This is a genomic window from Aquitalea sp. FG25 (assembly GCF_057809375.1).
Genome location: NZ_JBMDJV010000012.1, coordinates 109,231 through 161,089, shown reverse-complemented (window position 1 = coordinate 161,089; position 51,859 = coordinate 109,231). Strand labels below are relative to the sequence as shown.

The 51,859-nt window shown below is 47.8% G+C and carries 48 protein-coding genes; 35 read left to right on the top strand and 13 right to left on the bottom strand.

Going from position 1 to position 51,859, the window contains the following annotated elements:
• Positions 1–585: 585 nt before the first annotated feature.
• The 4 genes from ACODR9_RS12805 to ACODR9_RS12790 form a co-directional block, all read right to left on the bottom strand.
• Positions 586–1,812 carry a ParB/RepB/Spo0J family partition protein gene (locus ACODR9_RS12805; RefSeq protein WP_488809708.1) on the bottom strand — a complete coding sequence of 409 codons (1,227 nt, stop codon included), beginning with the start codon at positions 1,810–1,812 and terminating at the stop codon, positions 586–588.
• 10 nt (positions 1,813–1,822) lie between these two features.
• Positions 1,823–2,926 (bottom strand): ParA family protein, encoded by a 1,104-nt coding sequence (locus tag ACODR9_RS12800; RefSeq protein WP_488809707.1) that lies wholly within the window; start codon positions 2,924–2,926, stop codon positions 1,823–1,825.
• A gap of 388 nt (positions 2,927–3,314) precedes the next feature.
• Entirely contained in the window at positions 3,315–3,767 is a 453-nt protein-coding gene (locus tag ACODR9_RS12795) for a 1-acyl-sn-glycerol-3-phosphate acyltransferase (protein WP_488809711.1), read from the bottom strand.
• Positions 3,768–3,859: 92 nt separating this feature from the next.
• Complete coding sequence (locus ACODR9_RS12790; protein ID WP_488809706.1) at positions 3,860–4,531, bottom strand: hypothetical protein; 672 nt, start codon at positions 4,529–4,531, stop codon at positions 3,860–3,862.
• A gap of 160 nt (positions 4,532–4,691) precedes the next feature.
• Between ACODR9_RS12790 and ACODR9_RS12785 the strand changes: the two genes are divergently transcribed.
• The 12 genes from ACODR9_RS12785 (at position 4,692) to ACODR9_RS12730 (ending at position 12,776) form a co-directional block, all read left to right on the top strand.
• Positions 4,692–5,090 (top strand): hypothetical protein, encoded by a 399-nt coding sequence (locus ACODR9_RS12785; RefSeq protein WP_488809705.1) that lies wholly within the window; start codon positions 4,692–4,694, stop codon positions 5,088–5,090.
• Between the two features lie 127 nt (positions 5,091–5,217).
• Positions 5,218–5,529: an H-NS histone family protein gene (locus ACODR9_RS12780; RefSeq protein ID WP_488809704.1), complete on the top strand. Its 312-nt coding sequence runs from the start codon at positions 5,218–5,220 to the stop codon at positions 5,527–5,529.
• Between the two features lie 70 nt (positions 5,530–5,599).
• On the top strand, positions 5,600–5,965 hold the full coding sequence (locus tag ACODR9_RS12775) for a hypothetical protein (RefSeq protein WP_488809703.1): 366 nt from the start codon (positions 5,600–5,602) through the stop codon (positions 5,963–5,965).
• A gap of 156 nt (positions 5,966–6,121) precedes the next feature.
• Positions 6,122–7,783, top strand: a complete 1,662-nt coding sequence (locus ACODR9_RS12770; RefSeq protein ID WP_488809702.1) for a PRTRC system ParB family protein — start codon at positions 6,122–6,124, stop codon at positions 7,781–7,783.
• A 32-nt stretch (positions 7,784–7,815) separates the two neighbouring features.
• Positions 7,816–8,091 (top strand): hypothetical protein, encoded by a 276-nt coding sequence (locus ACODR9_RS12765; RefSeq protein WP_488809701.1) that lies wholly within the window; start codon positions 7,816–7,818, stop codon positions 8,089–8,091.
• Positions 8,092–8,159: 68 nt separating this feature from the next.
• Positions 8,160–8,582, top strand: a complete 423-nt coding sequence (locus ACODR9_RS12760; RefSeq protein WP_488809700.1) for a PRTRC system protein E — start codon at positions 8,160–8,162, stop codon at positions 8,580–8,582.
• A gap of 10 nt (positions 8,583–8,592) precedes the next feature.
• A complete protein-coding gene (locus ACODR9_RS12755) occupies positions 8,593–8,802 on the top strand; it encodes a PRTRC system protein C (RefSeq protein WP_488809698.1) in 210 nt (69 codons plus the stop codon).
• A gap of 127 nt (positions 8,803–8,929) precedes the next feature.
• Positions 8,930–10,159, top strand: a complete 1,230-nt coding sequence (locus ACODR9_RS12750) for a hypothetical protein (protein ID WP_488809697.1) — start codon at positions 8,930–8,932, stop codon at positions 10,157–10,159.
• Position 10,160: 1 nt separating this feature from the next.
• Positions 10,161–10,928 (top strand): PRTRC system protein B, encoded by a 768-nt coding sequence (locus ACODR9_RS12745; RefSeq protein WP_488809696.1) that lies wholly within the window; start codon positions 10,161–10,163, stop codon positions 10,926–10,928.
• Positions 10,918–11,517, top strand: a complete 600-nt coding sequence (locus tag ACODR9_RS12740; protein WP_488809694.1) for a PRTRC system protein A — start codon at positions 10,918–10,920, stop codon at positions 11,515–11,517. The genes ACODR9_RS12745 and ACODR9_RS12740 overlap by 11 nt, the downstream gene beginning before the upstream one ends.
• Positions 11,518–11,566: 49 nt before the next feature.
• On the top strand, positions 11,567–12,370 hold the full coding sequence (locus tag ACODR9_RS12735; protein ID WP_488809693.1) for a PRTRC system ThiF family protein: 804 nt from the start codon (positions 11,567–11,569) through the stop codon (positions 12,368–12,370).
• 127 nt (positions 12,371–12,497) lie between these two features.
• Complete coding sequence (locus ACODR9_RS12730; protein ID WP_488809692.1) at positions 12,498–12,776, top strand: HU family DNA-binding protein; 279 nt, start codon at positions 12,498–12,500, stop codon at positions 12,774–12,776.
• Between the two features lie 42 nt (positions 12,777–12,818).
• Here the strand turns inward: ACODR9_RS12730 and ACODR9_RS12725 are convergent, their stop codons facing one another.
• Together ACODR9_RS12725 and ACODR9_RS12720 are read right to left on the bottom strand one after the other, a co-directional pair.
• Positions 12,819–13,610: a hypothetical protein gene (locus tag ACODR9_RS12725; protein ID WP_488809691.1), complete on the bottom strand. Its 792-nt coding sequence runs from the start codon at positions 13,608–13,610 to the stop codon at positions 12,819–12,821.
• A gap of 372 nt (positions 13,611–13,982) precedes the next feature.
• Positions 13,983–14,489, bottom strand: coding sequence for a hypothetical protein (locus ACODR9_RS12720; protein WP_488809690.1), 507 nt, complete (start codon positions 14,487–14,489; stop codon positions 13,983–13,985).
• A 157-nt stretch (positions 14,490–14,646) separates the two neighbouring features.
• Here ACODR9_RS12720 and recA point away from each other — a divergent pair, with 157 nt between their 5' ends.
• Both recA and ACODR9_RS12710 read left to right on the top strand, forming a co-directional pair.
• Positions 14,647–15,702: a recombinase RecA gene (gene recA / locus ACODR9_RS12715; protein WP_488809710.1), complete on the top strand. Its 1,056-nt coding sequence runs from the start codon at positions 14,647–14,649 to the stop codon at positions 15,700–15,702.
• Positions 15,703–15,972: 270 nt separating this feature from the next.
• Entirely contained in the window at positions 15,973–16,500 is a 528-nt protein-coding gene (locus ACODR9_RS12710; RefSeq protein WP_488809689.1) for a hypothetical protein, read from the top strand.
• A 24-nt stretch (positions 16,501–16,524) separates the two neighbouring features.
• On the opposite strand, the gene ACODR9_RS12705 is transcribed toward ACODR9_RS12710, so the two are convergent.
• Genes ACODR9_RS12705 through ACODR9_RS12695 form a run of 3 tightly spaced genes read right to left on the bottom strand, consistent with a single transcriptional unit; the run spans position 16,525 to position 19,975 of the window.
• A complete protein-coding gene (locus tag ACODR9_RS12705) occupies positions 16,525–17,400 on the bottom strand; it encodes a hypothetical protein (protein ID WP_488809688.1) in 876 nt (291 codons plus the stop codon).
• A gap of 20 nt (positions 17,401–17,420) precedes the next feature.
• A complete protein-coding gene (locus ACODR9_RS12700; RefSeq protein ID WP_488809686.1) occupies positions 17,421–19,616 on the bottom strand; it encodes an AAA family ATPase in 2,196 nt (731 codons plus the stop codon).
• An 11-nt stretch (positions 19,617–19,627) separates the two neighbouring features.
• Positions 19,628–19,975 (bottom strand): hypothetical protein, encoded by a 348-nt coding sequence (locus tag ACODR9_RS12695; RefSeq protein WP_488809685.1) that lies wholly within the window; start codon positions 19,973–19,975, stop codon positions 19,628–19,630.
• Between the two features lie 125 nt (positions 19,976–20,100).
• On the opposite strand from ACODR9_RS12695, the gene ACODR9_RS12690 reads away from it, so the two are divergent.
• From ACODR9_RS12690 to ACODR9_RS12620, 15 genes are all read left to right on the top strand, one after another.
• On the top strand, positions 20,101–20,895 hold the full coding sequence (locus ACODR9_RS12690) for a VirB8/TrbF family protein (protein ID WP_488809684.1): 795 nt from the start codon (positions 20,101–20,103) through the stop codon (positions 20,893–20,895).
• Positions 20,895–21,782, top strand: coding sequence for a TrbG/VirB9 family P-type conjugative transfer protein (locus ACODR9_RS12685; protein WP_488809683.1), 888 nt, complete (start codon positions 20,895–20,897; stop codon positions 21,780–21,782). Before ACODR9_RS12690 ends, ACODR9_RS12685 begins: the two co-directional genes overlap by 1 nt.
• A 1-nt stretch (position 21,783) precedes the next feature.
• Positions 21,784–22,695 carry a hypothetical protein gene (locus ACODR9_RS12680; RefSeq protein WP_488809682.1) on the top strand — a complete coding sequence of 304 codons (912 nt, stop codon included), beginning with the start codon at positions 21,784–21,786 and terminating at the stop codon, positions 22,693–22,695.
• Position 22,696: 1 nt separating this feature from the next.
• Entirely contained in the window at positions 22,697–23,608 is a 912-nt protein-coding gene (locus tag ACODR9_RS12675) for a TraB/TrbI/VirB10 family type IV secretion system protein (protein WP_488809681.1), read from the top strand.
• A 141-nt stretch (positions 23,609–23,749) separates the two neighbouring features.
• Complete coding sequence (locus ACODR9_RS12670; protein ID WP_488809680.1) at positions 23,750–25,312, top strand: TcpQ domain-containing protein; 1,563 nt, start codon at positions 23,750–23,752, stop codon at positions 25,310–25,312.
• 1 nt (position 25,313) lies between these two features.
• Positions 25,314–26,903 carry a hypothetical protein gene (locus ACODR9_RS12665; RefSeq protein WP_488809679.1) on the top strand — a complete coding sequence of 530 codons (1,590 nt, stop codon included), beginning with the start codon at positions 25,314–25,316 and terminating at the stop codon, positions 26,901–26,903.
• Positions 26,904–26,912: 9 nt separating this feature from the next.
• Positions 26,913–28,238 (top strand): type 4b pilus protein PilO2, encoded by a 1,326-nt coding sequence (pilO2, locus tag ACODR9_RS12660; RefSeq protein ID WP_488809678.1) that lies wholly within the window; start codon positions 26,913–26,915, stop codon positions 28,236–28,238.
• Positions 28,225–28,950 carry a hypothetical protein gene (locus ACODR9_RS12655; RefSeq protein WP_488809677.1) on the top strand — a complete coding sequence of 242 codons (726 nt, stop codon included), beginning with the start codon at positions 28,225–28,227 and terminating at the stop codon, positions 28,948–28,950. The genes pilO2 and ACODR9_RS12655 overlap by 14 nt, the downstream gene beginning before the upstream one ends.
• A 9-nt stretch (positions 28,951–28,959) precedes the next feature.
• Positions 28,960–30,519: a GspE/PulE family protein gene (locus ACODR9_RS12650; RefSeq protein WP_488809676.1), complete on the top strand. Its 1,560-nt coding sequence runs from the start codon at positions 28,960–28,962 to the stop codon at positions 30,517–30,519.
• Complete coding sequence (locus ACODR9_RS12645; RefSeq protein ID WP_488809675.1) at positions 30,519–31,592, top strand: type II secretion system F family protein; 1,074 nt, start codon at positions 30,519–30,521, stop codon at positions 31,590–31,592. Before ACODR9_RS12650 ends, ACODR9_RS12645 begins: the two co-directional genes overlap by 1 nt.
• An 11-nt stretch (positions 31,593–31,603) precedes the next feature.
• A complete protein-coding gene (locus tag ACODR9_RS12640; protein ID WP_488809674.1) occupies positions 31,604–32,107 on the top strand; it encodes a hypothetical protein in 504 nt (167 codons plus the stop codon).
• A 2,031-nt stretch (positions 32,108–34,138) separates the two neighbouring features.
• The gene (locus ACODR9_RS12635; RefSeq protein ID WP_488809673.1) at positions 34,139–34,450 is read left to right on the top strand and encodes a DUF5710 domain-containing protein; all 312 of its coding nucleotides are present in this window, start codon (positions 34,139–34,141) and stop codon (positions 34,448–34,450) included.
• Positions 34,451–34,586: 136 nt separating this feature from the next.
• Positions 34,587–35,129: a YcbK family protein gene (locus ACODR9_RS12630; protein ID WP_488809672.1), complete on the top strand. Its 543-nt coding sequence runs from the start codon at positions 34,587–34,589 to the stop codon at positions 35,127–35,129.
• Complete coding sequence (locus ACODR9_RS12625) at positions 35,117–35,794, top strand: hypothetical protein (RefSeq protein WP_488809670.1); 678 nt, start codon at positions 35,117–35,119, stop codon at positions 35,792–35,794. The genes ACODR9_RS12630 and ACODR9_RS12625 overlap by 13 nt, the downstream gene beginning before the upstream one ends.
• 9 nt (positions 35,795–35,803) lie before the next feature.
• Entirely contained in the window at positions 35,804–36,580 is a 777-nt protein-coding gene (locus tag ACODR9_RS12620) for an EAL domain-containing protein (protein ID WP_488809669.1), read from the top strand.
• On the opposite strand, the gene ACODR9_RS12615 is transcribed toward ACODR9_RS12620, so the two are convergent.
• Positions 36,567–36,812, bottom strand: a complete 246-nt coding sequence (locus ACODR9_RS12615) for a hypothetical protein (RefSeq protein WP_488809668.1) — start codon at positions 36,810–36,812, stop codon at positions 36,567–36,569. The genes ACODR9_RS12620 and ACODR9_RS12615 overlap by 14 nt on opposite strands.
• A gap of 90 nt (positions 36,813–36,902) precedes the next feature.
• On the opposite strand from ACODR9_RS12615, the gene ACODR9_RS12610 reads away from it, so the two are divergent.
• The 3 genes from ACODR9_RS12610 to ACODR9_RS12600 all read left to right on the top strand — a co-directional run bounded on the left by ACODR9_RS12610 (position 36,903) and on the right by ACODR9_RS12600 (position 40,250).
• On the top strand, positions 36,903–37,631 hold the full coding sequence (locus ACODR9_RS12610) for a hypothetical protein (protein WP_488809667.1): 729 nt from the start codon (positions 36,903–36,905) through the stop codon (positions 37,629–37,631).
• Positions 37,632–37,728: 97 nt separating this feature from the next.
• Positions 37,729–39,525, top strand: coding sequence for an ATP-dependent helicase (locus ACODR9_RS12605; protein WP_488809666.1), 1,797 nt, complete (start codon positions 37,729–37,731; stop codon positions 39,523–39,525).
• 17 nt (positions 39,526–39,542) lie between these two features.
• The gene (locus ACODR9_RS12600) at positions 39,543–40,250 is read left to right on the top strand and encodes a hypothetical protein (protein WP_488809664.1); all 708 of its coding nucleotides are present in this window, start codon (positions 39,543–39,545) and stop codon (positions 40,248–40,250) included.
• Between the two features lie 24 nt (positions 40,251–40,274).
• Here the strand turns inward: ACODR9_RS12600 and ACODR9_RS12595 are convergent, their stop codons facing one another.
• The 3 genes from ACODR9_RS12595 to ACODR9_RS12585 form a co-directional block, all read right to left on the bottom strand.
• Positions 40,275–40,646, bottom strand: coding sequence for a hypothetical protein (locus tag ACODR9_RS12595; protein WP_488809663.1), 372 nt, complete (start codon positions 40,644–40,646; stop codon positions 40,275–40,277).
• Between the two features lie 214 nt (positions 40,647–40,860).
• Complete coding sequence (locus ACODR9_RS12590; protein ID WP_488809662.1) at positions 40,861–43,509, bottom strand: hypothetical protein; 2,649 nt, start codon at positions 43,507–43,509, stop codon at positions 40,861–40,863.
• 41 nt (positions 43,510–43,550) lie between these two features.
• Entirely contained in the window at positions 43,551–43,922 is a 372-nt protein-coding gene (locus tag ACODR9_RS12585; RefSeq protein WP_488809660.1) for a hypothetical protein, read from the bottom strand.
• A gap of 414 nt (positions 43,923–44,336) precedes the next feature.
• Here ACODR9_RS12585 and ACODR9_RS12580 point away from each other — a divergent pair, with 414 nt between their 5' ends.
• The 3 genes from ACODR9_RS12580 (at position 44,337) to ACODR9_RS12570 (ending at position 51,805) form a co-directional block, all read left to right on the top strand.
• Positions 44,337–49,295 (top strand): N-6 DNA methylase, encoded by a 4,959-nt coding sequence (locus tag ACODR9_RS12580; protein WP_488809658.1) that lies wholly within the window; start codon positions 44,337–44,339, stop codon positions 49,293–49,295.
• A gap of 516 nt (positions 49,296–49,811) precedes the next feature.
• Positions 49,812–50,075 (top strand): hypothetical protein, encoded by a 264-nt coding sequence (locus ACODR9_RS12575; RefSeq protein WP_488809657.1) that lies wholly within the window; start codon positions 49,812–49,814, stop codon positions 50,073–50,075.
• Between the two features lie 1,034 nt (positions 50,076–51,109).
• Complete coding sequence (locus tag ACODR9_RS12570; RefSeq protein ID WP_488809656.1) at positions 51,110–51,805, top strand: hypothetical protein; 696 nt, start codon at positions 51,110–51,112, stop codon at positions 51,803–51,805.
• The last annotated feature ends 54 nt before the right edge of the window (positions 51,806–51,859 follow it).

Here is a 51,859-nt window from a genome sequence, read left to right as displayed (position 1 = left end):
GCGGTGAGGGAATCTGCGTGTATTCCTGGGAATACAATGGCCAGACTGCCTGAGGGTGATGCAGAAGCACGTATTCCCGGGAATACAGACTTGAGTGCAGCGGTGAAGGAATCTGCGTGTATTCCTGGGGATACAACGGCCAGACTGTCAGAGGATGATGCAGAAGCATGTATTCCCGGGAATACAGACTTGAGTGCAGCGGTGAGCGAATTTGCGTGTATTCCTGGGGATACGCGGTCACGTAACGATAACGATAGAGAACGTATGTAACTAAAGTCAAATTTGATAATTTCAAAAAACAGATAGGGCAGGGGAGGGGGGCTAACAATAGAGCATGCTAATGGCATTGCAATAACTTTGAATCTATGCAGCAAATAATGGGGAAGTGGTGCGAAGATTGAAATCTGATGATAAGAGCAAATTGATACGGAAGTGCAACTGCTGCTGCAATAAAAATACTCTATAAAATCAATAGGATAAGCTGTCCCAGTCGCGGGAATAGACCTGACTAAACAGAATGCAGAAAAACCATCCCGAAATTCGGGATGGTTTGGCTCTGACCCTCTGCCCTGAAGTCTACTCGGCCTATTCATCGCTAGCCTGAGCACTGGGCCCTTCCTGGAGTTGCTGAATAAGTTCCTTGATCCCGTTCTCAAGATAGCTAACTTGCGAAGGGGTTAGGTTGTTCAGGTTGCAACTGATGGTGGCTTTGTCGAACTTGAAGGTGCCATGCTCGCCAAGACTCAAGACACGAAGGTTATTCCCAGTTGCACGTTTTCGTGTGACCGGAACAATCTTCTCAAGGGCTGACTCAAGTTCAGACCGTGAAGAAATAACGTTGTCTGAAACCTTCTGGACAATAGAAACCAACTTGGCCACAAGAGCTTCATCATCACGAAACTTATCGTATGCTCCGCGAAGACGTTGAGCGTATGTGTAGCCAAACACAGTCGGATTGGCTTCAATAATCTGTTGCACTTCTAAGGGCAGATCATTAAAAGCCATGACATTGCTTACGTAGTTGCGTGCGAGGCCTAGTTTGTCTGCAATGTCTTGTTGGTTGGCAAAGTACTTGGCAGTCAACGCCTGCTTGAAGGACAAGGCCAGATCGTAGGGAGTTACCTCGTTACGATGGATATTGGAACGCATACCATTAAGGTAAGCAGCACCAATATCACAATCGACGATGATGGCTTTGATCTTGTCCTTACGAAGAAAGTTTTTAAGAGCTTTAAGTCGAGTAAAGCCCTCAATCATCCGATAGCGGCCCTCAATTTCCTCGTGTCGATGAATCAGTACGGGAGTCAACTGACCCTTGAGGGGATCACCATTGCCGGAGGCCAGCATTGAGTTGGCTACCTTCTGAATGGCACTTTCTTCATAAACAAAGCGCTGCTGAACAAGAGGAGGATCGATCAGATCTACATCAATGATCCATACCTTTTGTTCGGATTGCTCCAGACGGCCAGCTACTTCAGTGGCAGATGGAACGATGGCATCCTCATGTAGAGGAGCCGGTTGATGTTCGACTTCAAGTTCACCTGGAGTTCCATTCTCAGATTGCTCTGGCAGGAGCCAAGTAGCAACAGGTTGAAGTTGCTCCTCCTTCTGAATAGGATCAGTAGGAGGAGTTCCAGTGTTCATGGTAGATACATCCGACGAAGAAGAGCCGGCAGAGCTTGGCATGTGGACCTTTTTTGGATTTGCCGGCGGAAAGAAGCTCTTGGGTTTTATAACCACAGGGCAATCACTTTCCTGATGCTCAGTACCGAGAGGTCTGGATGTTTCACGTCCTGTAATATCAGATGACATGATCGCGCTCCTATTCAACCTTCATTTGGGCTACACGACGAATACGTTCAATCAGTTCATCGCAGACAGCCTTCATTGAATTAGTACTGAGATTTGTATTGGCTTCTTTGTAGAAAAAGATGGGTACTGCCTCATCCATAGCCTTGGTGTAGTCTTCGCTGTAGTAAATCTGGTTGTCCAGAACACTACTGCCGAAGATTTCTTCCACCTTGCTGAGCCGGGCGTTCATGCGCGGTCGAGAGCGATTAAACATGGTCGGTACGCAAGCTACTTCCGGGCAATGACCAATGCTGGACTGAATGGTAGAGAGCCATTCGGCAAGGCGTTTGACAGCATCAATGGAGAACTCATCAAACCGGACTGGCGCAATCAAAACGTCGGATGCAACGATTGAATTGCGAGCCAGAGCACCTGGGTAAGGGTTGTTGTCCATAAGAATAATGTCGTACTTGGAAAGATCGATGCTCGGGTTCTTTCCTGTACGGTTTGCTTCAATAAAGCGCTGATAAATGAAGTCGTAACCCATCATGCGTTCAAGATCGAATGCAAACTCCTCAAGGCGCTGGCGGGCCGGAATAATGTGCGGGCCAAATTCGCCGTAAGGTTTCTTCAAAACCTCTTCAAGACTGCAATCGGGTGTCAGTTGCTTGTTCACGCCAAGCAGACTACTGATGTCACCGCCAATGTAATTTTCTTCGGTCATCCCTTCTTCAATTAGCTCATCGAGCTGGCGATCTGGGTCATAACCGAAGAACCGCCCAAAGTCCCCTTGGGGATCATTATCAACGATCAAAACACGCAAGCCAGCAAGCTGGCAGGCTACTGCGACGTTGATTGCGATAGTGGTCTTGGAGATCCCGCCTTTCTTGGCGTAGATGCAGACGTTAGTGAGAGTGGGGAGGCCTTCAATGGCACCTGACTCGCGACGACGCTGCTGAATCTCAAAAATATTTGCCGGTGTGTAGGTCCGTACTTCGACATTGCCGCGTTTGGAGTACTCGGTCTTGATGTCGTAGTCCTCAACCACCTTCTTGATGGTGCCGTGAGAAATGCCGAGCATCTTTGTGACCTGGGCCATGCTGAAGCTCAAATTTTTCTGAACTGTAATGGTCATATTGACCTCCCTAGCCTAATAATGGGTCACATCTTACTACGTAAATTCGTAGAGCGAGATGTCGGATTCACGAAAAATGGCCAAAACAGCCAAAAAACACGACGTGCAAAATTGGTGTTATGACAAAAATTGGCGCAAAAAAACTAAAAAAACAATTCATAAACAATAAGTTGCACAAAAAAACTAACAAAAACTGCGCTCTCGCGTAAATCGCGCAAAAACGACACAAAACGCGAAGGTGACTCTGGAGATGCATAAAAATCGTCAGAGTGTACGCAGCGGTGACATGCATGTTAACTGACGATTCGTAAGTCCGTACTTGCGAAAAGACCCTGTAACTCCCCTAATAGAGCGTAAAAATAGGTAAGCTGTCTGTGTTTGTAGGGGGTTAGGAGGAGCATGAAGAGATTTTGAGTCTCGGGTGAAGCCTTTTGCCCGTTGGGGAGAGCCACTTCAGGTGCTCAAAGCCTTCAAGATGCAACTCAAGCAAGGTGCCCATGGACTTCGCTATCAACCAGTCAAGCCCTGGCATTTTGTGATTTTCCCCCGGTGGCGTGATTCGTCCCGAAGGAAAGATCACAACTGACTCCCCCGCTCGTACCTTCTTCGCAAGTGATCGCATGGAGTAGGGCGATGATTGATCAAGGGCAACGTATGAACCGAAGCCCATGAAGCACATAAAACGGAGTGCCTTGACGCATGCGCGATTTTTTTGGGAGAAATCCGGATCAATCGCGAAGCACAATGGAACTGGGGAGGCAAATGCGAGCAATGGGCCGTCAGCTAGTGAATGGTGGTTCGCAGTGACGATGCATCCCCCCTGTGCCAGTGCACTTAGCATTTGAGGGGAGAATTCGACCGTGCACCGCAGAGTCTTTAATACTATGAAGGAAAGCACCTTGCGAGCAGTAGCCTTGAACATGCCTGGCAAGATTAATCCTCCCAAAACCACTTGAACGGCTTCTTCTTCGGGGAAGGGCACGCGTCACTTACACGCTTGTACTCTTGAGGATTATCGATTGCCTCGCTATTTGATTTTGCTCGACTGATCGCCTTCTCAAATCTTGATTTAGCTTCGGCCTGATAGCCGGCAAGCCATGGCTTTGCATCACTTAGACGTTGGAAAAATGCATAGTCATTCAGGATTTTGATCGACATGGCAGATGCAGCCTGCTTTAAGAGACTGGCCTGGCCACTTGTCAGCTGTTCAACATGCTTGTTTTCATGATTGAGTGTTTCCTGATAAAGGCAACTATCAACAGGCAGCTCCTTCGGGATCAGGACAGTGACAGTCTGATTGTTGTATTGCGCGGTGACCTGCGGAGATACGCAGTATCCATCTGGAACCTCCTGAACCGCATAGCCGGTTGAAATGCTGAGCCCACCGCCTGAGCTATAGGTCATTCCGAGGGTGATATTGTTGTTGCCCTTGGATTCGGGGTCAAGATTCTGTAGTTCAGAGATCGATGTTGGCACATACCGAACCTGCGGTGTGGCTACATCGATAGAGACCAGAGGGGCAGCTACGTATTTTGCGCAGACACTATCAGCAAGTGCTGTGCCCGACATCAGTAGCAATCCTGCAATGGAGAGGAGTTTGTTCATTACGGTATCCGGTCAAAAAGCAAGAACTTTACAAGAAGCAGACTGTCATTCAGGCGGGCAATTAGATAGGTAACTCCCCTAACCGCGCGATGAACTGGGCAGAACTTGCCATATCGGAAGATGGTGGTACAGTTTTCCGCGAAATCATGAAGGGGAAGTCATGCACGGAACAGAATTCAAAGAGATGATGGTTGAGTTGGGGCTGTCTCCATCGGACGTTGCATCAACATTAGGTGTGTGCGGACGCACGCTAGGGTACAAGTATGCATCTGAGGAAATTCCCGTGCTCTGGGCGTACGCGGCACGCGGTATCTATCTATGCGAGCGGTATTACTTCCTAAGGGATCAACTCAAATTGAAGGTTCCAGATGTAGCTCTTCTCAGTGGATCAATTGAGAGGATCATGCAATCGGTCACAAGTTTCGATATGACCGTAAAAGATGTTGGTCTGTCGCTTAATGTCGATTTAAGAGCTGTAAAAAATAACATTGTTATTAAAAAGAATTCCTTACTATGGCGGATGGCACTTCTCGGACTTCTTTGGGGTGCCTGGCAATAAATTAACAATTCGTGTTCATCACCTAAGATGTAGTCACGCAATCAAATCTTGCGTTATAAAAAATCTTGCAGCATACTGATATGGAAGCACCTTAGCTAATTTTGAAACTTAATCACGAGGTTTGCACATGTCCCTTGATCTGAATGCAATGTCTTATACTGAACTGCAGTCTCTGTACGAAACAATTGGCGTCGAAATCGGAAAGCGCGCAAAGCAAGAAAAAGCTAAGGCGCTGAATCAAATCCGTGAGATCGCCAAGAATTATGGTATCGATCTGGGGGAACTATCCGCCGGTGGTGTTCGCCAATCCACTCCGGTAACACCGAAATACCGCAATCCGGAAGACGCTTCCCAGACCTGGACCGGTCGTGGTCGTAAGCCTATATGGGTTCAAGCAGCACTGGATGCTGGCAAGACCCTGGAAGATCTGGCTATCTAAGCCAAACTCTCCCTTATAGCAGCCTAAAGGCTGCTTTTTCTTTTTCTCACTCCGTTACCGGGTAACGTAAATGAATGACCAAGACCTGAAAAAGTCTGAACCACGTACTCCATTGGAGCGTCAGCGGGCCTATAGGCTGCGTCAAAGGTTGAAGAAGGAGCGCCATGAGTTGTCTGCGGAAAGATTAGACCTCTTCATCAGGTCCGATGTAAAAAAGGCTATGGCACTCTTGCAATCGGCACTCAATGTACCAAGCCAAAAAGCCCTAATCGAGATGTTAGTATTAGAAATGCAGTCCAAGGTGATAGCAACTTGCAAGGATGAAACCAAGGACTTCGCTGCTGGTAACTATTTCCGTCGAAAATTCAAGGCATCGCCTGCGCGGTACTTTGAGGGTGAAGTTATCAAATCAGTACTAACCGCAGAGCAAGAGTGATGGTGGTACTGATACGGCTTGCATGCGCATCCTCTTCCAGATAAGCTGACAGGGCTTTTACATCGTGTACTTGTAGTACGCATTTACCTTCCGACCTGCGGGGAATCCTTCCCGCGTGGGAAAGACTCCCCTTTGAAATCCAAAGAGGAGTTCCCAATGAATACCCAACTTTCCTGCAGCATCATCAAACGTTCCCCGTATCAACCGCGGCGACACTTTGATGAACAAGCCTTGAAGGACCTGGCTGAAAGTATCCGTGCCAACCGCTTGCTCCAACCTGTCCCTGTTCGCAAGAACGGAAAAGGTGAATGGGAGTTGATTGCCGGTGAGCGCCGCTTGAAAGCATGGGTCATGATCTACGGCCCCGATTCTGAAATCCCGTGCGTAGTTCATGAGATGTCTGATGAAGAGTCCCAAGCCCTTGGCCTGATTGAAAATATCAAGCGTGAGGGTATGAGTGAGACGGAAGAAGCAGCCTCGGCCTTTGATCTTGTAGAAATCGTGCGAGATAAAGCTGAAGTCTGCACCAAGCTTGGTTGGAGTATTACCAAGCTGGAGTCCCGTCTTTCCCTGATGCGCTGTGCACCGTGTGTGCGTGAAGCACTGGATAAACGACAAATTAAACTCGGTATTGCCGAGTTGATGGCGGCCCTTACTCCTGAGCATCAGGAAAAGGCGTTGCCGAAGATCATTGCACAGAACCTTTCTGTTGCTGAGGTCAAGAACATGCTGAGCAACTATGTCCAGCAGCTAAGTTCGGCGATCTTTGATAAGTCCTGCTGCGCGGCATGTCCTCACAACAGTTCGCTTCAAACAGAAATGTTTGAAGAAACTGTCGGCGATGGCCGTTGCACACATGCTGAATGTTTTATTCAGCAAACCAACCTTGAGCTTGAAGACCGGCTCAATTCTCTTCGCCAATCCTATCCACGAGTCGAATTCGACGATCCGTTGAGCAATACCCCTGTGTTCCCTATCAAAGTTGTCACCATCGGTAGTAACGGTGTTGGTGACGAACAGATGGAGAGCTGCAAGGGATGTGCAAACTTCGGCGCTACAGTTTCGAAAAAAGTATCGAACCTGGGTGAGCAGGAAAGGGGTGTGTGCTTCGATCAGACATGCCATAAGGAGAAAGTGAAAACCCATCAACGCGCAGCAATGAAAGCGGCAAAGGCTGAAGCAAAGACCCTCGTTAAGTCGGCACCTGCTCATGCAGGAGCGCAGGCAGTTACGATGAAGGTTGCTGAGCAAGCCTCTGCAAGCAAGGTATCGCAGCGAGTTGTTGAGTACGCAGAGAAGGTATGGCGCAAGACTCTGTATGTGGTTCTGGACAAAAACCGCGACAAGGCGCAACTCGTGCTGCTGTGGCTGGCCATGTCGGGAAATCTCGGCAAGCTGGATAGCACCAAGTTCACCGGTATGTTCAAGAAGAAATTTGGCATTGACTATCAGATTGGCAATGTAGCTGGTTGTCTTGCTGACCTGGAAGGATTGCCAGAAGAAGGTCGTGCGAACTTTGTGCTTAACATTGCTCAGTTCAGTGTTGGCACTCTTGAAATTCGCAACATCAAGGACATCCTTGCCTGGTTGAATGTTGATCAGTCCCAGTACTGGGTAGTAAACAAGGAGTACCTGGAGTTGCTGACCAAGTCGGAGATAGGTGCACTTGTATCTGCAGCTGGTATCGCAGATGCAATCACCGAAGATTTCGACTCACTGATGAAATCTGACAAGGCAAAAATCATCGGCAAAGTACTCACTGCGACTGAGAAGTCTGGTGTTGTGTACCTGCCTAAAGCCATGGATTTCCGTATCTAACCAGCCAGCAATGGCACTCATGGGAGTTATTAATGAGCAAAGTACCCAAGTCTCAGGAGTACGTTCGTCTTACCAACGCTCTTCTGGATGTAGGCCTCAAGGTTCAACCCTCTTTGGGCGAAATCGCCGGTTTTGGCCCCGCTGTACAAAGTGCCGAGACCGGGGACGAAGTGCTCCCGGAAGATCTGAATGAAGAGCAGGTTGCTTTGCTTCTCAAGTTGATGGCTCTTGAAGGTGCACATTTTGATGAACCTGAAGAAGCCGCTTCTGCAGAAGCCTACCTTGCTGGTATCGATCTGAACGCTTAAATCAGTCTATTTACCACTACATGAAAATGCCGGCTTTGCCGGCATTTCATTTCACATGAAAGAAAACCATGTTTACCCAACTCAAAACCCTGCTGGGGAATGATGCAACGTTGAAGATCGAAGTTAAGGCTAATGGTGACCAGCTGTCGTTGATTGTATCTGCTGCGGCACCTGGCTCTGTGGTCTTGCCCGGCCTGCATCTTACTGGCACTGCTGAGGAGCTTGACGCAGAACTCCCGCAAGTACTCGGGAACTATGTGGTTCGGGTCGCCAGCATCACCGAACAGGCAGATGCCCAGATCAGTGTAGCCAAACAGGCTGCTGATCAACTTGTCCTGAAGGAGGAGGCAAAGGTGAAGCAGAAGACTGCTAATCCGATCGATCCTTGCGCGGGGCAGGGTGATGATCATGACGATGAAGGTCATGATGCAGGTGGTGCCGCTCCTGGTGTTGTAGATAACAAGCTGGCTGCATGCCCGCTGTTTGCATAGGAGAATCACGATGGCTATCGAAGTTCAACAACTGAGTCGTGAGTTCCTTTATGCGGGACAGAAACTGGACGATCCTGGTGCACATCTCACGGAAGAACAGGTGAAAACGTACTATGCAACGTTCTATCCTGATTTGCTCACTGCAGCAATAGATCCGGCTGAAGTACGCAACGGCCGGCGCATCTTCCAATTCAGAAAAGCTACAGGCTCGAAAGGCTAAACATGGAATCGCCGAAGGAACTTCTCCTTCGGCGTCTCCATGAGGCGTCCGAAGGCAACTTAACAGATGGCTCCCTCACCTTTAAAAGTGACGGAGCCATTAATTTTGACCATCAGGAGTACGAGGTATGCAAGCGCGTATCAATGTTGCTGAAAAGGCCTTACAAAACATACGGGCAGATCCTTACCCCTTTGCCGATGCCTATGGGTTTGGACTTTCTTCTACCTTAAATATCGAACTCAATGAAAACTTCATACCAGAAGTATTAATTGACTATGGTGACGGAGAAGTAATCAACGACGAATTGGTCGCAAATGTTGCGAAGGCAGCATTAGTAAATATCGATGCACAGCACATATCTGAAGAGTTAAGTCTTTCCGACTCGCTGGAATCTGTGATGCAGGAATTATGCGATCGCTTTGTAAATGATGTTTATGGAGGAAAAGCAGAAGTCAATATTGCATTCAATATTGGTGTACCTTTTCTTCCATTAAACGCGCACGGCTCTCTTAGCGAATTCATGGGTGATTCAGGCTGTGATGAATTCGATGAAGATGAAGAAGTAGATGTTGAGTTCAAAGAGCTTTTGGATTCATGTAAATTTTCTCTGACCACTTTCGGCTTAAATGATTGCCGTGAAGTTAGTTTAATTGGTAGGGGGCTTGAGGTTATAGCTAGCGCGGATATAGAACTAGCAATAGCCATAGGTGCGCTTCTGCATCACGCTTCAGGTCATGGTTCGTTCATTACATTGCCACAATACTTTGGTGAGTGGTGCAAGAATGAACTATGGCGTTATGAGGAATATGATGAAGATGAGATGTCTGATGGTTTAATTGGTCAGTACGAGAGTGGCCAAATACTTCCGTTTGACTTCCCACTTTCTTTTAGGCTCTTGACCCAAGATTATCCAGAGTGGTTTATTAGCTCGGGCTCTCGAAGTCTTGATTGGGCCATAAAGAAAATTGCAACCTTCCAATTGGATATCTCTACCAGTGACTACATAAAAGAAATAGTTGTCTCTGCAAAAGATCTTTCCAGTCAAGAAAATTTTATAAACCTGTTGAGTCATGATCCTTCTATTTTCTGGGAGGGCAGGGCTCCATGCAGTCACTTCACAATCGGTTGGAAATCAGATGCTACTCCCACGAGGTTTCGTGATGTGGTAAATGCTATGTTGACCGAACAACCTTCGAATTATGATCCTGGATATTCACCTATTGTCGATATTATCCCAGTCCAAACTGCTGATGATATCGAAAAAGGGTTCTCCACTTTGAAAAGTAAAATGTCCTGCATGAAATATGTTGGGATATTGATTGATCTCCTGTCAAAGGAGGTTAACGAAAGGAATTGATATGTCAGAAGTTAGTCGTTTCTCGATGCCGTCGAGCAAAGGTGTAGTAAAAGCATCGGAAGCTATTATCCTTTACAGGAAAACCACGCCTGGGAAAAGGGAGCATGAAGTTGAGTATGCCCTTGTCCATGAAATTCAAGATGACAACGGCCGTCAAAGACTAGGCGTCGGTAAAACGATGACGATGGAGTCTCTGCAAGCAGTTGTTACTGAGTTGATTGCCAGCAATGTAGAAAAAGTTGGCGTAGATAGCAGTATTGGGTTTTTGCCACCTAATGTATTGATGAAAACATCGGATAAAATCTGTTGGTGGATTCCACCAATGAAACATTCGGTATTCCTCAAGGTAGATGGTGAAAATGTAATGGAAGTTGAATTCCCTGGCTTGATTTTCAAAGCCATGAAGAATCAACTCTGTCTAGCATCATTTAAAGGAAACGAACCACCAACTGAGGCAACGCAGGTCTTTTGTGCGCCGGTTTACAATATCAGTGAAAGTGGAGTTATGTGCATGGGTAACGTTGATAAACCTAATCCGGATGCCGGTAAGTTGATTCAACAATGGGAGCTTGCTTTTTTTGGTTCCAACTTTACTCACCCCGGTGCAAATAACATCGTTTTGTACGATGGTGGTATTACAGGTCTGTGGAACGATCTTGCAAAAGGTAAGGTTAGCTCGATCACTGATGAATATCTGAAACCACTAATGTGGAATGATAAAAAAGTGAACGCGTTAACATTCTGTGCAGGAGCAAAAGATGAAAATTGATACCAATCAAATTTTCAGTATTTGTCCTACTGTAATGGTCCCTCCAGATGGTGTTGTATCGCCATTGGAAAAAGGAACACAGCGTATCTTGATGGCCGGCAACGGCGTCTGGTATGAGGTTTCCCTGGCGTGGGTACGTGTAGTAACGAAGTTGTCGGATGCACTCCCCGTCCACGTACCGTACGGGTTGTGTCATGAAGTCTTCGAACTACACTGTGGCTCAATCCCAGTGGCCCTACTGAGACGATTCATCGAAGATGCAAAGCATGTTGCACCATCGGAAACAGGTGCCTGGATTGTCTGGAACTCCATAGATAGTTCATGGAGGTACGAACAATTCCAAGTCATTTCTGCATCTGCTGAACATCTGGTCTATGAAACTCCTCAACTGACCGTTGATGAATACTGTGTGCTTGATATCCATAGCCATGGTATTGATCGGGCCTTCTTTTCACCAGACGATGATGAAGATGACCGAACTCACTTCAGCATCAGTGGAGTAGTTGGTAACGTGACTGAGGAAGAAATAACCTCTGTATTTCGTCTTAACCTTAGAAGCTTCAAGCTTCCGATTAACTTTAACCTTTAGCGAGGGATGCACTCTTCCCTCTGGGGTGAGTCATCCCCTGGAGATAGATATGTTCAAGCACATCGCTCATTTTAAGTCCCGTGTCACCATTATCCTTATCGGTGCCGGTGGCACAGGTTCACAGATACTAAGTGGTCTTGCTCGTCTTGATCGGGCCCTTCGTTCATTGGGCCGGGAAAGCGGTCTCGACGTATTCGTATTTGATGATGATACGGTCAGCAAGGCAAACATTGGTCGTCAGTTGTTCCACCCGCAAGACGTAGGTCTGAACAAAGCTGACGTACTGACTTCACGTATTAATATGGTGTTTGGAACATCGTGGGTCGCTCGAAGAGAGCGGTTCTGCGCTGAAACAGACTTCAAAATCCATACCGATTCAACCGTCATTGTGGTGGGAGCGGTGGATACCAAAAAGTCACGTCAGGAAATTAGCGCTTTCGCCCATAAGCGGCAAGCCGTTGACTACTGGATTGATACAGGTAACAAGTCAAACGACGGGCAAGTTGTCCTCGGCCAACCTCTCCATGAAAAGTCTGAGGACTTTCACATGAGGTTGCCAACTGTCTTGGAGCTTTTCCCGGACATGCTTGACGAAGACAATCCCGAAGATGATGTGCCCAGTTGCAGCCTGGCTGAGGCACTAGACAAGCAAGACCTTTTCATAAATCAGAGCGTCGCAACCCATGCTTTGAATATGCTTTGGACCTTGTTTCGATATGGTGGAATAGATCATTCCGTCATTTTCTTAAATATGCGAAATGGAATGTCACTTCCTTTGCAAGTGTCTGCAGAAAACTGGCTCCGCTTTGGTCATTGCACTAGACCTGAATCGAAGTCAAATCTAACCCTTTGAACCCTGCTTCGGCAGGGTTTTTTTCTGTGGCTACAAATTTGACCAAGCTTAACTCAAAAACTGTTGATTGGTATTTTGATTCATGTATGATTCTTTTTGTTGTTTGAAAAATCACATGGAAAGCAAAATGAATAAAAAGGATTTCGTAAAAGCTGTAGTTGATCAAACTGGCCTGCCGGCACAAGATGTACTGAGAGTGTTTGAAGCGCAAGCTGATATTACGGCCAAGGCACTTGCTGAAGGCGATCCTGAAGTCATTTACGGTAATGCGTTCAAGATCAAGCTGAAGGACAAAGCAGAGCGAACTGGTCGTAATCCGAAAACTGGTGAAACCATTGTGATTCCTGCAAAGCGGACACTTGCTACAACTTTCCTGAAAGCATTCAAGGACAAGGTTGGAATCTAACATTCCTCCCTTACCGAAAAAAAGCCGCGAAAGCGGCTTTTTTTATGCGGCGACCTTTTTTGATGAAAGATTCCTGGCATGTTTTTGACTCTGTCGCATTGATTCGAGCCTACGAACGGTTGCCATTAGTTCAGGTCCAATTTCATGAATTGCTTCGATTGAATTAGGTTTCTGAACCTGTTCATTTGCATTTATCTGGTAAACAATATTGGCCCAGCGAATAACAATGTCTTCAATTTCTTCTACTGCAACTTCTAAACTGTATTTGATTCCTCTTTCTGAGAGATAAGCGAGTGCTTCGTCAATAGTATTGCCAGTTAGTACGAGTACTGATAAAGCATGGACAGACTCAGGAAATGAATAATAAAATCGACAAAGAGAGTTTCGACTATGCTCTTCAACATTCCGCCAAACTAAATTCCATAACTGTTCGGATACTACATCCATAACAGAAACAAGTAATTTCTGCAATTGGCCAATTTCCTTGATGTGCTCTTCAGGTAAGGTTGCATTAAGACGCACATCGCACTTAAGCAAGTAATTTACAGTCTTATCAATTGGTGGAATATAGGCTTTTAGTTGAGAAATATCCTCAATGACAAAAAATCGTGTCAGTGCGTTGTACATCTTAACTATGTTATTTATTGTTGTAGTTGATAGGCCATGAGTGATGGCTATTTCATACTTCAAAAACTTATCATGCCAAAGTTTCTTCTGATCTTCGTCTAGCGACTTTGTTGAATTCTTAGCTAGCACATATTCTTGCGAATTAAGCAATTCAATGTTCGGATTGGTGTGTTTTCTTTGTTTAAACTGAACTCTTCGTTTTGCCATGATTTTTGTCTTTACAATCTTTAAGACGACCTGATGTTAATATTAGGATCACTCAACAAAACATATCCACAGAAAGTGTTGGATATTTTTGTGGATAATGGGCTAAAACCCAAGCCAGACTTGGCTTTCAGTAGCCTGCTTAAAATTTAAGCAACAATGAACGTCTGTAACCTCTGCCGTAAAGACGCCCGCTACAAGTATTCCATCGATCTGAACGCCTCCACTGAAAGCCTTCTTACCTGTTCTTCCCCTGTCTGCGTTTCGTGGGGCCACGCAGCAATGACTCCATTGATGGCAAGGTATCGAAAGCATTCCTCACGGGCCTCTGCATCATGTGACTTTTAAGAGGAACTGCACTTAGAACATCTATGCCTACTGATATGCGCTTCCTACGAATTCGTCTGCAATCGCACTGTAGCCATCCCAGTCTCCCTTGGCAACGGAATCGCTAAACGACAGTGCTTTGCAATCCTTCGGCACATCTGACACTGCAATAGATTTGATGATTGCATCTGGAACATTCTGGTAGACCCGATCCTTGTTGTCAGCAATGAACTTTAGATACTTACTATCTTTCGTTTGTTTAGCCTTCTGCGACCAACTAGTTACCTCGCGAGCCAACGATCTGTTGTGCCCTTTGATATAACCAACCGTGTAGCCAACAGAATAGATAGTTGCATCACATGTCTTTGCAGGGACAGCCAACAACTTTTCATCTTTCTTCCCCTTGATAGTGTAAAAAGCTACTTTGGAAGTTTTCTTACCATCCATTGCATTGCTCAGAGTAGTAGCTTTCTCAGATACTTCCTTGTATGTCTGAGTCATTTGAGCACAACCGGAAAGGAGAATAGCTACAACAAGTAAGAATTGGGACTTCATGGTGCCTCCTGTTAAGTTGCGACAAGTCTAAAATAAAAAACTTTAAGTGCAAGGCTGAACAAATTAGGATCCAAATCCTTTGCAGTTCCTTACACTTGACCTTTCCGAAAAATATGAGACATTAGTTGCACCTTTTCAAACAAACAGGAATTACATAATGACTACTAATGCCAATGATAAATCTAAGGCCCTAGCCGCAGCCCTCCAGCAAATTGAAAAGCAATTTGGTAAAGGGTCCATTATGAAAATGTCTGACAATAGTGTTCATCAAGGTCTTGAAGTAATTTCCTCTGGGTCATTGAGTCTTGACATTGCTCTCGGTGTTGGTGGTCTGCCGCGCGGCCGTGTCGTGGAAATCTACGGCCCGGAATCCTCCGGTAAAACCACGCTGTGTCTGCAGGCTGTGGCCGAAGCACAGAAGCTGGGCGGCACTTGCGCCTACATCGACGCGGAAAACGCGCTGGACCCGATCTACGCCCAGAAGCTGGGTGTCAAGGTGGAAGACCTGCTGATTTCCCAGCCGGATACCGGCGAGCAGGCACTGGAAATCTGCGACATGCTGGTACGCTCCAGCGGTGTTGATGTCATTGTGATCGACTCGGTAGCCGCCCTGGTGCCTAAGGCCGAAATCGAAGGCGAAATGGGCGACAGCCATGTTGGTCTGCAAGCCCGCCTGATGAGCCAGGCACTGCGCAAGCTGACCGCCAACATCAAGCGCACCAACACCCTGGTGATCTTCATCAACCAGATCCGCATGAAGATTGGCGTGATGTTCGGCAACCCAGAAACCACCACCGGTGGTAACGCGCTGAAGTTCTACGCCTCGGTGCGTCTGGACATCCGTCGGGTTGGCGGTATCAAGAAGGGTGACGAAGTCATCGGTAACGAAACCCGTGTGAAGGTTGTGAAGAATAAGGTAGCGCCTCCCTTCCGTCAGGCTGATTTTGAAGTTTTGTATGGGGCAGGCATCAGCCGAGAGGGTGAGGTCATCGAATTGGGTGTGAAGTACGGCTTCATCGAGAAGTCTGGTGCCTGGTATGCCTACAACGGACAGAAGATTGGACAGGGAAAAGACAACACAAGAGAGTGGTTGAAATCCAATCCGCAGGCATATTCAGAACTTGAGAAAAACATTCGCTCCAAAGCCGCACCGGTAGAGTTCAACCCTTCACTCGAAGAGCAGGAAGAAGTTCACGATCCTGATCAGGAATAACTAAATGACAAAGGGGCCGCATTGCGGCCCTTTTGACGTTTAGACAAGATGGCATTAAAGTAGAGATTCATATCCTGCACATTCGTGCATTTACCTACGACCTCGCACTTCCCTTGCCGTTTATCTACGGCCTTCAGTCTTCCTGGCCATCTTAGATTCATCACAATTGGCATCGATTACTCTATGCCATTACTCCCTATCTTGAATTTAACTTTAACACTAACCAATCGGCGCTTTCCTCGTTGAGGGACCGGCCGCTAAGGACTAACCATGACTATCGATACTATAACCTATGGCCATCATAGCTATCCGCTGGCTTTTAAGCTATCAGATGGGAGCTACTATGATGCCTATACGGGCGTATCGTTGCCCTTGCCCATCCGTGCTGTACTTAAAATTGATTCCAACACTTTAATGCTTGTGACTTTCAGAGATGGCGAGGTTGTATTCCATGGACTGAAAGCCTCAGCATACGAGTGTGCAAGAGAGGAAGTTTTGTGGGCACTCAAGCTGCTTGATGTATCGGTTTTCGAGGTGGTGCAGAATTCGGGTAGCACATTTGAGCACTACGAATTCCACAACACTGCTGAAGCGTTGGCTGGTGCCTTCAAGGGTTGGGCCCAATGGTATCTGCTCGATGTTGTGGGGTCCGTGCGCGACAACTTCTATGAATGTGCGTTCAGTCGCATTTCGACAGTGTTAGGGCTTAAAGAGACCCAGACATCAACTGATTCAAGGTACTTCGAACGCAAAGGCCTCTGTGACATCTTCCGAGATGCCGCCCTGGCATTGGAATAAAAAAGGCCCCACCTGGGGCCTTTTTTAATGCAACGTAGGACGTATGAAGGCGTCGTCCGTCTTGTGTGTCTTATCGTCAATGAACCTGTGAACCCACACCTTGAAGGCTTCCATCATCATGTCTGGAATCGTAAGTGTATCGATTACACTACCATCCAGAGCGACTGCGTAATCGCTTGTGTAGGCGCTAGTGAAGCCACATTGCTCAAATGTGACCCGATGTAGTATTCCCTTCATGCTCATGATCTGAATGGAGAGGAGAGCGTCCTGAAAAAGGAAGTTGTGTTCAAGAAGACGGTATGGTTCAACCCGGCCCATTGAAACTACCTGATCAACCTTGTTTCTCTTATGGATCTCTCTCGACAGGGTATGAGTAAGATCGTCCAGATCGGGCTCTTCTATCTTCAGGTCAATGGCTTTGCCATCCGGTGCCACCAGGCCGCACATCAGGAACAACTTCGTGACATAGCCCTGGTTCCAGTAAGTGACATCGGCTTCCGGGTCCATGGGTGCCAACCCCCGCATCGATTGCTGCTGGTGAATATTGACTGCGACACATTCAGTAAGGTGCTTGATGTCGAGTGGTCCCATGCTCCGTAGGCCGGATGCACTTTTCAGGTCGTCAACGATGTAGATGTTGAAGCGATTCTTAAAGAGTGCAGAGATTTTCTCCTCAATCACTTCGCAATCAAAACGTAGGTCGTTGAGTGGCGAACTGGAATAAATGATCACTGGAGCGAAAAGGGGGGTGACCATGTACTTCTCGCCGTTTTTCTCCCCTCTGAACACAGATGCCAAGTCCATGATGAGAGTGTCCAGATCAAAATCTCCTTGTTGGAAATGTTGATCTAGCCACGCCTCATTATCGTCACGGAGAACCTTCAGGACTTCAGCTTTCAAGTTGTTTTCCAATTCGTAACTCACAATTCCAAAGATTCGATTGCAGCAAGGATGTCTTGGCGAGTAACGGCAGCCTTTGCCGCTGCAGGGTTTTCCATTTTATCAGTCACGTAGCGCATGCCGGCCAGACGACTGGCTTCCGACAAGATGGCAACCACATTACCAATTGCTACGCTACCAATTTTGTCCACGATCCATGAGTCAGTGGCATTGCCTGCGATATCAATGCGAGAGTTGCTTCTCCAGTCTGCAACAGCGGCTGCGGTCTGGTCTTCGTTTGCTAGCTCAAACTTCACTTTCAAAGACAAGCGATTACCACCAATAACAGCTTCGTCCAGAACATCCCGGTCGTTGGTAGCGCCGATCACGAAGACATCAGTCATATTCGAACCGGCTCCATCCATCGCGGTCAGGAACTCATTAGTGAACGCAGCTGTGTTCGAGCCGATACGCTTGGCAAGCAGCATTTCACATTCGTCGATGAAGAGAACGCATGGGCGGTTAGCTGAAGCCTTTTCGAAAGTGGACCGGATCTTCTTGATGTCAGTCAGCAGCTCAGTGCCCGTAGTCGCGATGAAGTTCCAGCCGGCAGTCTTCGCAATGGACATGCCCCCTTGGGTTTTACCAGTGCGGGCCGGGCCGTAGAAAATAGCCCCGCGGCGCACTTCAATACCCATCGAGCTTAGTTCCTTAGCATTCACCATTCCGGAGACGATCCCCGTCAGGCTCTTTTTGACTTCGGCACTCATGGTCAGCTCGTCGATTGTCACTGCGCTGTCAGGAACCGTGCACATGTCGCCCTGGATGGTCTTCAATGCAGTCTTGAACATTTCATCCGTCACATAATTGCTTCCAGAATTTGCAACAACGGCAGCAATTTCCTTACTCAGGTTCGTGATACGTGCGGCGCTAAAACCATCCCAACGGCTGATGTAGTAATTGTATGCCTCAATTTCGAATTCAACTTCCGGTACAACCATCTTCGGGTTCATACGGCTGGCAAGGCGTTTGAACTCTTCGTTTACAACACGAGTAACGAGGCCCTTGCGTGCAACTTCGTCTGGAGCCGGCACGGTAATTTTGAAGTCAAAACGCCCGTCACGGGTTGCTGCTGTATCCATCTTGTCGAAACGGTTGGTAGCGCCGATCACAATCACGCCACGGTTTCGAATTTTGGTCAGCTGTGCAAGAGCCGAATTCACCAAATTCAAAGTATCGTCTGCTGCGGAACTCCCGGGTTGCAGGTCGTCTCGATTTTTCAAGACGGCGTCAATTTCGTCGATAAAGAACACGCAAGGGCTTTGCATTGCAGCGGAGGCGAACAGATCAACCAATCGCTCGGTGCCCTCGCCATTCCAACGGCTAGTAATGGTATCCATTGATGTGTAGATGAAGGGCAAGCGAAGTTCACCGGCCAGAGCTTCACCAAACATGGTTTTACCATTACCCGGTGTACCTACTAGCATGATGCCGTTTCGAGCACCGGACTGCCCAGCCTCGTAGCTTTCGAGAATGTCTTTGCCTTTGGCAAGCATGTCCTTTTTCAAGTCTTCCATACCAATGATGTCTTTGAACGAAATCTTGGCACGCTGTGCAGTAGCTTGCTTATAGCCATCACGAGAGGTGGTCATTTCGTAATCACCAGCATTGCGATGTGTAGAGCCTGCATTTTTCTTGGAAGGTGCCTCTTCATTGAATGCGGAAGTGCGTTGAGCTGCTTGCGCACGAACGTGACGGTTCGCTTCTTCCTTGCGGCGAGCAATCTCAGCCTGGTATGCACGCTGTTCACGAGCCATCTCTTCAATCTCCGGGTTCTTCACGCGGAGATAGTGGCCCATTCCAGCCAAAGTATTCCCAATTGCCATTGCGATGAAAGCCGGGGCAAGAATCAACGACATGGTGTCGTCAGCAATGTTTGAAATTCTTGCCAATTCGTACACCGACATTACAGCTGCAATGTCCGCACCCAGATGATGGAAGATATTCGATTTGGGGTCGATGGATGTAGATGTTTGGCCGATCATCAGAAAAATCAGGCCGCCCATAAAAATCCACCAAAGAGTGTGCGTAAGGCTCTCCACATGCTCCAAAGCTCCAGACTGAGCAAATAGCCACATAATTGCAGCGAGAGCCCAGAAATAGCCATACTCGCGGACCTTATGTTGCAAGGACAGCTTATCCATTGCAATTGGCATCGATTTGGATTGAGTATTCATGATTGATTCTTTCAATTAACAATTATTCTCGGCGCAGCGGCTTGAAAGAGAATATCTGTTATTGGGTTAATGTTTTTACTGTTGATCTCTTCAATCTTTAAAGCAATCTCTTGCTTTTGAGACAAGGTAACATTTTCTTTTACAGATGCAAGCCACTGGGATTTGTAGTGACCATGTTCATCTTTGAGGCGATCCGGGCTTACTTTGATCAGGTCGCATCCGGTGACTTGGGCACATACCTGAGTTGCGGCATCCTGGTCGCTTGATTGCCACGTCAGATTGTTAAAAATTCTGGGGATGATCATCAACCCTGTGAGCATGCAGAAAATCGTAACGGCATATTTGCGATAAAGGTCCATTTGCCTCTTCCTCTTCTATCCGGCAGTCCAATGTTGTGTGCAGCTTACCCCGCTGCTCAAAGAATGCAAGCCGGTTAATTTGCTAAAAGGGGGACTTACACCCCTTTTAGGCCGGAGTCTTTTCCTTGACGCAGAAGCACAATCTGTGTGTGAAAAAGTACAGAGGTGCTGGAATGTTCTTCAAACGGAAGAAGCGCGGAGCTGAGGAAGAAGCTAGCGCAGTCATAAAGGGAAGTACGAAGGTCCCGGATGGTGCGCCTTTGGTGGCCCTAGATGACGCAGCTGCACAGAAAGTTGCCTGGTTCGAACGGTATGGACAACCGACCGTTATGCAAAACCGGCTCTTCATCATTTCGTTGATGGTGGGGGCCGTTGCGATTGGTGAAGGGGTTGCGCTTTCTCAGGTATATCCCTTCGTAAAGCCGATTCCTTACATTGTTCGAGTGAACGATGATGGTAAGCCCGTGGGGCAGGTGGTCAAAGCGACTGATTTCTCGCCTGAGAAGAACGAGAAAATGTACTTCCTCAGTCAATTCTCTATCCAGCTGATGGAGATTGACAAAGCCAAGTCTGGTACAAACTTCCGAACACTTTCCCAGCAAGTGCTTCTAAAAGGCGCGATCGAGTTAAGTGACTTTAGATCGCAGACTCAACTGTTCACACGTCTTGCACAGACGCCCAATTTGACGCGAGTGGTAAAAGTCAAAACGGTGACAATGTTGCCAAGCACTTCTACGTACGAAGCGGCGCTGGTTCGTATAGCTACAGATGAGCAGGCCGAAGATAGTCAAGTGATTCACAAGGACTGGTTGCTTACTGTCCACTTCAAGGTCATCCCACCTTCGAAGGAAGACGAAATCTATCAGAACCCTATGGGCATTTACATCACGCATTTCGGCGTACAGGAAGATACAGCTTAATGAAATCCTTCAATCTCATTACTGCGGCACTGCTTAGTGGCTTTGTTCTGACTGGATTCAATTCCGCCGTCGCTGCGCCTGTTTCCGGCGCACAATCGTATGCAATGCCGGCCGAGCCGAAGCTGCAGGTTTTCAGCTTCGATCCCAATACTTCCTTCACGATTCTGTCGCGCCCCAATAGCGTCACCGACCTGGTGCTTGGGCCTGATGAAAAGCTAGTTGCACTTGCTGCTGGTGATACGGTTCAGTGGATCTTCAATAAGACAAGCGGCCATATCTTCATTAAGCCGTTGCGCTCAGATTTGTTTACCTCAGCAACGCTGGTTACCAGCAAACGTACCTACCAGTTGACATTGCGATCTGTACCAGAGCGTGCTTTCTGGTATCAGCGTGTGTCTTGGAACTATCCGGACGAAATGCTGCTGGAGGATTCATCCTTCGCAAAGTCTGTGAACGGTAATCAGACTGTTGCAGCTTCATTAACCGGCAACGAACGGCCATTCCCAGCTGAGAAGTCTACATACCAGCAGTCATCATCTGGCATTGGTACGGGAGTGTTGAGTTCCTCCAGTGCAAGACCAACGAAGGGTACTGGGGGCTACACAACGGGTGGCCAGAACATTACACCTGACAAATTCAATTACAACTACAAAGTGTCAGGCAGCGCAGAGTTCAAACCAGACATGGTTTTCGATGACGGTAAGTTCATCTGGATGCGTATCAAGGATAGTCAGGAATTGCCTGCGGTGTTTATGTATAACGCCGATGGCGATACTGAAATTGTCAACTGGGTAAAGAAAGGTAACTACCTAGTTGTGCAGCGCCTTGCTCCTGGCGTGCTGCTTAAGATTGGCAGTACGGAAGTCAAGGTGCTGAAGGACTACTGAAATGACGAAATGGGCAAACCTTAATTTCTTCAAAAAGCGCAACCAAGCAGGTCCGACCGTTGAGGAAATGGTAGAGAGAGAGGCACCGGTTGTAGCAACCGTTGTCGAGAAGCCGAAAATCCGAAAGTTTCCGAAGGGATTGATCATGATCCTCTTCGTTATTTTCTGCATTGTGCTTTTTTTCGGGACCTGGGCTAAGGGTCATGCTCGTCGTCTGGAGAAGGAAAAGAAGAAGTCGTCAGAAGACACAAGTAAGTACTCGCCCGAGTTCGCAGCAGAACAAAGAGGTCAGAACCTTGCAAGAATTAACAATCAGATCAAGGCTGATATTCGTGCCGCATCCGATCCGACAGCCCGTGTGGAGCAAAGCCCGAATTCCAACTATGCAGTTGCAACAGCAACCAATGGCAAGAAGAAGCCGAAATCTGGCGCAAGTGAACCATCAGGAAATGTGAAGTCACTTGAGAGTAAAACTACATTGCCACCCAATCCTGCCGGCTATTCATCACCTGGTGCATATGTGGGGCAGGGTGGATCTCCATCGCAATCTACCGGTTCGAAATCTGCAGTAGCTCCGGGTGCTGGCGGTAAGACTGGTGCCACTCCAACACCGATCTCGGATTCAAAGCCGGCTGAAAAACAATATGACGCAAACGGTAAAGAGTTGCCGCCTCCCCCGCCGTTGTCTGGTACGGCATATAACCCGAAGCCAATAACTGGAACTGGTGTAGCGCAGGGGAGTTCAAGCGCTGCCTTGAGGGGTTCCAATATCATGGTGTTCGATGAATCGAAAGGCTTGGCCGGCGGTAATTCAGCGGGTGTCAACGATATTTCGAGCGCTATCAAGGCTGCTAAGAAAGCAATGATTCAGAATGGTGCAAACCCCCTATCCACCGTGCTGGAAGGAGACTGATGTGTATAAGAAGTCCTTTTTGGTTGTAGCATTGCTAGCCGCGATTTGCACGGAATATGGTCAAGCAGCAAGCACTACTGATGCAGCGCTGGCAACGATGCTTCAGCAACTTCAATCTGCAAAAAGTGCTATGTCAACTGTAGGCCCTGGTAATTCATCACCCACAGGGGCCACTTCCAATGCGACGGCTACTCAAGCAGATGCAGATGCATTAAAGGGAAATTCTTCAACTCAGAAAAACAATGCCAGCGTCGTAAATGCAGCAAAGACAGCCGAACAGGCAAGTGAAGATAACCCTGCGAAAGCTCCGCAACTGTATATGGCTAAGTACGACGGTAAGTACCGACTTTTTCAAGGGACAATCATTCCTGGTGCTCTGACGACCGCTATCAATTCTGATCTAGGTGGTGCTGTTTCCGCAATCGTGACTGGGGACGTGTACGATAGTGTTGAAGGAACAAACTTGCTTATCCCGAAAGGGAGCAAGTTGATTGCTGATATCGGTAATGTGAAGGTTGGTCAAGAGCGGATGGGTGTTATCTTCAATCGTGTAATGTTTCCAAATGGAAACTACGTCATGCTGGGTGGTATGCAGGGCGGCGATGAAATGGGCAGAACAGGTCTTGATGCAGAGGTCAATAATCACATTCTGAAGATGCTGACCGCTGGCCTGGCGATGGCTTACATCACCTATAGAGTTGATAAGTCAACGACAAGTGGAACCACGGTAAGTTCTTCTTCCTCCTCTTCCACATCGCTTGAAACATCAGCCGGTAAAGAGTTGGAAACAATCACCAACAAGGTGCTTGACCGCTACACAAGCCTTAATCCAACCCTATTGGTTGAGGCTGGTACAAGAGTGAAAATTTTGCTCACAAAAGACATAACGATGGAGCCATACGTCGAGCAATAGCGATACTTAACAAAGCTGCCCTCTTCGGAGGGCTTTTTCATGTTTAGTTTACGAGAAGGGGGAGTTACTACCCTTTTACCCCGGGGTTGCGCATTTAGCACTTCGGTAGAGTTATTGACACAACACATATGGAGTTGGTCAATGAAACTCATAACCCGAGTGGTTCTTGCTGCATTTGCAGTAGGAGCACCCATTATTGCTCATGCGGCAATTACGTTTGACTATACGGCGAACGTTTCTGCGAAGCGAATGGAAGTGTTTGACAACGGTCGTCAAACCTATTTCCAAGTGCGTGATGGCACTCAAATCAAACAGGTTTATGCCGTACTCGAAGATGGTTCGAAAGTTCCGGTAAGCAAGGTAAGTGCGGATGAGCACTTGATCGGCTACAGCGGCATCTACAACGGACTGGAATTGCTGACGAACAAAGGCAAGATCGACATCAAATACGTCGGGCCAGCCCGAAACGTCACAGCCTTTGCAGTCCCCAATCTACTGCCGGCCTCCAGGGCAGCTGCAATTCCAGTTCTGCAAGAGGAGGTGGGGGGGGCTCGCGTAGACGTTGCTGAAATCAACTCCATCCGGCAAGAGATTTCCACTGAGTTCGGAACTGCGAAGCCAGCCGTACCTGTGCAGCAGGTTGCCAAAGCTCAAGAAAAAGATCTCTCTCCCATCCCGTTTGCGCGTGGCTCCTCCAAGTTGGGTTTCCGTGGTCGTCAGGCCGTCAAGGAAATTGCCGCTGAAGCCAAAAAGTCACCGGCTCAGCTGAACGTGGTGATCTTTGCTGACAGTGGCAAAGACATGGCCCAGTCGAAGGCTCGCGGAATTTCTGTGCGTGATGAACTCGCACGCCTCGGTGTTACCAACGTGAAGTTCTTGGACGGTGGTGTACAGAAATCCTGGGAAAGCACCCCGAAGATGGTAGCCCGACTTGTGGGTGGCCAGACTTTCGACAGTGTGCTTAGCGCTCAGCAAAGCAAGCCGGTTGATGTAGCACCTTCCTTTTCAGGCAAGACCGCTCAGGCTCCTCGCGAAATAGCCGCTCCTCAAAGCAACTTCAGCGCTCCCATTCGCCCGCGTGTGTCGGGTTATGCACTCAAAGTCGATGAAAGCGTGGCTCAGCAAGTTAAGGACGCACAGGCCGATGCTGAATACGACGGCAAGGTCCGAGACCTTACTGGCTTGCTCACATCAGGAACATTGAGTGCGACCGAATTCGACGCGGCCCGTAAGCGCCTGGCCGAAAAGCGTGATGCGACCAAGGCAGCAAATGCAGCTGAAGTCGCTCGGGCTGCGGCGAAGGTTGCTGAGGATCAGCAAATTCGCGCCGGTGGTGATGACGACATCGGTATGGCCCAGTCACCACAAACTCCAACTGGCAGTCTCTTCACGACGGTTGGCAGCCACGCCAAATCCCAAAACGCTGTCCGTGTAGAGAAGGGCAGCTATGAGAAGTCCTGGAAGATCCTCGCCACTGACAAGTCCGTCAAAGATCTTCTTACCCGTTGGGCTAATCAGGCCGGCTGGAATCTGGTCTGGGAGTACCAATCCGAGGTCTCGATCAATGCCCCCGCTGCGACGATCCATGGCCAGCTTCAGGATGCCGTGAACATGGTCCTGGCCAATCTGAAAAACACTGAATACGGCGTGCAGGCGACCTTCTACGAAGCAAACCGTACCGTACTGATCAGCGCAAAGGAATGACATGAATATGAAGATAGCCGCCATTGCTCTGGGCACCATTTTTGCAGCCACCTTGTCGGGTTGTGCCGCAACCAAAGGCGCTGAATTCAGTATTGCAGACGGGTCGAGCAAGGCTGATTCCCTCCTGAAGAAGAAAGAATCGACTGCAGGAGTCCTGAGCAACGTTGAGTTAAACAAGGGTCTATATCTGGGTGATCAGGAAATAAAACTGGCTCCGAAGTCTCTGCCGGCTATCTTCTATCAGAAGTTCCAGATGACATCTGCGAAGGGATCTATTACTCAGATCGCAGATAAGATGGCGCTCATGACAGGCTTCGACTTTACTGTTGAAGGCCTGGATATCTCGGCCACATCAGGCAATAACTCCAGTTCGACAAACTCGGCTGCTCAGTCCATAGGGCAGCAAGCATCCAGCTCGACTTCCTCTCAGTCCAAGGATGCATCAGTTATCTACATGAGCCCGTACGAAGGTACGCTGAAAGGCTACCTGGACTCTGTAGCGAGCAAGGCAAATTGCAGCTGGCGTTTCGACGAAGGCCGCGTGAAGTTCTTCACGGTTGAAACAATCGCATACCAAATCGACACCCTGCCGGGCACGATTGGTTCTACTTTCTCTGTGGGCGCAACGGGCGGCGGTTCTTCTTCCAGCTCAAGCTCCAGTTCCAGCTCTGCTTCGACCACCAACAATTCCACAGCTACTTCTACGATCGATCCGTGGACCAGCCTCATTGCATCTGTGAGAGCTGCACTGACATCTCGCGGCAAGGCTGAGCAATCACCGGCAAGTAATACTTTGTTGGTGACAGACACCCCTGAAGTTCAAAAGCGAGTAGCGAAGCTGGTCAAAGACTTCAACATGAACCTGTCCAAGCGGGTAGACCTGTACGTGAAGGTTTATTCGGTGCAACTGGCGAAGGGTGATAGCTACGGCATTAACTGGAACACTGTCTACACCTGGCTTGCAAACAAGTCCACGATCAAGCTGACCACTGCAACTTCGTCAAGCAGCACTTCTACAAACAGCCTGTCCTTCACAGCTGCAGGTAGTGGGCCATGGTCTGGTTCCGAAGCAGTTATGAAAGCACTGTCCACGCAGGGTGATGTTTCGGAGGTTACTTCGGTACATGTGTCTCCCATGTCAAACCGTACTGCGCCTGTATTTGTGGGTAATCAGATTTCATACATCTCCAGTTCGCAGACAACGACCTCCACTTCAACCAGTTCCACTTCCTTCACTCAATCCACGCTGAATACCGGATTCACGTTAACCCTGACACCGACCATTTTCGGCAAAAACAGAGTGGGCCTGCGATATGGCATGGACCTGGCCGACTTGGTGTCGTTGACGCAGGTGTCTTCGAGTGATGGCTCTGCAATCGTGCAAAACCCGAACCTCGCTCACCGCAGCATGTTTGAAGACACCGTCGTACACAACGGCGAAACCTTAGTAATTGCCGGGTTCGACCAAAACCACAATGACTCAACTCGTCAAGGTGTTGGCGCACCTACCTTCTGGGGTGCCGGTGGATCGCTCACGGCTGATAAAAACCGAAACCAAATTGTGGTTGTTATCTCCTCGTATATCCACTGAGTAGCTGACATGACGACCCAAGTTTATGAAGTGGGGAAAGCGTACCTAGCGACAGGCTTACTGTGGCAGGTCGAGAAAACGAGCGGGCCCAAGAACGCTAAAGCTGCAGTAAAGCAGATTTTGGCACAAGGCTATGAATCACACGACGATTCATCGGGTTCGTATGCCAAAGAAATCCCTGTAGATAGCCACATCGTAAGAAGCATCGATGACTACGTACAAGTGGGTTTTGCAAACCTCGGGAAATTGGCTGGTAAAGCAATCTCACTTGCAGCTGCAGTAGACCAGTTGTATCAGGCAGAAGGAAATCTTAACTGGGCTGTTTTGGGCAAGTTAGCTGAGGGTCAATACTGGTTCGCGTCAAGTATGGGCGGTGTTATTACGCCTGATTCGGACTTGGTTGGTTCTAAAGAAGTAATCCTCACTGCGTTCAGCAAGGCCAGCGTCAAGACAAAGTTAAACGTGGCTGTATATGCAGACGCGGACTTCTTTATCGAAGGTGCTCAACCTTTTGATTTCGATGATGTGGTTGCGAAGATTAAAGGGAAAATTGCTCGGCTTTCGGTAATTAAGTCGAAATCTGTTCGTGTTGGTCCGGCTCCATTTCTAGTGATTGGCGCTTTGATCCTGGCCGCAGGTGGCTATGGGGCTTACGACTGGTATCAGCAAAAGCTTCAGGCAGAACAATTCGAAATAGACCAAGAAAATATGCGGAAGGCTGCGGAACAACGACGATTGGCGGCAATGCGTTCAAAGCCTCCAGTGCGTGTTGAAAAAGGCTTCATTTCTGCCGCAGATTTCATTGATGGATGTTTGTCTACTCAACCCCAAGGTGTAATCGACGCTGGCGGCTGGAAATCTGAAGAGGTCGTTTGTGATAACGCTGGTCTCAAGGCAGTTTTCACACGAAAAGACCAGATTGCAACGGTTGGAAACCTGCTTGCCGTTATACCGCAGGCTCAAGTCGAGTTGAGTGGGGACCGTGCAACTCTTTCCTACAAAATCAACTTCAAAAAGTCAGATCAAAGAGTCGATGTGGTGCCAAAGGCTGTAATGCTTGAACGGCTCATTAATCCACTTCAACTGCTTGGCATGAAGGTAAAGGTTGATCAAACGCGTGAACCGCCTCCGCCACCTCCTCGTCAGGGTGAAAAAAATCAACCTGTACCTCCAGTGCCGTCAAAGAACAAACAGCATTTCAGTATTTCAGGAGATGGGTACGTTGGAAATCTAAGGCCAGTATTAAGTGCTATTCCTGGCCTGACCATCTTGTCCATCAAAATGAATGATCTGAGCAAGATCGAGATCGAAGGGGACGTTAATGTTCAACCGTAAAAAAACCTACCTGGCAGTTACTGCATTCGTTATAGGTTCTGTAGCTTGCGCTGCAACCATCCCCGCAATTAGTGGGAAAAAGCCAGCCTCTGCACCTGTGGAAGAATATAAACCGGGCATAAAGCAGACGCCGGCAGTAAAACCCCCTGTAGTCGAGAAAAGTAACTTTGCTGCGGCCGGCGCTTCATTGCCTGTAAAAGTAAAACCAACTGGAGCAAGTTCTGCTGTTGCTCCTTCGAAAGCTACAACACCGGCAAAAGCAGCTGTCGCTGTACCGACGCCCATAGCGGTCGCTAATAAAGATCTGCCACCATATCCGCCGATGGCACCATGGGCCACAGATGAAAAGGCCAACAAAGAGGTTGCTACGATTATCCGTGAGACTAACGTAGTTGATCGTCAATTGAGCCTGGCAAAAAAGCGAAAGGAACTTTCGGATTTAACACAAGCAAGTGGTGTTGATGGTATGACCGTTGATTCCATTGGTGAATTTAATAGCAAGAAATTCGCCGATCTAAAAATGTCTGGTGATCAAGTAATCACTGTAAAGATTGGAGACAACCTTGAGGACGGCGCAAAGGTTGTAGCTATCAACCGTAGTGATGTTGTCATTCTTAAAAACGGTCGTCGCATGGTTATCCGAATGAATAAGGCAGTGCTCACATCTACGCAGACCACAACCAATGGTATGCCGATGATGAACATGCGTTAAGGAGCAATCATGCCGCATCGTTCTACTGTCAGTCAGTTGCCGCCGGAAATGGTAAAAGAAGTACTCGCATCGATTCCTCAAGAAATGCGTGTACATCTGCAGGTTACCGAGAAGGGTTTGATCTGCACAGAGCAGGGGAAAAACCAAATTGAGGTTCAGTCATACATCAAACGACTGAAAATGAAGTTTAGCATTGAAGACTATGTTGTAACTACCGAGGACTTTCGTAAGCACTCGGAGACGCACGCTGTAGAAGTACGTCAGTCAATAACTGAACTTGATGGAAACAACGAGAAGTCAGAAGTAAACGATATCATCGCATTAGGCGTAAAGCGTGATGCTTCTGACTTCCATTTCAAGGTTGATGAGGTCAGAGGAACGGGTGAAATTACCTTCCGGGTAATGGGTGATCTGGATCAACATCCAGTAAAGTCATTCAGTTCGCAGGTCGGTGTCGAGTTGATGCGGACAATGTATATAGCGATGTCGGACGCTTCTGATTCGACGTTTGATATTACAAAGCCTGGTGATGGATCGATTGACCGAAAATATCTTCCTGACGAACTGTATGGTATTCGTCTTGCACACGGTCCGATCCTTAATGGACATTACCTTGTAGGTCGCTTTCTTTATAAAGGGACTAGCAAGACTTTTGAAGCTCTTGGTTATCACCAAACTCAGCAGCGCGACCTAAAGCATTTGTTGACACTCCCGATCGGGATCATTCTTTTTGCCGGTGGTACTGGCTCAGGTAAATCGACAACGCTGGCGTGCGCACTTGAAGAGGTATACGCATATCACAGCGGTAGAGTAAATATTTTGACTGTTGAAGATCCGGTTGAATTCATCATTGCTTCAGCAAAGCAAATGATTGCAAAAGGTGAAGGTAGCAATCGCGCTCAAGCCTATGCGCAATCGGTAAAGGCAATGATGCGTATGGACCCGGATGTTGCCATGATTTCCGAACTTCGCGATCTCGAATCGGTGATGAGCGCTGTAAATCTTTCGCTTACTGGTCACCAAGTGTGGTCAACCATTCACGCGTTTGACACACCGTCGATTATTCCCCGTCTTGAACTGATTGGTGTAAACAGGGATTTGGTCTGTGACGACAAGATGATTCCTGGAATGATCGCCCAACGTCTGATTAAGGTCCTGTGTAGTAACTGCTCGGTCCCATGGGATGAATACCATGGCTCTGATAAGGCAGATATAACTCGGATTCTTGCAATGGCGGAGGGTGTTCAACATACGGAATATATTGACCCAGCGCAGCTCCGATTTGCAAACCCAGAAGGTTGCAACTGCTGCCGTGGTGGCTACCGTGGTCGTGAAGTAGTCGCTGAAGTTGTCGTAACGAATGAAGACTTCATGAGTCTCGCAAAAGTCAACGACAAAGCAGGTATGAGGCGGTACATGCGTGAGAACGGTATTTTGACTCAGCATGCTCATGCGAGAACAAAACTTGCTGAAGGTATTGTTGACTATCGCGATGTCGTTTTCACTCTTGGTCCCGTATATCAAGACATTCCAGAAATTACAAGAAAAATGCGAACAGGAGTGCGTTGATGAATAAAAAATTCGAAGATGCATTTGCCAAAATGCTGTTCGGGGCAGGGGAGCGAATCGACTTATATGATTCTATTGCAGACTTTTTGGCTTCGATGAACCTGAGTAAAGCGGTAGAAAAATACCGGCACCAGTTGATCATGCAGAAGGTGAGTAAGTCTGATGCAAAATTCATTGTGGTCAATGATATTTATAGAAAACTTGAGAAGGGCGCAACACTTGCCGCTGCAATGCAGCAATGGATTCCACCATTGGAGTTCACAATCTTAAGGTCAATGGAAGATGCAGGCAAACTTGCTGATGGCCTTTCGACTGTAGTCAAGTTTATCGAGGAGTCTGGAAACCTTCGCGCTGAGTGGGTGGGTGCGGTTGCATATCCCGCATTTCTGATGCTGGGCATTTTGGGGCTATTTTATATCTACGGAACGCAAGTATTCCCGCAGATATCTGGGATGGTTCCTGTCGAAAAATGGGAAGCCTCTGGACAGCATTTATACGCAATTGCCCATTTCGTTGCTGAATACTGGTACTTACTGGTGCTTTTTGCCGTTGTGTTCGCGGTGTTGGTGGTCATATCCTTGCCTTACTACACCGGATCGCTTCGAAAATATCTTGACAAGCTCCCGCCGTGGTCGTTTTACAAGATGGACATGGCGATGGCTTTTGTTGCTTCTCTCATCTCATTGATGAAGACCGATAAAAACCAGCTGGACGTTGTGCAAGACTTGGCGAATCAAGGCACGCCTTATTCAAAAATTATGCTAAGGCCTGTAGTTAGAGCTTTGAATTCCGGTAAACCCCTGGGTGAAGCTTTAAACATGACGGGTAACGAGTTTCCGGATGTGAAACTCATTATGTTGATCATGCTTCATGACGGCAGTTCCACTTTGGTTACCAAATTTCCTGCGCAATACAAGCGTTGGACCGAAGGTAAAGCAAAGACCGTCAAGAAAATGAGCAAAGTCATCGGGTTGCTTGGAATGGTCGCAACGGCAGGTGTAATGATGACCGTAACTTTAATTATGAGTGGCATTACCTCAACAATCGGTACTGTCATGCAACAACTCAACTAAGCGAGGGAAAGATGGAAATCAAGAATCAAATGGATAAGGCCCAAAAGGGTGCTTCCCTGACGGAATTCATGCTTTATAGCGTGGTTGCTTTGGCTGTGCTGATCGGTGCGGTGATGATGTATGCCAGTTCCAAGTCGAGCAGCAACGTGACTACTACTCAGCGAGAGTTGAGTGGTATCCGTACCGGCCTAAATTCTTTGCGTGGTGTTCAACCCGATTATTCGACTATCACCATGTCGCAACTCAGCAGCTACAAGTCCATTCCGTCGAATTTGACTGTTTCGGGTAGTACTGCAACATCGCAAACCGGTGTGACCTACGCCCTGGGCACCATGACCACTACCGCTGATATTCAGGTGACGATGCCCTACGATATCTGCACAAAAGTCTTGACTGCAATGGACAGCTCCTGGACAACCGTTGGCACTCTGACGCCTCCTATTAGTACTACCAACGCTGCTGCCAAGTGCGGTACTTCTGGCTCGACCACAATCGATTTTGTTTTCAGTAACTAAGTATTTTACAGGCGCAGGCATTTTTGCTTGCGCCTGTGAACTTGAGAGTGTAAATATGTTAAAGAATTACCAACGGGGTGCGTCCCTGATGGGAATTTTGCTGTATAGTGTTTTTGCACTTAGCGTGCTTACGGCTCTGTGATGATGTATACATCAAGCGAGTCGGATAGTACCGCGTCTCAGGCTAAAAAATACCTGAACGGAATTCGTGTTGGAATGAGTTCCCTTCTTGGTCTTCAGGCTGATTATTCGACCGTTACAGGCTCTGCATTGGGCGGCTCGAAATCCTTACCCTCTGATATGTCCTTATCAGGTGAAACTGCAACATCGACAACCGATGTTACGTTCACAGTTGATTTATCCACGCCAACAGCTTCCGTTATTACTGTATGCATGCCCTCTGACACATGTCCGAAGGTAATGTTGGCTGCGGAGACTTCATGGACTTCTGTTGGTGGCTACACACCGGCGGTATCTTCTAGCAATGCAGCATCGAAATGCGGAACGTCAGGTTCCGTGAGTATTGATTTTTCATTCATGTAATTTTTTGGAGGGCTAGTCATGTGGCCATTGTTCGTTGCCGGATTCCTGTCAATGGTCATTTTCGGCTATATGTTCAATGGCACGGAATCTACCGTGCCGCCTCACTCGACTCTTTATTCGTCCTGTGAGCAGACTTCGTCTTGCCTGGATGCAACGGCAAGTCCGTATGTATCGACTTCCTATAAGACTATTGTTCTTAACTTGACTGTGTATCTTGCGCAGCTTAAGTATTACATGGCAAACAACACACTTACGGCCAGCACTCAGATTTATCCGGAGCAATCTGTTGCTGTATCGACTGTAATGCCTGGTGTGACATACAGTCCTCTCAGTTGTAATAGTGCTTCATGCTTTAAGGCATACGTTGGCTCGGACGGTGCTACTGTCTTTGTGACTGCGGAAACTGCCTCTGGTATTACCTTAACGCCCTCAATGATCGAAAGGGTAGGAGCTGGGTCAATCTGGGGTGGGGTAAAGCATGGTAGTTATCTTTACACCGTGAACGGTACATATTCATTCAGTTTTCCGTCTTACATTGCGGATGGAAAAACGGTTATAGTAATTTCCCAAAAATCAAGCTAAACAACTTGTACTCATGGTTAGCTTTGTGTATATTGAAGACTCATTTGATGCTTTGCATCAAAGCCCTTCGTGGCATGTTTCACCTGTCGTCTTCGTGCGACTAACGAGCTGACGTTTCAGCATCTACCAGTTTTTTTAAACGGTCTCTTTTTGAGACTTCTTAAGGCTCCTACCCTTTCGGGTACGGGCCTTTTTTGCATTTTGGGGGCTTTAAAATGGAATTTACCCGCAAACTTAACGGTTCGATTGTGCATCATATTATTCTTGATGGCCGAGTCATCATCGTTTCCGTTAAACCTGCATAACTTTTACCTTAACCCACCCGGGTCCATTCCCGGTTGGGAATGGACTCTCTTTCTTCTGGAGAGCACCATGAAAAAAACCTTCGGTCTGCTGTTGGGCGTTTCCCTTGTTTCTGTTGTTTGCAACCCGGTAGGCATCGTGGCTTGCGCCATGTCCGCTTACGGTTACCGCAAGGCAACTGTTTAACACCTGGCCCCCTCTGTGGGGCTGGAAACCAAAGTCACTTCAAGAGGTGTCTTCGGTTTCTAGCCCCATGGAGTTCATTATGTTGATTCGTCTGACTGCCCTTATCGCTTCCATTTTGTTGTTCATCTTGGCTGCATACGGTAGTTCCATGCATGCTCCTGCAGGGAATTGCTTTGTTGCATCGATTCTGATGGCTGCAACTGCGTACTTCGCACCTGGAATGGTCCGTGATATCTAACCACCCTCGGGTGGTTTCTAAAGCACCGATGCTTCAGAAACCATCTTTGCCCCGCATCGTTAGATGCACTTGACCTGTTGACATATGTAGTCAACTTACGCCCTGGCATTTGCTAGGGCGTTTTTTTTAACCCTTGCGGGCCCTCCCGCTGGGTGGTCCGTAAAACTGAAGGAGACTTCATGCGAGCCACTCGGATAAACGACAGAGAGGCATACCTGCGTGCATCAATCCGGAACTTACGTACTTCGTTGGCAGACATCCAAGATGCTGACCGGGCTGAGCATGTCAAACGAAATATCGATCAAATGAGTCAGCAGTTGAATGACATCTATGATCGCCGTGGTATGTGTGAGCCTGTTTACTTAGTGGTGCCCTATGCAGAGAGAGCGCAAGTTTCGATGCTGGGGGCGCAACTGGACAAGGCGCGAGGGAAGTGGTTTGTTCCGCCCTTTAAGAATCTGGTGCCATTCCGGCGTTGGATAAAGTCGTAACAGTCAGCCTAACCATTGGCTCTTTAAGACCACGAAGCCCGGCAAACGCCGGGTTTTTTCATTTCGTTGGTCAATAGGGGGAGTTACATGGGTTTCTTGGTCGGACTTCTGTTTGACGCTAAAGCAAAATTGTGTGATGGAACTATCCCGAAGAGACTTTTTGAAGGTAGGTGCAGTAGCTGCAACGCTTCCCTTCATCTTGCCCCTTGATTCGTTTGCTGCGGACTTTTGGTCCGAGCCCCGATCGCTACACATTATTAATTCCCGGACGAAAGAGGAGGTACGTGCAACGTACTTTGCGGATGGGAAACTGATTCCTGAGGAGTACGTGAAGATCTGTCATGTGATGCGTGACACCCATGTCGGCATGACTGTTCAGATGGACGTGGTTCTCCTTGATATTTTGCGCGGCATCCAAGGATGGTTCGGTGCCTATGGCCAAGATCGGCCTATCCATCTGAACAGCGGATATCGTTCCCCTCAGACGAATGCAGCTGAGGGAGGTGCGCGAAACTCCTGGCATATGCGTGGTGCTGCGGCTGACATTGTTATACCTGGTGTCCCGGTTGATTATTTGACAAGGCTTGCACTCTACCTGCAAGGCGGTGGTGTCGGGATTTATCGAGACAAAGGTTTCATTCATGTTGATAGAGGTAGATTGCGTACATGGCGCGGGTAATTAAAAGCACTTTTTCCTTCATTTTTTTCATGGGCCTGGCATCAGTGGCGAATGCTGCAGTGACGCCAGCTGTGCTTGGCCTTGGCTCTGGCCAGTCTTCAAATCAGACAGCCAAAAATCCGCTGAAGAATGAAGGCTTGCCTGCGCCTGATGGGCTTGATCTGATGGGAACTCAGAAGGGTAAATCTGCACCTGCTACGCAGGCCGGGGGGAAGCAAGCACCTTCTCAAGTGCAAATGCCCGCAGTTCTGACGCCGAGCGCAGATCCAAAGGCTGTTGCAGGTGTTGGGCAGGCTCAACAAGTTGTGAAGGATCAATCAAGTGTCACTTCTCGTCCACCACCGAAGCCAAAACTGAAATGGCGCACCAAAAGGCAGGGACGGGCTCTCTATTCGATCACATCGGGCCAGCCTTTTGCACAGGTCACGCTCTTTACTGGTACTTGTCCGCGGGGGAAGCTTGTGGATTTCCAGCAAATTGCTATTGATCGAGGTGTGCTGACCAAGCGAAATAAGGCCGTTCATACGGCATACGCAACAACTGAAGATGGTGGCAGATTGTTTGCATGCTGGTATCTCGACCGTCAATCAGGACTCATCCGCTTGATGACTGAGTCTGGCTTTGGCGAAGAGTTTGCAAAAGAGCAGTTGGACTACGCTCGTTAGGTAACATGAATGGCTTACTCAAGATCACGAATCCTAAGGGCTATACACTGCTCAGAAATTGATTTGCGCTATCAGGCAATACACGAGATAGCAACAGATGCAGTTTACGGCTATGAGGTTCTGGTTCGCTGGCAGCACCCCCAGCAAGGCGAACTATCACCTGCATCTTTTATTGAACAGGTCGAAAATGATCCTGGTCTTGAGTTGCGCTTGCTAAGATACACAATTTCTAAAATTGCTGCCTTTCGGCAGGCGCAAAAATTTATGCCGACTGGTCCTGTGTTTAGTGTGAATATCTCGCTGAACCTGCTTAAGTCGAAATTGTTTTATAGATATTTGCGCCGGAAATTTGCGCAAGGAACAACCCTAACCTGGCTCATCTTAGAGATTGTAGAGCGTGGAGAAGTAATGACAGGCGTAGCGCCGTATGATCCTGTTGCCGTCTTGAGGATGTACGGAATTAAATTCCTACTGGATGACTTTGGGACCGGTACGTCCAGTTGGTTTCATCTCGTCACCTTTGACGTTGATGGCATCAAGATCGACAGGTCATTTGTAGGGCTTCTTGGCACGCCCAAAGGTGATGCGATAGTGAGATCAATGATCTCAACCGCAAATGAATTGGGTATATCTGTTACCGCAGAAGGCGTGGAAACAGCAGATCAATTATCAACACTAAGGGCGCTGCCTGGCGTCTTGTATTGGCAAGGATTCCTGAGTGGCAGACCTATGAAGGAGTCTGCACTGGTTGGTGCAATTTTGAACTCTTCCGTCATTTCTGCATAGGCTCGTAAACAATAGCGACTTGCCTTTGTCTCATTTCCTCATTTTGTCGAATGATCTGGCTTTCCATCCCCTTTACCTCAAATGCAGCAATGGTTGTAACCGATTTAAATTGGTACTCCCTCCCTTCGAACTTAACCTTATCAAATATTTGTGCGTCGAAGTAACGGCCGATTACCTTGCCAAAGGAATCAGTTTCACCCTGAACTTCCGTTTTATTCGTTCCATTACCCATGTAACTCCCCTTTTAGTGCGCCGTAAGAAAGATTGAATAGGTTCAAGATAACACTCACTTGCCCAACGTCAACAGATGAAAGGATTCGATGTGAGCCAAGATAGCAAGAATGTAATGCCGTTGAATATCGGTGACTGGAAAGCCAAGCTGGGTGGTTACTACCGACTGCGTCATGTGGAGCTGAAGAGCCCGGTCGTTCATAAAATGTTCCAACGCAGCATCCTTCAGGCCATGAAGGAACTGTACTCCCTGATGATTTTCACTCCGTTTGTCATCCCGGAGAAGAGTGGCGAAATCGAAGCGCTGGTATCCAAGGCGCTTGAAACCGGTCACAACCGGCTGGATCAAAAGCTCACCCAGATCAATCACATTCGCAATGACACCAACGCACCTGACGTTGACGGTCATACCCGCACTTACGCCGGCGAAGTCCCCTTCACAACTCCTCAGTCGGTCAGCCTGATCGAACTGTTCATCAAGGCCGACACTTGCCACGAGCTGTACACCTCCATGTGGCTGAATGGCGATGTATCCAACGATGAACGGGCCAAGTTCGAAGAGGAAATCAAGCAGATCCTGCGCAAGCCGATCAACACCGTTCATACCACCTTCCTGCAAATCAACGGTGCGGCCAACAAGCGCCGTAAGGATCTGCCGCCTGAACAGCAAGCCGTCCTGGACGACGCGCTGCAAGAAACCGGCCCGGTATCCAGCGCCGATGAGCAGGCTCATGAAAACGATGCTGATGCAGCAGCAGTTGTATCTGGCCTGTTGGCCAATGCTCCGCAGGCAAATGCCGAAGAAGCAGTACCGGCCTAATTGGCTGCTGCCGGGTAACTAGCAGTCAAGCCATCGAGCGCGTGTGTCGGTATCCCCGCACACGCGCCTTGCTATCCACCTCTCTCTATGATCCCCAATGTCGCTAAACACTGAACAACAGATGGCTGTGGACTCGGATGGCCATACGCTTGTTGTCGCGCCCCCTGGTGCAGGCAAGACCAAGTTGTCCGTCGATAAAATAGAGCGCTTGCTGATCCAGAACCCTGGTTCGCGAGTAGGGGCAGTGACCTTCACGCGAGATTCAGCGGGTGAACTATCTGAACGAATCCGCAAGGTCGTGGGTGACAAGGTTTTCGAAACTCGTGTTGATGTTGGTACGTTTCATGGCCATGCAATTGCTCAGCTTAACAAAGCCGGTAACAAGCCTAAGCTTGTCATGGGCGCTGAGCAGACCAGTCTTGTAAAGCGGGCTATCGTTGCCGCTGATGTGCCTGAACTTAAGGTGGCGGAAGCTCTGCAGATGATTGAGAACACAAAGACATCTTTGGATCTCATCGCAGAATCATTGGTTGCGGAAAGGGTTTTCCACGAATACCAAAAGCTCCTGGCAAAGTATCACTACTGTGATACCAACGATCTGATCCGGATGGCCATGGTAGGTATGCGTGAGAGTAAGGTCCCACCACTCAATGTTGATTATCTGATCATCGACGAATACCAAGATACTGACCAAATACAGTTTTACTGGGCTTTGGAGCACGCAAAGCGTGGCGTCCAGATTACGGTCGTGGGTGATGATGATCAGTCAATCTACGGCTTCCGTCATGCACTCGGCTATGGCGGGATGATGAAGTTCAAGGAGGCAACTGGAGCGACCCAAGTAACTTTGAAGGTCAATTACCGTTGCAAGAAAGAGATCCTTGATTACGCAAGCACACTGATCGAACACAATACCGATCGTGTAGATAAGGAACTGATTGCCGGCCTCGGGACTGGCGGTGCTGTTTTCTGTACACCCTGCAGTGACAGAGATGATGAGTCTTCGAAAATCGCGGATCACATCCTGTCGATGGAAGGCCGGTGGCACGAAGAAGACGAAGTCCAAATGTGGAAAGTGGCACCGAAGTCTATGGTTGTCCTTGCACGAAACAATATCCTTTTACGTGAACTAGCCAACGAGTTGGCTGTTCGTCAAATTGATTACCAGCTTGCTGGAACGCGTGATATATGGTCGCAACCTCCGCTGTCAACGTTGACCCTGGCCCTCAAGTCTCTTAGCGGGAATAAGACAGACGGACTGGAACTTACTCTTGGGGACATTGGCTGGTCAAACGAGCTGATCGACCACATACGGCATACCACCAATGGCAAGTTCTCTCGGCTTAACCGTGTAGGCAAGATTCCAGAGGATGTCGAGCCCGATAAGGTACGGCGGGAGTCTGCGGAAGAACTCTGCCGGATTGCTGACGGTTGGTTACGACTGCTCAAGGATGCGCGAATCCCACAGGTCATCAACTCTGTTGGCGCTTGGATTTCTGGCCAACCACATTACAAGCGGCATGAACGAGAGCGACTTGAAAAAGGCATTTCGACCCTGGCGAATCGTATTCAGGGTTCACTTGCCGGCCGCATCAAATTGGTCACGAAGCGCAAAGACAACTCAACGAAAGATGATGAAGTCGTACGTTTGATGACCATGCATGCGTCCAAAGGCCTTGAGTTTGGCACTGTATGGTGCATGGCTACAGAAGAGGGGGTGTGCCCATCGATAAGTCCAGAAGGTGAGATGTCACCTATCGATGAGGAGCGCCGGCTTGTATACGTTGCTTGGACTAGAGCAAAGCAAAATCTGCACGTTTCCTACGTAGGCAAGCCAAGTATCTTCATTACAGAATCCAAGATGATCGATCTGGTCAAGATCAAGAAAAAATAAAGCGAAGGGAATGACTGATGTCCTTATTCAACCGATCAAAGCAATCCATCCCTGGACTCCGTGCGGCAGTCCACAATACCCAAACTCGTGAGCTGGTAGAAGTACAGTACCCGCGGTTGATTCTGGCCATGGCAGAGGTGCTAGGCGAACGGCAATTGAAGAGCGTAGGGGAGAAGCTAGGCCTGTCCGCAGATGAAGTGAAAGAGGTGATAGAACAGGCATCAGTGTCGTGGAAAGAGGTCATGGATAACACCACTCCCAATGGCTTCGCTGGTGTCACGATGGACCGCGAACTCTTTCTTCCTGGTCTTGAAGACTCGATGGCCGGCCTTACCCGGGAGGAGTACAACGAGAAACTGCGTCAGGGGTATCTTGAGCCGAAAGGTAAGGCGAGGGTGCTCCTCGATCCGGAAGCAGGCCTTGCATCCCTTACCACGTACGTTTATGAGGGGGAGGGCGATCCGGATATGTTGACTGCTCAATCAGTCATCAACAATGGTAAGCCTGGCATGGTGATTAGAACGTTCAGCAATGACGGGATTGTCATTCAAAGTGCTGATGAGATGAATCTTGAAGTGGTAATCAGTGGGTTCGCGAAAAAGATTACGGTAAATGATGATGGCACTGTAACTACGGTTTATGACATGACCGGGCTCAGCCGACTGCCTCCAGAGGAGGATAAGGTCCTTCTTGATATGGATCTTGCGGCAGTAATGCAAGCATAAAAAAAAGCCCCTGCGGGGGCTTTTTTATTGGGCTTCATTCCCAAACTTGTAGGCGTTCTTGATTGCTTCAGGATTTATACCGGTTTCTCGGTCCCAGACTAACAGGCCTGAAAGTACGAGTCGTGAAACACCCCGGTCCATTGCATCATCAATCCGACGCTTGAGGGTGTCAGGTATTTGGCGAGTGAACGAACTGCGAGTAACCACGCGGGTTTTCAGTGTTCCGGGGCCGAGAGCATATTTGAGGCAACGCTTACCATCAATCTTGATTGTGTCAGCTACATGAGCATTGTCATAAGACATCATGATGCGTAGGTCGGAACGAATCGTGTTTTCACTTCCCTGAATTTGCTTTACCAGATCTTTTACGGATACAGGCTTACCAGCTAACTCCATGAACAGTGTTATCTCTTCAATTCGTGCTTCCCGACCTGGTCTCATCTCTCAACTCACGTTTATTTGGGTGTTGAGAAATTCTAAGATGTCCTCTGACTGTTTACACTCGGGAAAAAGGGGTGTAACTCCCCTAATAGAGTATAAAGATATGTAAAGAACCTATATATCAATAGGTTATTGAATCTTTTTCCTCCAAAAAGGGAGTTAAATACCCTCATGTCATTGTATTTGTCATGTGCTGACCAGCATAGGCGATCTGAATGTGACGGCCAGAGCCGAGATTTTCAGTCACTCGGAAGTAAAGACGGAACCACCGGCCGATGCTGACGTGCTTGGTAAATAGGACCGATTCACCATCGACGATGAACTCACGTTCCTTACGCATGCGCTCAATCGCATGGACGCTGTCTGACTCTTCTGCCTTGTAGTTGTTGCCCAGCAGATGGCGAGCCTTCACGTCGCCACCAACAAGAAATGCGGGCAGGTACTCGGTGGCGAGCTTCGTGATGATATCGATTAGATCTAAGGCGTTGATGTCACCACGTTCATACTCACTCACTGAGGCCGTTGCTGAGGGTAGGAACTCAATCTGGTCTCTAAAAAAATCGCCGAGGACATCCAGAGTTCGAACCAAGGATTTGTTCCCTTCAAGCATATTCGATACGCCTTGGCGGATGATGTCTCTGTTGTGTGGGATCTGGACGATGGCCGGCCGTTGAACATTTGATAGACGCTTCTTGAGTTCGACGTTTTCAGCGCGAAGTCTCGACCTTTCTTCGCGAACGGACTGTAGCAGATCAGCTTTGATTTCTAGTTGTCCGTTTGCCGCATGAATCTGCCGAGTGAGTCGATCTACATCATCTTGGCTAATGCCTGGAGATGTTCCACCCGGTTCAAAGAGGCTGATAGGTTCCTCTGAGGGGGAAAGCGCATCCACGGCTGACTTGAGAAGGTCCTGGGCTGGCTGTGTTCTTTTTAGCAAATTCCCTTCAATGACAGCAGCAAAGGATGATGGATCAAGGTGTAAGTCACAGTCAGTATTGAGGAAAAGGTAAGCTTGGGCGGTAACGTTTGCAACTGATTCGATGTTGGAAATGTCAAATTTTCGTAGTGCATCTGCAAGTGCTTTCGATGCGCACTCATCGATGCCCTTTGATCTTGCTAGTTGCCCAATAATAAACTCGATTAAGCCTTGATCTATGTTCGTCTTGCAATCGAATATAGCCTGTACCAGTTGACGGATTTTGGTAAGAAGTTCCAAATACGCGCTGCGATTGAACTCTTGTGCAGAAATTTCTTCCGTGCATTTTTCAATTTCTTTCTGTAAATCGGCAGCTATCTTGGCGAAATCAACTTCAAATTTACACGATTGCAGAATCGCGTCAGATGATGCGTTATCTACAGCATCAATGTATTCGCCGATGCTGGATAAAATCTTCTTCGGCTTGAACCCATCCAATTCAATAATTAATTTGTAGCTATCCAGTGCGTAAAAAGACTGCTTGATAGCGCTTGATGCAAAATGTCTTGCGTGAGGCAGCATCACATCAACAGTTTCGATAAAATCAATAATCGAATTTCTTTTGTCGATTATTGAATCACTGTGCGCGCTATATTGTTTGTCAGTATCCCCTTGGATCAGAGATTTTCCAGTGCCTTCATTAATACCAAATTTGAAATAAGATGAAGGATAGAATTGAAGTGGGTTTGGATGCCACATTTCCGATGTATCTTTACAAAGTACTGATGCACGGCTTTTACAATTCAAAATCTTGTGAGCGTCAGATAATGTTTGAATAATTACCTCGGAAGTATCCCGAATCAGGTCCTTAGATTCATTCAATTTAAACTGCCGCAAGTAACTAAAGCCGCACAATTCGCGATCATCAGTGCAGCCAGCAATAGCTATTCCTTCTTCAAGTGTGTCGCTAAAGTGGTGGATCAACACTTTATCAAGCGTACTGCTCAACAAGTCGTTCGGATATGAGATTCTTGTCTTCGAAGCCTGGATTAGCCGTAAGGTGTTATCCTCGTTGCTTCTATTAAGCATTCGAATGAGTATATCAATGCCATGAAAATCAGGTGTAATTGTCGAAATCGCAAAAAGTGCCCAGCATATGGTTACCAAGTCGTTTATTTCATCTGAGCTTAAATTGCTCTGTTCCAATCTGCTCGATAGATAAGAAAGACCTTCAATGAAGAAAGGCCATTGAGCTGCAAACTTTATCAAATCTTGCTGAGATGCTAGTTGAACTTCAATTGGTAGCTTGTTCAGGATGGTTGCAAGATTAGTAAATATCTCAGATTTTTCTATGGTTTTATCAGTGGCACCGTTTTCTGTTATGTAACCAAGCTTATGCAGAAGAATAAGATGAGGTAGCTGAACTGCCATAGAGAGCAGGTTGTTATCCTTTGTGCCACGAATATTGATTCGGTCTGTAATTGCTTTATATAGCATTGATCCCCATGTGGGGACGCTCATGCTAAAGTACGCAGCGAATGCACCTCTGCTTCTTTTTAATCCTGGAGATAACGGCCCCGCTCCATACCTTTCTATAAAATAGAAAGGGGCAAACTCCTTTTTCGGTATCTTTATTACCAATGCCTCTTCGTAGTTCTCAAATCCATTCAAATTCAAAAGTGCACGTAGTTGCTTACCAGAATATTCTGATGGTGTACCAAGGAAATCGTTACGGTGGTGCATGGTGTTTCTCCGAAAAAGTAACCCTTTTACCCTAATGCAATTAAAGGTCAATTTTTCAGCGAAATCATGAAATATAAAATACCAAGCTTGAGCATAAAATCCCTTGATAATCATCCACTTGAATTTTTTGTCAATCAACTTTGTTACAATAATTTTCAAACACAAAAGCCACCCGAAGGTGGCTTGTGTTTGGATGATGGTTATGAGCCGAAGGCTTCAGCTTTGGCGAATTCAAGGTACTTTAAGCGTTGCTCAAGCGTAAGATAGCGCCACTCGGTGCTTGTGGAATCTGTCAGGAATCCAATTCCGTCGATGATGCGCCAGAAGAGTGTTCGGATAGTTTGATCCTGGATGTGACCAGCAGTTGAGCGAATGGCAACGAAAAAACCACGCAGACCGTCAGTCTTCAGTGTAGGCCGAAGAGTAGAGATGACTACATCGCTAAATGATGGGTCGTTAGAGAGTGCATCCAGTAACTGGTTAGAGATGGTGAGGATTTGTGCTTCCACAGCCTGTATTTCGTCGCGGTTGGTGTCACAAAAAAGCTTGGAAAAGTGTGTTTGATTCAGCATGACATTCTTTCGAGAAGAAGGCATGCACCCAAACGGGACATGCCCGAAGGGGAGGGTAAGTGCGCATGAGTACGCAAGGGAAAAGCAAGATGAATCATTAGATTAGAGGTGAGATGACCAACGGTCAATAGAGAGATAATGCATGGGTCGCTAGTTGTATGAGTATATGGACTGACATATACTGTCTTCTCCTTCTGGACGCGTGTTCGCACACGCATTTACCCCCAGAGACACTTCGTCTCTCTTCTTCCAGCTTCCTTGCTGGATTGAATCTTCCACTCCGGCTACCGCTGGCCTCCTATGCTTTGGCATCGGTGGCCTGGAGTCGTTTATTCATAGCTGTGTGCTTTGCACACTACCCAATGGGTTCTATTCCCATTGGGGATGGAACCCTCTTTTTTTTAGGAGCGTTTCATGCGCATGAAGCAACTTACCGAAAACCTCTTGTGGCTTCCTGGCTTTAGTCCAGAGGAAGATCCTCTTGAAGTGCTTGGTGCAGCAAGTGATGCCAAACAGCAAGTTCAAGTCCGTGACCATGTTGAAGTGGTTGCTGCCGAACAGGCGGTTTCTGTGGCACATAAGCCTGTATCTGAGCCGGTTGAGAAGACTGTTTGGGCAAAACTGCCTTCAGATTTTCTTGGCGCAGTGTCCGGCCTGAAGGCTAAGTTTCAGCATAATGTTGCGGCCATCGAACTCCTCAAGAAACTGCGGGGTGAGAAACGCAAAGCAAATGCTCAAGAAGCACGGACGTTAAGTCTTTACACAGGTTGGGGTGGTTTGCCCCATGTGTTCAATGACAACCCGGATGCAGAGTGGGCTGATGCAGCTCTAAATCTGAAATCCATGTTGAGTGAGCAAGAGTACGCAGCTGCTCGTGCATCTACTTTGAATGCTCACTTCACCCCCGCTGAAGTGGTAGAAGCTATGTGGAAACTGGTTGGCCGTCTTGGCTTCTCCGGTGGACGCATTCTCGACCCCTGCAGTGGTGCTGGATTCTTCCTGGGCCTAATGCCGGAGGAAATCTCTAAAGCTTCCACTGTGTCTGCAGTAGAGCCCGATTCCATCTGTGCAGAAATTCTGCGTTCCATTTACGGGCAGCATGGCGTGAAGGTTAATGAATGCGGTTTTGAAGCGCTGAAGGTTTCTGCAAACCATTATGACCTGACCATCTCCAATGTGCCGTTCGGTGACTATGGCGTGGCAGAGCTTCGCAATGTTCAGTTTGCCAACTTCCGTATCCATGACTACTTCTTTGCTCGCGCAATGGAAGTGACGCGCCCTGGTGGTCTCGTTGTATTCATTACTTCCACTGGCACGATGGATAAGCAGGAATCTGGTGTGCGTCGTTATCTGGCTTCGCAGGCAAAATTCCTGGGTGGTATCCGACTGCCTGGTAACACGTTCGCGAAATCGGCTAACACTTCAATTTCGGCAGACATTCTTGTGTTTCAGAAGCTCGAAGAAGGGGAGTCAACGTTCGACTTTAGCTGGACTGCTAGCTCGTATATGCGTGCTAATACAGTGGTACGTGGTTTCTCTAGCCACACCATTCAGTTGAATTCGTACTGGGTAAACAACCCTGAACATGTCATAGGTGAATTTTCTCTTACTTCGACGCGCTTTGGTGGGCATCAGGTGGTCAGCAAATTTGATGGTGATCTCAGCTTGGCACTGGAAGATGTGATCTCGCATTTTCCTGAGTCGGTCTATGAGCATCGGGTCCGTGAGGTAGATGCAACACCCCCTAGCTCGTTGCTGCATGTGATTCCTGAGGAAGGTATTCGCGCCGGTTATGTATTGCGTGATGGCGTCGTATATGAGTCCGATGGCTTTCAACTCGTCGAGGTCGTCGCGCCGGCAATGCAACTTGGTCGTCTGGCTTCGCTGTGTTCGGTGAAAGAGTCTGCAAGGAAGTTGATTGATGCGCAGGTTCACACTGAAGATGAAACGATCCTGTCTCGTTATCGCCTGGCCCTGAACATTGCTTACGATAACTTCGTCTCCAAGTTCGGCTACATCAATGACAAGATGAATGTTCGTGCTCTGAAGTCTGACTCTGATTTCCCGCTCTTGTTGTCGCTTGAGCACTGGAATGCTGAGACAAATACGGCAGAAAAGGCTGACATCTTCACCCGTACTACCGTACGTGCATTCAAAAAAGTAGATTCTGCTGAGTCAGTAGAGGAAGCGCTGAATGTATGCATGGTCGAATTCGGTCAAGTTGTGCCGGCAAGGATTGCTGAGTTGGTGCGCCAGACTGAAGATGAAGTAACTTCGGAACTTGTAGGAAAGGGTCTTATCTTCCTTTGTCCCGAGAAGTACCAATACGTTCATGCAGCCTACTATCTCAGTGGTCCTGTACGTACAAAGCTGCTTGCAGCTGAGTCCGCAGGCTTCGGTTTTGAGATGAACGTAAAGGCACTGGAGCGAGTAATTCCTGCTGACCTTGGTCCCCATGAAATTTCAGCTCGCATTGGTTCAACCTGGATTCCCTATGTGTACTATTCGCAATTCTTGTCGGACGTGTTCGGCGGGGAAGTGAAGGATCACAAAGTTGTTTACAGCAGTATTGTAGGCTCATGGGATTGTCGTTTCGACTACACCGCGAAATGTTCACACGCTGCTAAAGCAGAATTCGGCACCGCTCGTATCAATGGTGTAGAGCTGTTTATGCATGCACTTAACCAAACGCTGCCAGAAATTAAGGATAAGGATTACAGAACTGGCAACTACGTAATCAACAGACCGGAAACGATTGTTGCTCGTGAGAAACTTGATGCGCTGAAGGGTAAGTTCATTGATTGGGTTTGGAGTGAAGCGGAACGCGCAAGCGCTCTGGTGCGTTGCTACAACGACATCTTCAACAACCAAGTCGATCAAGAATTTGATGGTTCATCACTGACATTCCCGGGTTATACATGGTATGTCACACCTCATAAGCATCAGTTTGATTCGGTATGGCGCATTCTGACATCTAACCGTAACACCCTCCTGGGTCACACAGTTGGTGCTGGAAAAACGCTGACTATGATCATGGCGGCAATGGAAATGCGCCGCATGGGCAAGGCTAGCAAGCCCTTGATCACAGTTCCAAACCACATGCTGTACCAAGTTGGTGCGGAATTCCTTCAGGCCTACCCGAGCGCAAGAATTCTTCTTGCAAGTAAAGATGACCTTGTAGGTGACAAGCGCCGCGTGATGCTCTCACGTATTGCTACAGGTGATTGGGATTGCGTGATCATTACGCATAGTTCATTTGAACGTATTCCCTTGTCGCCTGAGCGGACTGCCGCGCAAATTAATGATCAGATTCAATTGCTTGAAAATGAAAAGTCAACATTGTATGGTGATTCTCGTTCCAATAAGATTGTCAAAGAGTTGGAAAGAGCAAAAACCGGTTTGAAGGCTCGTCTTACGAAGCTATCTGCCCAATCAAAAAAGGATGATGTTTTGTTCTTTGAAGATTTGGGAATTGATATGTTGCAGGTTGACGAAGCTCATCTGTTCAAAAATTTGCACAAAATCACGAAGATGGTAAGGGTGGCCGGTTTGCCTTTATCAAAATCGCAACGAGCATTTGATATGTACGGCAAAGTCGAATATATCAATGATATGCACGATGGTATGTCCGGTGTTGTATTTGCTACCGGAACACATGTTTCCAATTCAATGGCCGAGATGTGGGTTATGCAGAAGTACTTGCAGAATCACACGTTGAAACGTATGAACATGGAGACCTTTGATTCTTGGGCAGCTAACTTCGGAGAGGCAGTTACATCTCTTGAATTGTCACCTGATGGTCAGGGTTATCGTATGCAAACTCGATTTGCACGCTTTGTGAACCTGCCGGAACTTCTGGGTATGTTTAATGAAGTGGCAGATATCCGTACTCGCGAGATGTTGAACCTGCCTACGCCGGATGTTGAACGTATCTCTGTGGTTGTGGAGTCTAATGATGTGCTGAAGTCCGTTGTGGCAAACCTTGTAGAGCGTTACGAGAGGATTCGTAGCGGTGGTGTACGCCCAGAGGACGACAATGCATTGAAGATTACCGGTGATGGCCGCAAGGCCGCATTGGATTTGCGCCTAGTAGGCCGTGAGGCCCCTAAAGGTGTGGCAACAAAGATCACCAGCTGTGCGGATAAGGTTTGGCAAGAGTATTCCTCTTCGACAGACATTCTCGGTACTCAGCTAGTTTTCTGTGACCAAGGAACTCCGACAGGTAGTTCTATTTTCAACGTCTATGACGCGCTGCGTGACCAGTTGGTTGCAAAGGGTATCCCAGACGAAGAAATTGCCTATATCCACAACTACGATACTGATGCTGCGAAGGCTAATCTTTTTAAGGCAGTTCGTGCTGGTGTGATCCGTGTTTTGATTGGCTCTACCCAGATGTGCGGAGTAGGGACCAATGTACAGACCCGAATGGTAGCTATCCATCACCTTGACGCTCCATGGCGTCCTGCTGATTTGGAGCAACGCGACGGCCGCGGTATTCGTCAGGGCAATATGAATCTGAAGATTCGTATCTACACTTACATCACTGAGGGTTCTTTCGATAGTTACATATTCCAGTGCCTTGAAACCAAGGCTCGTTTCATTGCTCAGGTTTCTTCCGGCAAAACTGGGTTGCGTACTGTTGAAGATGTTACGTTGGCCACACTGACCTATGCTGAAGTTAAGGCGTTGGCGTCAGGTAACCCGCTGGTGCTTGAGAAGGCCGGTATTGATGCTGAGCTTGCAAAACTGTCTCTGGTTTACAGCGATTGGAAGCGTTCTCAGTGTGAGTTGAAGTACAGCTTGATTGAGATCCCTCGCCAGATTGAACGTCATGTGGCCCACGTCGTTGCGATGAAGGAAGATTTGTCCGCTTGGGAAGCAGTATCAGGCAAGCCGATCACCTTTAATCTGAATGGCGTTCACTTTGGAGCAGTTGAGGGTGGCAAACAAATTCAGCGAATGACGGCAAACCTGCAGTTTGGTGAGTCTCGACCGGTAGGTACTGTTGCTGGGTTTGTAATCACCGCTGGGCTTGGTCGTGAAAATACCAAGCGCCTTCGGGTGAATGGTAAGCACGCTTACTCAGAAGAAATGGGCAGTAGTGGCAAGTCCGCCGTAGAGGCATTTGTTTCTATGATGGATGGTATTCGCGAACTTATCGTGAGCAAAAATCGCCTAATCGCTCTTTATGAAACACAGTTGAAGGATGTCGAGGCTAACATTGACAGACCATTCGATAAGATGGACCGATTGCAGCATCTGGAACAGCGTCAAGCTGAACTGGACAATGCTCTTGATTTGTCGAAGTCTGATGTTCAGTCGGTTGATGCAGCAAACGACGAAACAGCTGTTTCGGATGTCGAAGCAGCTTAAACAATCCCCCTATGTTGCCTTTTGGCACATAGGGGGTTTTTCTTTTAAATAGTCATTGCAAAGCGACAACAGCGGGATTATTATTTGGGCTCTTGTTAAGCCTTTGCGCTTACCTCTAGCTGCCTCGCAGCATTTACCTTTATCTCCCTCCGGGTTGAGATTCCTCGTTTTGGCGTAATAGCGCCTGTCCCGGTCCTTGTGACCTTGATGTGTCTTTGACACAACCTGCCCTTGTGGCATTCCTCATGACAACTAAGACCTTCGGGCATTGTTATGCGTGATCCTGCGAAATGGACTACCCCTTTCCCTTTTCCGACCCGTCCTTGACAGACCTGGGTTGACGCATTGGGCAGTACCGTTGCTTGGCAACGGTCAGTATTCGGTGACAGGTATCTAACCTTGTTACAACCGGCTTACGCCGGGAATCTTCAGCAATAATGCTGATGCAACCTTCACCCATTGGGGACTATCCCTAGTGGGATAGTCATCTTGTTGGGATTATTTACAGGAGACTATATGAAGGAAAATCGTAAATTAAAATTCCACTTTGGAATTCAAAAAGAGAATGCTAAGTTGATTCTTGGCAGTAGTGGCAGTTTAACTATCCTTGGTGCTATGCTTAAGGGCACATATGGGACATTCTTAATCGCTACGGCGAGTATATTGCTAGTGTTGTTTTTCTGCGCAATGATATTCACGTTCGATTATGAGGCTACATTTAATGGAAAAAATGAACGTCCTTCTAGTGATGGTAAACATCGCTCTAATGGTGATCATTAGTCTACTAGGTATTGATGATAGTAAATCGGAATAGGCGAGTCTTCGGACTCGCCTTTCCTTTTGTGGCAGTGCACACAGTTAATAAAGTATATGGGAATTAGAAAAATTTAACTTTATGTATTGATTTTTTTTTATTCAATCAGTACCATGAAGTCACATTCTTGCCTCTGGCCTGAGCTGACAGTCATCAGCATTTATCTATATCTCCCTTCGGGTTGAGATTCTTTGTTTCGGCGTAATAGCGCCTGTCTCGGTCCCTTGTGACCTCGATGTGTCTATCGACACTACCAGCCCTTGTGGCATTCCTCATAGCAACTAAGACCTCCGGGCATTGTTATGCGTGATCCTGCGTAATGGACTACCTTCTACCCTTTTCCGACCCGTCCTCGACAGACCTGGGTTGATGCATTGGGCAGTACCGTTGCATGGCAACGGTCAGTTGATTTCACTGGGATATGATCCTGGTGCTTTTGTTCACTGCTGTACCTTTCGACCTATAGGGGTGTGTTTCTGGCCCTGAAGGTCAGAGGCCACCCCATTTTTTTTGAGGTCCTCCAAATTTACCAAGTGACTTGATCACGAAAAAGGCTCCCTTATAAGGGAGCTTTTTTTATGCACACTCGCAAATTTGTACTATGTATGGATTTGTAAAGAGCCATCAGAATCAATGACATCAGTCCAATACTAACAGGACCAAAGTATTCAAATTAGGGGTTGCAAACTAAAACAACCTCGGGCAGAATCAAGACTCTTCTTGTGGATTCTTCCACTGGCGATTTGCTTCGCATTTACCCAATTAGGCTTCGGCTTAATCCTCTTCAGCAATGAAGAGTCTGCTTCTCCTTTGACCCCCTGTCTTCTACTAGCTAACGCAAGCACAGCTTGCCGTTATCTTTTGGCATGGACTTCAAATCTTTACATAAATTAACCCGTGTATGGCAATTGTTAGCTCAAGAGTTGACTTGCCTTCCTGATCTTCTGGGGTATTATTCCCCGGCGATTGGATATTAACCTTCCTTATGGAGATTTATAAAATGCGCAATTCCAAAAAAGTAGCATCCGTTATCGCCCTGGCCCTGGTTGCAATTTCCGCTACTGCGGGTGCTACCGAACTGGGTAATTTCGGTGTAGGTGTCAACGTAGGTACTCAAGGCCTGGGTATCGAGGCGACCAAGTCGATTCTGCCTGAAACCCTGAATGCTCGTGTTGGCGTGTATGGTGGTAGCTACAATACCTCCAAGACGACCGACTCGATCAACTACGATTACGGCATCAAGCTGTTCAATGCCGGCGTATTTGCTGACTATTACCCGTTCCATAACAGCTTCCGTCTGTCCGCCGGTATCATCGATAACGGTAACAAGGCCAACGTGAATGCCAATTCCAATGGTTCCGGTAATATCACGGTCAATGGCAACAACTACAGCACCAGTGATCTGACCTCCATCCATGGCGACGTGAAGTACAAGACCATTGCCCCGTACCTGGGCATTGGTGGTGGCAACACTGCTTCCGTAAAGCAGGGGTTCACTTTCACCTGGGATGTTGGCGTGATCTTCACCGGTTCCCCGACCGTTAACCTGTCCGCTAATTGCGGTGCTTCCACTTCGGCTGCAACTTGCTCGGCAATCCAGAGCGATGTTGCTGCTGAACGTACCAAGCTGAACAACGACGTGAGCAGCTACAAGTACTGGCCGGTCATCAAGATCGGTGTCGGTTACGCTTTCTAAGTAACTGGCCTCCGCCGTAAAAAATAGCAACCCTTCGGGGTTGCTTTTTTTTCA

Coding starts and splice junctions, on each gene's coding strand:
- ACODR9_RS12805 (WP_488809708.1), bottom strand. CDS start 1,812: ATGTCATCTGATATTACAGGACGTGAAACATCCAGACCTCTCGGTACT.
- ACODR9_RS12800 (WP_488809707.1), bottom strand. CDS start 2,926: ATGACCATTACAGTTCAGAAAAATTTGAGCTTCAGCATGGCCCAGGTC.
- ACODR9_RS12795 (WP_488809711.1), bottom strand. CDS start 3,767: ATGCTAAGTGCACTGGCACAGGGGGGATGCATCGTCACTGCGAACCAC.
- ACODR9_RS12790 (WP_488809706.1), bottom strand. CDS start 4,531: ATGAACAAACTCCTCTCCATTGCAGGATTGCTACTGATGTCGGGCACA.
- ACODR9_RS12785 (WP_488809705.1), top strand. CDS start 4,692: ATGCACGGAACAGAATTCAAAGAGATGATGGTTGAGTTGGGGCTGTCT.
- ACODR9_RS12780 (WP_488809704.1), top strand. CDS start 5,218: ATGTCCCTTGATCTGAATGCAATGTCTTATACTGAACTGCAGTCTCTG.
- ACODR9_RS12775 (WP_488809703.1), top strand. CDS start 5,600: ATGAATGACCAAGACCTGAAAAAGTCTGAACCACGTACTCCATTGGAG.
- ACODR9_RS12770 (WP_488809702.1), top strand. CDS start 6,122: ATGAATACCCAACTTTCCTGCAGCATCATCAAACGTTCCCCGTATCAA.
- ACODR9_RS12765 (WP_488809701.1), top strand. CDS start 7,816: ATGAGCAAAGTACCCAAGTCTCAGGAGTACGTTCGTCTTACCAACGCT.
- ACODR9_RS12760 (WP_488809700.1), top strand. CDS start 8,160: ATGTTTACCCAACTCAAAACCCTGCTGGGGAATGATGCAACGTTGAAG.
- ACODR9_RS12755 (WP_488809698.1), top strand. CDS start 8,593: ATGGCTATCGAAGTTCAACAACTGAGTCGTGAGTTCCTTTATGCGGGA.
- ACODR9_RS12750 (WP_488809697.1), top strand. CDS start 8,930: ATGCAAGCGCGTATCAATGTTGCTGAAAAGGCCTTACAAAACATACGG.
- ACODR9_RS12745 (WP_488809696.1), top strand. CDS start 10,161: ATGTCAGAAGTTAGTCGTTTCTCGATGCCGTCGAGCAAAGGTGTAGTA.
- ACODR9_RS12740 (WP_488809694.1), top strand. CDS start 10,918: ATGAAAATTGATACCAATCAAATTTTCAGTATTTGTCCTACTGTAATG.
- ACODR9_RS12735 (WP_488809693.1), top strand. CDS start 11,567: ATGTTCAAGCACATCGCTCATTTTAAGTCCCGTGTCACCATTATCCTT.
- ACODR9_RS12730 (WP_488809692.1), top strand. CDS start 12,498: ATGAATAAAAAGGATTTCGTAAAAGCTGTAGTTGATCAAACTGGCCTG.
- ACODR9_RS12725 (WP_488809691.1), bottom strand. CDS start 13,610: ATGGCAAAACGAAGAGTTCAGTTTAAACAAAGAAAACACACCAATCCG.
- ACODR9_RS12720 (WP_488809690.1), bottom strand. CDS start 14,489: ATGAAGTCCCAATTCTTACTTGTTGTAGCTATTCTCCTTTCCGGTTGT.
- recA (WP_488809710.1), top strand. CDS start 14,647: ATGACTACTAATGCCAATGATAAATCTAAGGCCCTAGCCGCAGCCCTC.
- ACODR9_RS12710 (WP_488809689.1), top strand. CDS start 15,973: ATGACTATCGATACTATAACCTATGGCCATCATAGCTATCCGCTGGCT.
- ACODR9_RS12700 (WP_488809686.1), bottom strand. CDS start 19,616: ATGAATACTCAATCCAAATCGATGCCAATTGCAATGGATAAGCTGTCC.
- ACODR9_RS12695 (WP_488809685.1), bottom strand. CDS start 19,975: ATGGACCTTTATCGCAAATATGCCGTTACGATTTTCTGCATGCTCACA.
- ACODR9_RS12685 (WP_488809683.1), top strand. CDS start 20,895: ATGAAATCCTTCAATCTCATTACTGCGGCACTGCTTAGTGGCTTTGTT.
- ACODR9_RS12680 (WP_488809682.1), top strand. CDS start 21,784: ATGACGAAATGGGCAAACCTTAATTTCTTCAAAAAGCGCAACCAAGCA.
- ACODR9_RS12670 (WP_488809680.1), top strand. CDS start 23,750: ATGAAACTCATAACCCGAGTGGTTCTTGCTGCATTTGCAGTAGGAGCA.
- ACODR9_RS12665 (WP_488809679.1), top strand. CDS start 25,314: ATGAATATGAAGATAGCCGCCATTGCTCTGGGCACCATTTTTGCAGCC.
- pilO2 (WP_488809678.1), top strand. CDS start 26,913: ATGACGACCCAAGTTTATGAAGTGGGGAAAGCGTACCTAGCGACAGGC.
- ACODR9_RS12655 (WP_488809677.1), top strand. CDS start 28,225: ATGTTCAACCGTAAAAAAACCTACCTGGCAGTTACTGCATTCGTTATA.
- ACODR9_RS12650 (WP_488809676.1), top strand. CDS start 28,960: ATGCCGCATCGTTCTACTGTCAGTCAGTTGCCGCCGGAAATGGTAAAA.
- ACODR9_RS12645 (WP_488809675.1), top strand. CDS start 30,519: ATGAATAAAAAATTCGAAGATGCATTTGCCAAAATGCTGTTCGGGGCA.
- ACODR9_RS12640 (WP_488809674.1), top strand. CDS start 31,604: ATGGAAATCAAGAATCAAATGGATAAGGCCCAAAAGGGTGCTTCCCTG.
- ACODR9_RS12635 (WP_488809673.1), top strand. CDS start 34,139: ATGCGAGCCACTCGGATAAACGACAGAGAGGCATACCTGCGTGCATCA.
- ACODR9_RS12630 (WP_488809672.1), top strand. CDS start 34,587: ATGGAACTATCCCGAAGAGACTTTTTGAAGGTAGGTGCAGTAGCTGCA.
- ACODR9_RS12625 (WP_488809670.1), top strand. CDS start 35,117: ATGGCGCGGGTAATTAAAAGCACTTTTTCCTTCATTTTTTTCATGGGC.
- ACODR9_RS12620 (WP_488809669.1), top strand. CDS start 35,804: ATGGCTTACTCAAGATCACGAATCCTAAGGGCTATACACTGCTCAGAA.
- ACODR9_RS12615 (WP_488809668.1), bottom strand. CDS start 36,812: ATGGGTAATGGAACGAATAAAACGGAAGTTCAGGGTGAAACTGATTCC.
- ACODR9_RS12605 (WP_488809666.1), top strand. CDS start 37,729: ATGTCGCTAAACACTGAACAACAGATGGCTGTGGACTCGGATGGCCAT.
- ACODR9_RS12600 (WP_488809664.1), top strand. CDS start 39,543: ATGTCCTTATTCAACCGATCAAAGCAATCCATCCCTGGACTCCGTGCG.
- ACODR9_RS12595 (WP_488809663.1), bottom strand. CDS start 40,646: ATGGAGTTAGCTGGTAAGCCTGTATCCGTAAAAGATCTGGTAAAGCAA.
- ACODR9_RS12585 (WP_488809660.1), bottom strand. CDS start 43,922: ATGCTGAATCAAACACACTTTTCCAAGCTTTTTTGTGACACCAACCGC.
- ACODR9_RS12580 (WP_488809658.1), top strand. CDS start 44,337: ATGCGCATGAAGCAACTTACCGAAAACCTCTTGTGGCTTCCTGGCTTT.
- ACODR9_RS12575 (WP_488809657.1), top strand. CDS start 49,812: ATGAAGGAAAATCGTAAATTAAAATTCCACTTTGGAATTCAAAAAGAG.
- ACODR9_RS12570 (WP_488809656.1), top strand. CDS start 51,110: ATGCGCAATTCCAAAAAAGTAGCATCCGTTATCGCCCTGGCCCTGGTT.